Annotated in this window: 57 protein-coding genes, 3 tRNA genes and 1 pseudogene (1 of these 61 cut by a window edge); 21 read left to right on the forward strand and 40 right to left on the reverse strand. The window is 70.1% G+C overall.

Translation table 11 applies throughout. The features are described from left to right. From tig to HGBR_RS16120, 8 genes and pseudogenes are all read right to left on the reverse strand, one after another. Positions 1 to 1,272 (reverse strand): trigger factor (gene tig / locus HGBR_RS16110; protein ID WP_019157749.1); only part of this gene is annotated, 1,272 nt, incomplete at its 3' end. Between the two features lie 157 nt (positions 1,273 to 1,429). After that, positions 1,430 to 2,116 (reverse strand): ABC transporter permease, encoded by a 687-nt coding sequence (locus tag HGBR_RS02505; RefSeq protein ID WP_019157750.1) that lies wholly within the window; start codon positions 2,114 to 2,116, stop codon positions 1,430 to 1,432. Next, the gene (locus HGBR_RS02510; protein WP_019157751.1) at positions 2,113 to 2,760 is read right to left on the reverse strand and encodes an ABC transporter permease; all 648 of its coding nucleotides are present in this window, start codon (positions 2,758 to 2,760) and stop codon (positions 2,113 to 2,115) included. Before HGBR_RS02510 ends, HGBR_RS02505 begins: the two co-directional genes overlap by 4 nt. Then, positions 2,757 to 3,815, reverse strand: coding sequence for an ABC transporter ATP-binding protein (locus HGBR_RS02515; protein ID WP_019157752.1), 1,059 nt, complete (start codon positions 3,813 to 3,815; stop codon positions 2,757 to 2,759). The genes HGBR_RS02510 and HGBR_RS02515 overlap by 4 nt, the downstream gene beginning before the upstream one ends. Before the next feature lie 13 nt (positions 3,816 to 3,828). Then, positions 3,829 to 4,761 (reverse strand): ABC transporter substrate-binding protein, encoded by a 933-nt coding sequence (locus tag HGBR_RS02520; protein ID WP_019157753.1) that lies wholly within the window; start codon positions 4,759 to 4,761, stop codon positions 3,829 to 3,831. 112 nt (positions 4,762 to 4,873) lie between these two features. After that, positions 4,874 to 5,461, reverse strand: a complete 588-nt coding sequence (locus HGBR_RS02525; RefSeq protein ID WP_051013264.1) for a cysteine hydrolase family protein — start codon at positions 5,459 to 5,461, stop codon at positions 4,874 to 4,876. Further along, positions 5,458 to 6,879, reverse strand: a pseudogene (locus HGBR_RS16115) (purine-cytosine permease family protein). Before HGBR_RS16115 ends, HGBR_RS02525 begins: the two are co-directional and overlap by 4 nt. Positions 6,880 to 7,094: 215 nt before the next feature. Next, positions 7,095 to 8,342, reverse strand: coding sequence for a hypothetical protein (locus tag HGBR_RS16120; protein WP_147522133.1), 1,248 nt, complete (start codon positions 8,340 to 8,342; stop codon positions 7,095 to 7,097). A gap of 88 nt (positions 8,343 to 8,430) precedes the next feature. Here HGBR_RS16120 and HGBR_RS02540 point away from each other — a divergent pair, with 88 nt between their 5' ends. After that, a complete protein-coding gene (locus HGBR_RS02540; protein ID WP_019157758.1) occupies positions 8,431 to 8,631 on the forward strand; it encodes a hypothetical protein in 201 nt (66 codons plus the stop codon). 24 nt (positions 8,632 to 8,655) lie between these two features. Here HGBR_RS02540 and HGBR_RS02545 read toward each other — a convergent pair. After that, positions 8,656 to 8,729: transfer RNA gene (locus HGBR_RS02545), tRNA-Pro, on the reverse strand. A gap of 120 nt (positions 8,730 to 8,849) precedes the next feature. Here HGBR_RS02545 and HGBR_RS02550 point away from each other — a divergent pair. The 12 genes from HGBR_RS02550 to HGBR_RS02600 all read left to right on the forward strand — a co-directional run bounded on the left by HGBR_RS02550 (position 8,850) and on the right by HGBR_RS02600 (position 18,181). Next, positions 8,850 to 8,923, forward strand: a tRNA-Gly gene (locus HGBR_RS02550). Positions 8,924 to 9,048: 125 nt separating this feature from the next. Continuing rightward, on the forward strand, positions 9,049 to 10,524 hold the full coding sequence (locus HGBR_RS02555) for a tyrosine-type recombinase/integrase (protein WP_019157759.1): 1,476 nt from the start codon (positions 9,049 to 9,051) through the stop codon (positions 10,522 to 10,524). A 12-nt stretch (positions 10,525 to 10,536) separates the two neighbouring features. Next, on the forward strand, positions 10,537 to 10,728 hold the full coding sequence (locus HGBR_RS02560) for a hypothetical protein (RefSeq protein ID WP_019157760.1): 192 nt from the start codon (positions 10,537 to 10,539) through the stop codon (positions 10,726 to 10,728). After that, entirely contained in the window at positions 10,725 to 11,006 is a 282-nt protein-coding gene (locus HGBR_RS20135) for a hypothetical protein (protein ID WP_019157761.1), read from the forward strand. The genes HGBR_RS02560 and HGBR_RS20135 overlap by 4 nt, the downstream gene beginning before the upstream one ends. Further along, the gene (locus HGBR_RS20485) at positions 11,003 to 11,857 is read left to right on the forward strand and encodes a tyrosine-type recombinase/integrase (protein ID WP_161601832.1); all 855 of its coding nucleotides are present in this window, start codon (positions 11,003 to 11,005) and stop codon (positions 11,855 to 11,857) included. The genes HGBR_RS20135 and HGBR_RS20485 overlap by 4 nt, the downstream gene beginning before the upstream one ends. Positions 11,858 to 12,066: 209 nt before the next feature. Beyond that, positions 12,067 to 12,711, forward strand: coding sequence for a hypothetical protein (locus tag HGBR_RS02575; RefSeq protein ID WP_019157763.1), 645 nt, complete (start codon positions 12,067 to 12,069; stop codon positions 12,709 to 12,711). A 76-nt stretch (positions 12,712 to 12,787) separates the two neighbouring features. Further along, entirely contained in the window at positions 12,788 to 13,243 is a 456-nt protein-coding gene (locus HGBR_RS02580) for a helix-turn-helix domain-containing protein (protein WP_019157764.1), read from the forward strand. Beyond that, complete coding sequence (locus HGBR_RS19765; RefSeq protein ID WP_147522135.1) at positions 13,236 to 14,555, forward strand: hypothetical protein; 1,320 nt, start codon at positions 13,236 to 13,238, stop codon at positions 14,553 to 14,555. Before HGBR_RS02580 ends, HGBR_RS19765 begins: the two co-directional genes overlap by 8 nt. A 290-nt stretch (positions 14,556 to 14,845) precedes the next feature. Next, on the forward strand, positions 14,846 to 15,331 hold the full coding sequence (locus tag HGBR_RS02585; RefSeq protein WP_019157765.1) for a hypothetical protein: 486 nt from the start codon (positions 14,846 to 14,848) through the stop codon (positions 15,329 to 15,331). Further along, positions 15,328 to 16,728, forward strand: coding sequence for a site-specific integrase (locus HGBR_RS16130; protein ID WP_019157766.1), 1,401 nt, complete (start codon positions 15,328 to 15,330; stop codon positions 16,726 to 16,728). The genes HGBR_RS02585 and HGBR_RS16130 overlap by 4 nt, the downstream gene beginning before the upstream one ends. Before the next feature lie 11 nt (positions 16,729 to 16,739). Next, on the forward strand, positions 16,740 to 16,958 hold the full coding sequence (locus HGBR_RS02595) for a hypothetical protein (RefSeq protein ID WP_019157767.1): 219 nt from the start codon (positions 16,740 to 16,742) through the stop codon (positions 16,956 to 16,958). A gap of 368 nt (positions 16,959 to 17,326) precedes the next feature. Continuing rightward, positions 17,327 to 18,181, forward strand: a complete 855-nt coding sequence (locus HGBR_RS02600) for a CPBP family intramembrane glutamic endopeptidase (RefSeq protein ID WP_019157768.1) — start codon at positions 17,327 to 17,329, stop codon at positions 18,179 to 18,181. Between the two features lie 31 nt (positions 18,182 to 18,212). Here HGBR_RS02600 and HGBR_RS02605 read toward each other — a convergent pair whose 3' ends face one another. After that, positions 18,213 to 18,899 carry a TetR/AcrR family transcriptional regulator gene (locus HGBR_RS02605; RefSeq protein WP_019157769.1) on the reverse strand — a complete coding sequence of 229 codons (687 nt, stop codon included), beginning with the start codon at positions 18,897 to 18,899 and terminating at the stop codon, positions 18,213 to 18,215. 79 nt (positions 18,900 to 18,978) lie between these two features. Here HGBR_RS02605 and HGBR_RS02610 point away from each other — a divergent pair, with 79 nt between their 5' ends. Next, positions 18,979 to 20,283 carry a DUF418 domain-containing protein gene (locus HGBR_RS02610; RefSeq protein WP_019157770.1) on the forward strand — a complete coding sequence of 435 codons (1,305 nt, stop codon included), beginning with the start codon at positions 18,979 to 18,981 and terminating at the stop codon, positions 20,281 to 20,283. Between the two features lie 83 nt (positions 20,284 to 20,366). On the opposite strand, the gene HGBR_RS02615 is transcribed toward HGBR_RS02610, so the two are convergent. Both HGBR_RS02615 and HGBR_RS02620 read right to left on the reverse strand, forming a co-directional pair. Then, on the reverse strand, positions 20,367 to 20,825 hold the full coding sequence (locus tag HGBR_RS02615) for a ribose-5-phosphate isomerase (protein WP_019157771.1): 459 nt from the start codon (positions 20,823 to 20,825) through the stop codon (positions 20,367 to 20,369). A gap of 44 nt (positions 20,826 to 20,869) precedes the next feature. Next, complete coding sequence (locus tag HGBR_RS02620) at positions 20,870 to 21,478, reverse strand: mycothiol-dependent nitroreductase Rv2466c family protein (protein ID WP_019157772.1); 609 nt, start codon at positions 21,476 to 21,478, stop codon at positions 20,870 to 20,872. Between the two features lie 165 nt (positions 21,479 to 21,643). On the opposite strand from HGBR_RS02620, the gene pepN reads away from it, so the two are divergent. From pepN to HGBR_RS02635, 3 genes are read left to right on the forward strand one after another with little or no spacing between them, the layout of a single operon-like run. After that, a complete protein-coding gene (gene pepN / locus HGBR_RS16135) occupies positions 21,644 to 24,340 on the forward strand; it encodes an aminopeptidase N (RefSeq protein ID WP_019157773.1) in 2,697 nt (898 codons plus the stop codon). Positions 24,341 to 24,378: 38 nt separating this feature from the next. Further along, complete coding sequence (locus tag HGBR_RS16140; protein ID WP_019157774.1) at positions 24,379 to 25,524, forward strand: mechanosensitive ion channel family protein; 1,146 nt, start codon at positions 24,379 to 24,381, stop codon at positions 25,522 to 25,524. Then, complete coding sequence (locus HGBR_RS02635; protein WP_019157775.1) at positions 25,521 to 25,961, forward strand: globin; 441 nt, start codon at positions 25,521 to 25,523, stop codon at positions 25,959 to 25,961. The genes HGBR_RS16140 and HGBR_RS02635 overlap by 4 nt, the downstream gene beginning before the upstream one ends. A 26-nt stretch (positions 25,962 to 25,987) precedes the next feature. On the opposite strand, the gene HGBR_RS02640 is transcribed toward HGBR_RS02635, so the two are convergent. Then, complete coding sequence (locus tag HGBR_RS02640) at positions 25,988 to 26,752, reverse strand: DUF8185 domain-containing protein (protein WP_019157776.1); 765 nt, start codon at positions 26,750 to 26,752, stop codon at positions 25,988 to 25,990. Then, on the reverse strand, positions 26,745 to 27,290 hold the full coding sequence (locus tag HGBR_RS02645; RefSeq protein WP_019157777.1) for an acyl-CoA thioesterase: 546 nt from the start codon (positions 27,288 to 27,290) through the stop codon (positions 26,745 to 26,747). The genes HGBR_RS02640 and HGBR_RS02645 overlap by 8 nt, the downstream gene beginning before the upstream one ends. Before the next feature lie 153 nt (positions 27,291 to 27,443). Between HGBR_RS02645 and HGBR_RS02650 the strand changes: the two genes are divergently transcribed. Beyond that, on the forward strand, positions 27,444 to 28,328 hold the full coding sequence (locus HGBR_RS02650) for an acyl-CoA thioesterase (RefSeq protein WP_019157778.1): 885 nt from the start codon (positions 27,444 to 27,446) through the stop codon (positions 28,326 to 28,328). Between the two features lie 100 nt (positions 28,329 to 28,428). Here HGBR_RS02650 and ettA read toward each other — a convergent pair whose 3' ends face one another. The 6 genes from ettA to HGBR_RS16150 form a co-directional block, all read right to left on the reverse strand. Then, positions 28,429 to 30,111 (reverse strand): energy-dependent translational throttle protein EttA, encoded by a 1,683-nt coding sequence (gene ettA / locus HGBR_RS02655; protein WP_019157779.1) that lies wholly within the window; start codon positions 30,109 to 30,111, stop codon positions 28,429 to 28,431. Positions 30,112 to 30,187: 76 nt separating this feature from the next. Continuing rightward, the gene (locus HGBR_RS20300; RefSeq protein ID WP_019157780.1) at positions 30,188 to 30,856 is read right to left on the reverse strand and encodes a DUF6993 domain-containing protein; all 669 of its coding nucleotides are present in this window, start codon (positions 30,854 to 30,856) and stop codon (positions 30,188 to 30,190) included. A 139-nt stretch (positions 30,857 to 30,995) separates the two neighbouring features. Next, complete coding sequence (locus HGBR_RS18630) at positions 30,996 to 31,634, reverse strand: single-stranded DNA-binding protein (RefSeq protein ID WP_019157781.1); 639 nt, start codon at positions 31,632 to 31,634, stop codon at positions 30,996 to 30,998. Between the two features lie 272 nt (positions 31,635 to 31,906). Then, a complete protein-coding gene (locus HGBR_RS02680; RefSeq protein ID WP_019157782.1) occupies positions 31,907 to 33,523 on the reverse strand; it encodes a GTPase in 1,617 nt (538 codons plus the stop codon). Continuing rightward, positions 33,520 to 35,229: a dynamin family protein gene (locus HGBR_RS02685; protein WP_019157783.1), complete on the reverse strand. Its 1,710-nt coding sequence runs from the start codon at positions 35,227 to 35,229 to the stop codon at positions 33,520 to 33,522. Before HGBR_RS02685 ends, HGBR_RS02680 begins: the two co-directional genes overlap by 4 nt. Before the next feature lie 126 nt (positions 35,230 to 35,355). Continuing rightward, positions 35,356 to 35,598 (reverse strand): hypothetical protein, encoded by a 243-nt coding sequence (locus tag HGBR_RS16150; RefSeq protein WP_147522139.1) that lies wholly within the window; start codon positions 35,596 to 35,598, stop codon positions 35,356 to 35,358. Between HGBR_RS16150 and HGBR_RS21070 the strand changes: the two genes are divergently transcribed. Beyond that, positions 35,527 to 35,838, forward strand: coding sequence for a rhodanese-like domain-containing protein (locus HGBR_RS21070; RefSeq protein ID WP_342626199.1), 312 nt, complete (start codon positions 35,527 to 35,529; stop codon positions 35,836 to 35,838). The two genes, HGBR_RS16150 and HGBR_RS21070, sit on opposite strands and share 72 nt — an antisense overlap. A gap of 5 nt (positions 35,839 to 35,843) precedes the next feature. Here HGBR_RS21070 and HGBR_RS02700 read toward each other — a convergent pair. From HGBR_RS02700 to HGBR_RS02710, 3 genes are all read right to left on the reverse strand, one after another. After that, positions 35,844 to 35,919, reverse strand: a tRNA-Arg gene (locus HGBR_RS02700). A 107-nt stretch (positions 35,920 to 36,026) separates the two neighbouring features. Then, on the reverse strand, positions 36,027 to 36,344 hold the full coding sequence (locus tag HGBR_RS02705; protein ID WP_019157786.1) for a thiamine-binding protein: 318 nt from the start codon (positions 36,342 to 36,344) through the stop codon (positions 36,027 to 36,029). 6 nt (positions 36,345 to 36,350) lie between these two features. Beyond that, a complete protein-coding gene (locus HGBR_RS02710; protein ID WP_019157787.1) occupies positions 36,351 to 37,547 on the reverse strand; it encodes an acetyl-CoA C-acetyltransferase in 1,197 nt (398 codons plus the stop codon). A 227-nt stretch (positions 37,548 to 37,774) separates the two neighbouring features. Between HGBR_RS02710 and HGBR_RS02715 the strand changes: the two genes are divergently transcribed. After that, positions 37,775 to 39,385, forward strand: a complete 1,611-nt coding sequence (locus tag HGBR_RS02715) for a coiled-coil domain-containing protein (RefSeq protein WP_019157788.1) — start codon at positions 37,775 to 37,777, stop codon at positions 39,383 to 39,385. Positions 39,386 to 39,390: 5 nt separating this feature from the next. On the opposite strand, the gene HGBR_RS02720 is transcribed toward HGBR_RS02715, so the two are convergent. Beyond that, positions 39,391 to 39,690, reverse strand: coding sequence for a hypothetical protein (locus tag HGBR_RS02720; protein WP_026077275.1), 300 nt, complete (start codon positions 39,688 to 39,690; stop codon positions 39,391 to 39,393). Between the two features lie 31 nt (positions 39,691 to 39,721). Between HGBR_RS02720 and nucS the strand changes: the two genes are divergently transcribed. Beyond that, positions 39,722 to 40,417: an endonuclease NucS gene (gene nucS, locus HGBR_RS02725; protein WP_019157790.1), complete on the forward strand. Its 696-nt coding sequence runs from the start codon at positions 39,722 to 39,724 to the stop codon at positions 40,415 to 40,417. A 46-nt stretch (positions 40,418 to 40,463) separates the two neighbouring features. Here the strand turns inward: nucS and murA are convergent, their stop codons facing one another. From murA to rho, 16 genes are all read right to left on the reverse strand, one after another. Further along, positions 40,464 to 41,768: a UDP-N-acetylglucosamine 1-carboxyvinyltransferase gene (gene murA, locus HGBR_RS02730; RefSeq protein ID WP_019157791.1), complete on the reverse strand. Its 1,305-nt coding sequence runs from the start codon at positions 41,766 to 41,768 to the stop codon at positions 40,464 to 40,466. Beyond that, positions 41,765 to 42,223: a DUF2550 domain-containing protein gene (locus HGBR_RS02735; RefSeq protein WP_019157792.1), complete on the reverse strand. Its 459-nt coding sequence runs from the start codon at positions 42,221 to 42,223 to the stop codon at positions 41,765 to 41,767. The genes murA and HGBR_RS02735 overlap by 4 nt, the downstream gene beginning before the upstream one ends. A 21-nt stretch (positions 42,224 to 42,244) precedes the next feature. Further along, entirely contained in the window at positions 42,245 to 42,508 is a 264-nt protein-coding gene (locus HGBR_RS02740; protein ID WP_019157793.1) for a F0F1 ATP synthase subunit epsilon, read from the reverse strand. Positions 42,509 to 42,511: 3 nt separating this feature from the next. Beyond that, positions 42,512 to 43,966: a F0F1 ATP synthase subunit beta gene (atpD, locus tag HGBR_RS02745; protein WP_019157794.1), complete on the reverse strand. Its 1,455-nt coding sequence runs from the start codon at positions 43,964 to 43,966 to the stop codon at positions 42,512 to 42,514. A 37-nt stretch (positions 43,967 to 44,003) separates the two neighbouring features. After that, complete coding sequence (locus HGBR_RS02750; RefSeq protein ID WP_019157795.1) at positions 44,004 to 44,933, reverse strand: F0F1 ATP synthase subunit gamma; 930 nt, start codon at positions 44,931 to 44,933, stop codon at positions 44,004 to 44,006. A gap of 40 nt (positions 44,934 to 44,973) precedes the next feature. After that, positions 44,974 to 46,608 (reverse strand): F0F1 ATP synthase subunit alpha, encoded by a 1,635-nt coding sequence (gene atpA, locus HGBR_RS02755; protein WP_019157796.1) that lies wholly within the window; start codon positions 46,606 to 46,608, stop codon positions 44,974 to 44,976. Between the two features lie 81 nt (positions 46,609 to 46,689). Continuing rightward, entirely contained in the window at positions 46,690 to 47,499 is an 810-nt protein-coding gene (locus HGBR_RS02760; RefSeq protein WP_019157797.1) for a F0F1 ATP synthase subunit delta, read from the reverse strand. Further along, positions 47,499 to 48,065: a F0F1 ATP synthase subunit B gene (locus tag HGBR_RS02765; RefSeq protein WP_019157798.1), complete on the reverse strand. Its 567-nt coding sequence runs from the start codon at positions 48,063 to 48,065 to the stop codon at positions 47,499 to 47,501. The genes HGBR_RS02760 and HGBR_RS02765 overlap by 1 nt, the downstream gene beginning before the upstream one ends. Before the next feature lie 18 nt (positions 48,066 to 48,083). Then, positions 48,084 to 48,320 (reverse strand): ATP synthase F0 subunit C, encoded by a 237-nt coding sequence (locus HGBR_RS02770; protein ID WP_019157799.1) that lies wholly within the window; start codon positions 48,318 to 48,320, stop codon positions 48,084 to 48,086. A gap of 77 nt (positions 48,321 to 48,397) precedes the next feature. Next, positions 48,398 to 49,192, reverse strand: a complete 795-nt coding sequence (atpB, locus tag HGBR_RS02775; protein WP_019157800.1) for a F0F1 ATP synthase subunit A — start codon at positions 49,190 to 49,192, stop codon at positions 48,398 to 48,400. Positions 49,193 to 49,518: 326 nt separating this feature from the next. Further along, positions 49,519 to 49,971, reverse strand: a complete 453-nt coding sequence (locus tag HGBR_RS02780; RefSeq protein ID WP_019157801.1) for a Cg1360 family ATP-synthase-associated protein — start codon at positions 49,969 to 49,971, stop codon at positions 49,519 to 49,521. After that, positions 49,968 to 51,074, reverse strand: coding sequence for an MraY family glycosyltransferase (locus HGBR_RS02785; protein WP_019157802.1), 1,107 nt, complete (start codon positions 51,072 to 51,074; stop codon positions 49,968 to 49,970). The genes HGBR_RS02780 and HGBR_RS02785 overlap by 4 nt, the downstream gene beginning before the upstream one ends. Positions 51,075 to 51,077: 3 nt before the next feature. Then, positions 51,078 to 51,755: an L-threonylcarbamoyladenylate synthase gene (locus HGBR_RS02790; protein WP_019157803.1), complete on the reverse strand. Its 678-nt coding sequence runs from the start codon at positions 51,753 to 51,755 to the stop codon at positions 51,078 to 51,080. Between the two features lie 21 nt (positions 51,756 to 51,776). Then, complete coding sequence (locus tag HGBR_RS16160) at positions 51,777 to 52,754, reverse strand: N5-glutamine methyltransferase family protein (protein WP_019157804.1); 978 nt, start codon at positions 52,752 to 52,754, stop codon at positions 51,777 to 51,779. Beyond that, positions 52,751 to 53,866, reverse strand: a complete 1,116-nt coding sequence (gene prfA, locus HGBR_RS02800; RefSeq protein WP_019157805.1) for a peptide chain release factor 1 — start codon at positions 53,864 to 53,866, stop codon at positions 52,751 to 52,753. The genes HGBR_RS16160 and prfA overlap by 4 nt, the downstream gene beginning before the upstream one ends. 85 nt (positions 53,867 to 53,951) lie before the next feature. Beyond that, positions 53,952 to 55,953, reverse strand: the 3' portion of a protein-coding gene (gene rho, locus HGBR_RS02805; protein ID WP_019157806.1) for a transcription termination factor Rho. It continues 41 nt past the right edge of the window; the window shows 2,002 of its 2,043 coding nt (coding positions 42–2,043); its start codon lies off the right edge, out of view — the gene reads right to left on this strand; its stop codon occupies positions 53,952 to 53,954.

Below are 55,953 nucleotides of genomic sequence, written 5' to 3' on the forward strand. Positions count from 1 at the left end.
GTCGTGAAAGGCGGTCATGTCGATGACGTTGCCCTCCGGGTCCTTGACGATCGCGCCGGCGAGGACCTCGGCGAGGCCCTTGCGGCGGGCGACGTCGCCCATGAGTGCGGGCACCTGGCCCTGCTGGTCCAGCATCTGCGCGAACTGGTTGGGGTTCATGCCGTACTGCTGGGAGGCGTTGATGATGTACTCGATGAGCTCCGGCTGGGACACCTCGATGCCCTCCGCCTTCACGACCGCGTCCAGCACGAACTGGGTGCGGAGGTTGCGGGTGGTCTCCTCGGTGACCTCGGCGCGGTGCTCGTCGTCCTCGAGGCGGTTCTCGCCCTCGAGGTGACGGTGCACCTCGTCCTCGACGACCTTGGACGGGACCGGCGGGTCGATGCGCTCCAGCAGCGCCTCGAGGACCTTGTCGCGGGCCTCGACGCCCTGGTCGAACTCCTTCTTCTCCGCCGCCTGCGTGCGCAGGTCCTCGCGGAGCTCCTCGACCGTGTCGAACTCGGAGGCCAGCTGGGCGAACTCGTCGTCGACCTCCGGCAGCTCGCGGACCTTGACGGACTTGACCGCCAGGGTCACGGAGCTCGTCTCACCGGCGTGCTCGCCGCCGGCCAGCGTCGTCTCGAAGGTGGTCTCCTCGCCCTCGGACAGGCCGTCCAGCGCCTCGTCCATGCCCTCGAGCATGGAGCCGGAGCCCACCTCGTAGGAGATGTCGGAGGCGTCGTCGACCTGCTCGTCGTCGATCTTCGCGGTCAGGTCGAGGGTGACGAAGTCGCCCTTCGCCGCCGGGCGGTCGACGGACACGAGGGTGCCGAAGCGCTCCCGCAGCTCGTCCAGCTGCTGCTGCACGTCCTCATCCGTGACCTCGACGCTGTCGACCTCGACCTCGATCGAGTCGTAGGCGGGCAGCTCGACGGCGGGTGCGACGTCGACCTCGATGGTGACCTTGAGGTCGCCCTCGTCCTTGCCGTCCAGACCGGGCACCTCCTGCACCTCGACCTCGGGCTGGCCCAGCGGGGTCAGGTCGTGCTCGGTGAGGGCACCGCGGTAGAAGTCGTCCAGGCTGTTGTTGACGGCCTCCTGCAGGACGACGGGGCGGCCCACGCGCTGGTCGATGATGCGGGAGGGGACCTTGCCGCGGCGGAAGCCCGGGACGTTCACCTGCTTCGCGATCTCGCGATAGGCCTCGTCGACGCTCGGCTTGAGCTCGGCGAAGGGCGCCTCGATGCTGAGCTTGACCCGGGTGGGGTCGATGGTCTCGACGGAGCTCTTCACAGTTTCCCTCTCGTTGTCTGCTGCGGAGTGCGGGGCGGCGGCCGAGCCGTGCAGCAGACTGCGGAGCGGACGGACGCGTACCGGTATCATCTGCGGCCGGGCACAGCCGACCGCACATCCTGCGCAATAGTACTCACCCAGGCGACCGATTGCAGAATCAGGGGCGCGCGGATCCCTGCGGGGACCGCGCTCGCAGACCCCGCACCCGGCCCGGAGCGGTCGCTCTGGCGACGAGGGCCAGCAGCCCGTCGAGGACGAGTGCGAGTCCCGCGACCAGCACCGCGCCCAGGACGACGCGGTCGTAGTCGCGGACCGCCAGCCCGTCGAAGATGAACCGGCCGATCCCGCCCAGATTCACGAACGCGGCGATCGTGGCGGTCGCGACGACCTGCAGCACCGCGGAGCGCAGGCCCGCGACCATGAGCGGCAGGGCCACGGGGATCCGCACCTGCAGCAGCACCTGGCGCCCCGTCATGCCCATCGCGTACGCCGCGTCGACGGCGGCGCGGTCCGCCGTCGCGATCCCCGCGGCCGTGTGCGACAGGACGGGCGGGATCGCGAGGAGCACCAGCGCGATCGTGGGCGGGATGAGGCCGGCTCCCAGCAGCAGGACCAGCAGCGTCATGAGGCCCAGGCTGGGCAGCGCGCGCAGCGCGTTCGCTCCGGCGATCATCCAGGCTCCCCGCCCCGCGTGCCCGATGAGCAGGCCGGCCGGCACCGCGAGCAGGACCGCGATCCCCACGGCCAGCCCGGAGTACGCGAGGTGCTCCCCCACCCGTGTGAGGATGAGAGCCGTGTCGAGACCGGTGCCCGCCGCTGCCGCAGTCGCCGCCGAGGCCGTCATGCCGCGGTCCTGCCGGCCCGGTCCCAGCGGGTGAGGCTGCGGCCCACCAGCGCGAGGAGCCGGTCGAGGACGAGCGCCAGGACGACCGTCCCGATGATGCCGGCCAGGATCTGGTCCGGGTAGCTGCGCTGGTATCCGGCGGTGAAGAGCCGGCCCAGTCCCCCGATCCCGATGACCGCGCCCACGGACACGAGCGACACGTTCGTGACGAGCACGACGCGCAGGGCGGGGATGAGGACGGGCAGCGCGATGGGCAGTTCCACCGCGGCGATCCGGCGGGCGGGCGCGTACCCCATCGCCTGCGCGGCGGAGCGGACGGCCACCGGGACCCCGTCCAGGGAGTCCAGCACGGCGCGGACCAGCAGGGCCAGCGCGTAGAGGGTCAGGGCGAGGACGACGTTGAGCGGGTCGAGGATCTGCGTGCCCAGGATGCCCGGGATCACGACGAAGAGCGCGAGGGACGGGATCGTGAAGAGGATGCCGGCGATGAGGACGGCGAGTGCGCGGGCGCGGGGGCGGCCGCGCAGCGCGGCGCCCACGGGGAGTGCGAAGAGCAGGCCCAGGAGGGTGGGCAGGACGGAGAGCACGGTGTGCTCGGCCAGGAGGGGCCAGAACGGATCGGGGTTCTCCAGCAGCCAGATCATGACGGGTCACGGGCCGCGTCGACGGCGGCCAGCACGGCGCTGCGGGTGATCCACCCCGTGACCGCCCCGTGGTCGTCGACCGCATGCGCCGCTGCCGTCGGGGACGACAGGACGGCGTCGAGCGCCTGCCGCAGTCCGTCGCCCACGCGCCAGCCCTCCCCCGCGGGGATGCGCTCATCGCCCCGGACCCACGCGGTGGGACGGCCGTCGTCCGTGCAGGTGAGTCGCCAGCCGTCGACGGCGCCCGGCACCGGCGCCGTCCCGTCGTCCGCGGCCGGCTCCAGGGGCAGGACCTCGAGGGCGGCGGGGCGGAACCCCAGGGACCGGAAGCCGCGGTCGCGTCCCACCATCTGCGCGACGAACGGATCCGCAGGGCGCTCCAGGAGCGTCTGCGGATCCGCGTGCTGGTGGATCGTGCCGCCCGGGCCGAAGACGACGATCCGGTCGCCCAGGAGCAGGGCCTCGTCGATGTCGTGGGTCACGAACACGATCGTCTGCGACAGGGTCTCCCGCAGGCGCAGCAGTTCCTGCTGCAGCTCCGCCCGCACGACGGGGTCGACGGCCGAGAACGGCTCGTCCATGAGGAGGATGGGCGGGTCGGCGGCGAGCGCGCGGGCCACGCCCACCCGCTGCTGCTGGCCGCCGGACAGCTCGGCGGGGAAGCGTTCGTCGAGCTCCGGCCGCAGCCGCACGAGCCGCAGCGCGTCCTGCGCCCTCTCCCGGGCTTCGCCGCGCGGGAGGCCGGCCAGACGCAGCGTCGTCGCGACGTTGTCGACCGCGGTCCGGTGGGGGAAGAGGCCGGCGCCCTGGATGACGTAGCCCATCGACCGGCGCAGCGTCACCGGCGCGACATCGCGGACATCCGTCCCGTCGACCAGCACGCGGCCGGAAGTCGGCTCGACCATCCGGTTGATCATCCGCATGGTGGTCGTCTTGCCGCAGCCGCTGGGGCCCACGAACACGGTGAGGGAACCGGCCTCGATCTCGAGGTCGATGCCGTCGACCGCTCGGGTGCCGTCCCCGTAGGTCTTGGACACCCCCTGGAACTCGATCATGCGCCGGCTCCGCTCATGAGCCGGCCAGGCCGCGCTCCTCCAGCCAGTCCGCGGCGGCCGTGGCGGGCTCGGCCTTCTCGTCGCCGGACACCCGCAGGTTCAGGTCGATGAGGTCCTCGGTCGTGAGCTCTGCGGACACCGCGTCCAGCGCGTCCTGCGCCTCCGGGGACAGACGGCCGTCCCGGGCGATGGGGACGACGTTCTGGGCGGGGAAGTGACCGGTCTCGTCCTCGAGGACGACGAGGTCCTCGGTCTTGATCGCGGGGCTCGTGCTGAAGATGTTCGCAGCTCTCACGTCGCCGTCGACCAGGGCGGCGACGGTCGCGGGACCGCCGCCGTCGGAGATCGGCTCGAACGTGGTCGGGACGATGTCGAACGACTCCTCGAGCCCGGGCAGCCCCACGGCCCGCTCCGCGAACTCAGGGGGACCCGCGATCGTGAGCTCGTCGTTGTGGTCGGCGAGGTCCGCGATCGTCGTGAGGTCCCACTCCCGGGCCGTCTCCTGCGTGACGACCAGCGAGTCCTTGTTCTCCGCCTCCGAGGCCGTGAGGGCGACGAGGTCCTGCTCACCCAGCGCGTCCGGCAGTGCGGAGCTGATCGCGTCCTCGGACGAGGCGTCGGCCTCGGGGTCCAGGAAGAGGAGCAGGTTTCCGGTGTAGTCGGGAATCACGTCGATCGACCCGTCGGCCAGGGCGGGGACGTAGGCCTCGCGGGAGCCGATGTTGAAGGAGGTCTCGACCTCCAGCCCCGCACCCTCGAGCGCCTGGGCGTAGAGGTTGCCGATGATCTCCGATTCCGTGAAGTTCGCACTGGAGACGACGATCGGTCCGCCGTCGCCGCCGTCGGTGGCGTCACCGCCGGACAGGGGGTCTCCCCCGCAACCGGTGAGGACGAGGAGCGCAGTGATCGCTCCGACCGTCGCGGTCGTGTGAAGTCGTCGTCCCATGGCTCGCAGTCTCCCCGTTCCGTTGTGGTGTCAGGACTGCCGTCCGGACTTCGAGCCTACATCGGTGCAGGTCGACGCGGCGGCCGCCACGGCGAAGTGCGGGGTCCGTGGGTCAGGCCAGATCCGCTGAGGTCCGCAATCGGATCTGGGGGTCGAACAATCCCATGATCCGCAGGGCCGCGGCGCCGTCGTCGGCCGTCGAGCCCGCACAGCCGTCCGTCAGCACCTCGACATGCGCGCCGGCGTCCGCCGCCGCCAGGGCCGTCGCGACGACGCAGCAGTCGGTCGACACGCCCGTGAGGACGATCCGCGGCGCCTCCCCCACGACGGCGCGCAGGCCGTCTCCCCATTTCCCGAAGGTGGGCTCGTCGACGGTGGGCCGGTCCGTGAGCGCGCGGGCGCGCGGCACCAGGTCGTAGAGCGGATCAGCGGCGGGTCGGTCGGCGAAGGGCCAGGCCTCGAAGTAGTCGGTCCACGAGGTGGTCGAGCCCTCCCCCGTCGCCCGCTGCGCGGTGGGCAGCCACCGCGTCACGACGACCCGCCCGTCGAAGGCGGGGGCAGCCCGCTCGATGACGGTCATCGCGGCGTCGAACTCCGGCGACGCCCACTCTGACGCAGGGTCCGCGAAGATCACCTGGGGATCGATGACCACCAGCCAGGGGGCCTCGGCGGCGGCGTGCGGGACCACCTGCCCACTCATGCCGCGGCTCCCTCCTGCCGGCGGATGCGGCCGCGGCGCAGGAGGAGGGCGACGACGAAGGACAGGGCGAGCGAGACGATGACGCCCAGGTTCGCGTACGCCCAGGCGCCGTCCCGGCCGCCCAGCGGGCCCAGCAGGTAGCCCTGCCAGTTGTTCCAGGCGGCGTCGTCGGCGAACCCGTTGACGACCAGCCCCCAGCCCACGAACGAGGCGACGACCATGATGGAGACGGAGATCCAGTCCGTCGAGCGGTAGCGGCCGGCCGGATCGAAGAGGGCCGCCTCGTCATACGGAAGCCTGCGGGTCAGCACGTCCGCGATGAGGATGCCGGCCCACGAGGCCAGCGGCACGCCCAGGGTGATGAGGAAAGACTGGAACGGGCCGATGAACGACTACGCGAAGAACACGACCCAGATGGTCGCGACGGTGAGGATGACGCCGTCGATCGCGGCGGCCAGCGGGCGGGGGATGTCGATGCCCAGGCTCAGGAGGGTGAGGCCGGACGAGTAGATGCCCAGGACCGCACCGGAGACCAGCGCCAACACGGCGGTGAGCAGGAACGGCAGCAGCGCCCACAGCGGCAGGATCGAGGCGAGCGCGCCCACGGGGTCGTCGCCCACGGCGGCCCGCAGGTCGTCGTCGGAGCCGGCCAGCAGGAGGCCGAACACGACGAGGATGACCGGCGCTGCGGATCCGCCGATCGTGTTCCACAGGACGATGGTCGTATCCGGGGTGTCGCGGCGCTGGTAGCGGGACCAGTCGGCGGCGATGTTGATCCAGCCCAGGCCGAAGCCGGTCATGACCATGACGAGCGCGCCCGTCACCTGCTGGCCGGTGCCGGACGGCTGGGCCAGGACCGCGGCCATGTCGATGTGCGGGATCGTCAGCACCATGAAGACGATCGTCATCGCCCCGGTCAGCCACGTGAGGACGGACTGCAGCTTCATGATCGTGTGATAGCCCAGCACGGAGGCGGCCACGATGAGGGCCGCGATCGCGATGGCCGCGATGACGAGGACGCCGGTGCCGGAGGCCAGACCCAGAGTGGAGAGCACGGTCGCGGTCGCGAGCACCGCGGTGATCGCGAGCATCGTCTCCCACCCGATCGAGGTGAGCCACGAGACGATGCCCGGCAGCTTCTGCCCGTGGACGCCGAAGGCGACGCGGGACAGGACCATCGTGGGCACGCTGCCGCGCTTGCCGGCGATCGCGATGAGGCCGCAGAGGCCGAACGACACGATGATGCCGATGACCGCGACGATCGTGGCCTGGACGAAGGAGATGCCGAAGTCCAGGATCCACGAGCCGTAGCTCATGCCGAAGACGGAGACGTTCGCGGCGAACCACGGCCAGAAGAGGTCGTGGGGCTTGGCGGTGCGCTGCGACTCGTCGATCACCTCGATGCCGGTGCGCTCGATGAGCGCCGGTGCGACGGGCTGCGTTGCGGGGGCGGGCTGAGGTGCTGCGGCAGCCTGTGCTGCGGTGACGGGACGCGCTGAAGGATCCGACACGGCCGGCCTCCTGGTGGGTGAGTCGGGAGGGGCGGAGGTCGGTGGTCCGGCGCGGCGCCCCGTGGGTTGAGCCGATCCTAGCCGCAGACGCGCTCATTTTGAGCATTTCCGCGAAAAAGATGTCACGCGTGTTTCGCGCGGACTCCCACGACGATGCCGCGCAGCAGGATCGGGACGAGCGACAGGACGGTCACCAGGACGACGCCCAACGCCACGCGCCGCACGGACCCCGGGACGGGCAGGAGCGCGGTCACGAGTCCCACGTTCAGCAGCGCCCACCGCAGCAGGGTGAAGCGATCGAACTCGCGGTCGACGGCCGCGCGCACCGCAGGACCGCCGCCCAGCACCGTGGGGACCAGCTGGGACAGCGCACCGGTCAGCAGCTGGAGGGCGAAGCCCAGCACGCCGACGAGGGTGAGCGGGAGGTAGCCGGCGGCCAGGTGGCCCCACGAGTCCGCGCGCAGGACGTGGACGAGGAGGGAGACGAGCAGGACGAGGCCCCACACCAGCGCCGAGGCCGCGAAGACCCCCGGGGCCCGCCGCGGCGGGGCTGCGAGGACGGGCCGCAGCAGGGTGCTCCCCCACCACACGGCACCGCACAGGTGGACGGCGAGGCCGGCGACGGCCAGGGGGCGGACGTCCGCGAGGGCGCCGACGTCGATGAGCGCGATGCCGGCCAGCAGGACCGGCAGCGCCTGCTGCGTCCGGCGCGCGGTCTGCGGGTGCACGCGCGTACGCAGCAGGGTGGGCCAGAACGTCACGAGCGTGCCCACGACGGTGAGACCCACCCAGCCCAGCAGCATCGTGACGGTGTGGGCCAGCAGGAGGCGGCCGAAGAGCTCGCTGGCGGGCCACCGCGCCAGGAGCACGCCGAACGCCGCGCCCACGGGCATGCAGACGGACGCGGCCAGGTAGTACCGGACCGTGACCGTGAAGCGACCGGGCAGGGCCGCGCGCAGCCGACGGAGCATCGCCGCGGCGTGGACGAGCACGGCGGCGGCCACGATGAGAGCGCCGGCGAGGACCAGCCACCACGCGCTGACGGGAACGCCCACGACCACGCAGGCCGTACCCACCGCCAGGAGGAGGAAGCGCAGGGCCTGCAGAGGGGGCGGGTCGGCGGACTCCGGCGTCTTGAGGAGTGCCTGGGCGAAGAAGGTGCTCCACGCGAACATCGCGTGGCTCAGCGCGCCCAGCAGTGCGAGGTGCACCAGCAGCCACGTCGACTCGATGATGAAGGGCTGGAGGACGGCGACGACGCCGGCGATGCAGAGCCAGACGACGGTCGGGAAGTCGCGCAGCGGCGCGACGCCGCGGCGGGCCGGGCGTGGAGGCGGAACGCCCATCAGGCCGCCCGGAGGACTCATCATGACCCCCACTGTAGGGACAGCGCTGTCATGCACCGCAGGGACAGCACAGTCACGTCGATCCGGGAGCCTGCCCTGCTACCGTGCCGCCATGAGGATCGTGGTCCTGATCATCCTGGCACTCGCGTCGTTCGCCGTGTCACGCCTCCTGCTGGCACTCGTCGGCGACCCCGAGGGCCCGAATCTCCTCATCACGAGCGCACTCGCACTCATCCTGTTCTGCACCGCGGCGGGCGTGCGGGCCGTGGTCGCACGGGCCCGGCGACGGAGGAATCCCGCGCCATCGGAGTGAACGATGAGGCGGGATCCCAGTCGGTCGGGCTGACAGGATTTGAACCTGCGACCCTCTGCTCCCAAAGCAGATGCGCTACCAAGCTGCGCTACAGCCCGTGACCCCAATCATCGTAGCCCACCGGCGACGTCGTCCCGCGCACTGCCCCGGACGGCGCTTCAGGACTGCACTGTCGTTTTGCGCAGGGACCGGGCTTCCACTACAGTTGACCCCTGTTCGGGGATGTAGCTCAATGGTAGAGCCTCAGTCTTCCAAACTGATGGTGCGGGTTCGATTCCCGTCATCCCCTCCACGACAACACCGCTGGTCACAGCGGTGTTGTTCTATTTGGTAGGCACGCGAAATGGCGTCGAAACGTGCCCCGCGTGACCTAACGTGACCTAAGTCGGTCGGGCCGAGTCTCGGAAAGACACCGCCATGACCACGAAGCGCCCCCGCTCACGCGGCCGCCGTGCCGAGTTCGGCACCGTCACCCGCCTGCCGTCTGGTCGCTACCGCGCCCGGTACACGCTGCCGGACGGTTCCCGGCACACCGCCCCCAAGACGTTCGACAGCGACCGGCAAGCACGCGACTACCTCACCCGCGTGCACGCCGAACTGCTGGCCGGCAACGCCCTGACCGTCACCCCGACGCAGACACCGTTCGGTGAGTACGTCCGCACGTACCTCGAGCACGCCGCCTCGAGGCTGCGCCCGCGCACGCTCGACCTCTACCAGCGCACCGCCGCTCTGTGGCTGCTGCGCGCCGTCGGCATCACCTCGCGCATCGACCTCACGCCGCTGCCGCTGTCCGCGCTCACGCCCTCGCTCATCCGCTCGTGGCACACCGCCCTGCTCGAGCACACCCGGCACGACGCCCTCGCACAGCGCACGCGCGGTGCCAGCCGACGCGGCGGCCACCCGGCCCGACTGTGGGCACGCAGCATCGGCCTGCCGGTGCCCGCCACCGGCCGCATCCCAGACGGCGTGCTGAGAGCGTGGACCGCAGCCGGTACGCCCGACCCGACCGCTGGCGATGACGACAACGCCGGCCGGACGGCCGCCGCCGGCGCGTACCGGCTGCTGCGCACCGTCCTCGCCCAAGCCGTCCACGACGGCCTGCTGCCGTCCAACCCCGCGCACGTCAAGGGCGCAGCCACCGCGCCGCACCGCGAACGCAAGCCCCTGGCCGCCGATGACGTGGAACGGCTCGCCGTCGCGATGCCCGACCGGTACCGCGCCGCCGTCCGCGTTGCCGCGTGGTCGGGCCTGCGCCCCGGCGAATTGTTCGCGCTGCGCCGGTCCGACGTGGACACCACCGCCGGCACGCTGACCGTCACCCGCACGTTGGTCGAAGTCCCCGGCCAGCCGGTCGCATTCGGCCCGCCGAAGTCCGCCGCCGGCCGCCGCACCGTGAACCTGCCGGCGACCATCGCCGCCGCGCTGGCCGACCATCTCGAGACGCACACAGCCGCAACCGACGGCGCGCTGGTGTTCACCACCTCGAGCGGCAAGGCCGTCACCGCGTCTGCGCGCTCGTCACTCATGCGCACCGCCCGTGCCCGCATCGACCGGCACGACGTGACGTGGCACCACCTGCGCCACACCGGCGCGACACTCGCAGCGCAGGCCGGCGCGACACAGGCCGAGTTGCAGGCCCGCATCGGCCACTCGACCGCACGCGCCGCGTCCATCTACCAGCACGCCGCAGCCGACCGCGACCGCGCCCTGGCCGACCGCCTCGACGCACTGCTGGCACCACCGGCCGATCCCGACCCGCAGCCGACCCCACCGGCCGAGGCCGCCGCTGCCACCGGCACGACGACGCCCAACCACCTCGAGGCCCCCACCGCCTCGAGCGCAGCCGTGGCCCGCTACTCGACTCGACGCGGCCACCTGGCCGCCCTCGCCTGACAGGAGCACCCCATGTCCACACACGCCGTGCGCAGCATGTCCACCACCGCCCTGCGCGGCCTGCTCGACCTCACCGGCTCGAGGCTCGCCAGGCACTACACGCGACTGCGTGCCGAGGCCGCCGCCGAACTCGACCGCCGCGCAGCCGAGGACCGTGCGGACCTCGAGCACCCCACTGCCCCGCGAACGGAGACCACCGGATGACGTTCACCATCCCGCCCCACGACGCTGCCGCCCGCCGCGTCGTCCTCGACCATGCGATCCCGCACCTGCGCGACCTCATCGGCGTCTGCGCCCCGGCCTACGTCTACCGCGACCGGGCTGCGAACGGATGGACCGCAGTGTGGCTCTACCGCGCCCGCGACGACGGACGGCTCACCCCAGCGATTGCGACCATTGCACACACCCGCACCCATGCCGAAGCACTCGAGGCGGCCCACGCCGCCGTGACCGCCCACCTACTCGAAAGGCCCGCACGATGACGCAGACACTCACCACCATTCACCCGTTCACACCGCCTGCCAACGCCGAAGTGCTCACGTTATGGGCAGGCTGGCAGAGAGCCGGTGCGCTCTCAGAACGGACCATCGCGGAACGGCTCAGCGCCATGCGCAGCATGTGCGACGAGTACCAAGTCCGACCGCTCGAGGTCACGACGGCGCACATCGTCACGTTCCTCTCGCGCCGTGAGATAAGCGACGCGACCCGCTCGACCTACGCAACCCACCTTCGCGCGTTCTTCCGGTGGGCGCTGTTGCAGAACCTCATCGCGGTCAATCCCATGGACCGCGTGCCCGCGCCCAAGCGGCCGCGCTACATGCCCCGGCCGATTCACTCCGCACAACTGACCCGGCTGCTCGAGGTCTGCAAGCGCCAGCGCACCCGCACCATGGTCCTGCTCGCCGCATTCGCGGGCCTGCGCGTGCATGAGATAGCCAAGTTCCGAGGCTCAGACCTCGACCCTGAGCGCGGGACGCTGCGCGTCACGGGCAAAGGACTCAAGCCCGCAATACTGCCCGCCCACGCCGTCATCCTCGAGGCCGCAGCGACCATGCCCACTGACGACTATTGGTTCCCGTCATCCACGCGCAGCGGGCCGGTCGCAGCCCGTTCGGTGAGTCAGTCCATCGGCCGTGCGATGAACCGCGCAGGCATAGACGGCACCGCCCACCAACTGCGCCACTGGTATGGCACCGAACTGCTCAACGCAGGCACAGACCTGCGCACAGTGCAGGAACTCATGCGGCATGACCAAATCACCAGCACGCAGATATACACGCAGGTCAGCGACGCATCCAAGGTCACAGCCATGGCCGCGCTGCGCCTCAACTAGCCGCACAGACCGCGACCGTTCCGCGCCCTGCTCTCCACAGACAGACGGCCGCACCGTGACCCCACGGTGCGGCCGTCGTCGTTCGGCTAACTGCATCACACTGCGTCATGCGGCACTATTGCGGCCACATGTCACCTCGGGTCACCTCGGGTCACCTCACGGCACGCAAGGCTGTAGCCATGTCCGGGCCTCGTGGCAAACTCACGGACATGGACACGACCGATGACAGGACACGCGCGGACGACCGCGCCGCTGGCACCGCTGCCAGCGCTCCCGTCACCGGTCGCGCCCCGACGCTCCCGCCAGACCACCCGCTGGCCGTCCTGCGACGGCACCGCGAATCCCGAGGCGCACACTGGCTGCTGTCTGCCGTGCACGCCACACATGCGCTCGAGGATGCCCACGAATTCGCAGCCCGTCACGCCGAGCACATCGTCACGCCCCACGGCTCCACACTGGCCGAAGCCGACGACCTCCGCAGCGACCTCGACAGCCTCGAAGACGACGACCTCGAATGGCTCACGGACGCCGATATCGCTCTCGCTCTCGTGGAACTGCGCAAGTCCCGAGTCGCCCGAAGCGCGACCGCAGCCGAACTACTCGCAGTGCACCTTGCCGAACTGCTCGAGCGTCGCGCAGCCGAGGCCGCCGACCGCACGACAGCGGTGCTGGCCGCAACGCTGCTGGCCGCAGAACTCACTGCCCTGGCAATAGCGGCTGTCACAGCGTGGACGCAGCACCCGCCGCCCCCAACGCTCGAGGCGCTGACGACCTCGACGCTGACCGCAGCACCCCCAGCATCGGCACCACCGGTGCCAGGTGCTCGTCGTGCTGTCCTCGTGACCGCCTGCTGAGAGCGCACACGCTGCCCTGACTCCGCACCGGTAGACCCTCCCATTCCGCTCGCAGGCGGACAACGGAGACGAAACCGTGCAAACCCATACCCGACTGGTCAAGCCCAGCGACCTGCCCGACCGCTACACGCTGCTGCGCCGCCCCGAGGCCGCAGCCCATTTCCACCGCGCGACTAAGACACTGGACCGGTGGATCGCTGACGGTGCGATGCCCTGCATCCGCATCGGGCCTCGCGTCCTCATCCGCCGCTCGACCGTCACGGCCTATCTCGACGCGCTCAATCCCGAAGCACCCGCGCACCGAGGCGAAGCAACCGCGATGCCCACCGGTGAGGTCTACATCTCGCTCAACAACGCGGCCGCCGTCCTGGGATTGCACCGCAACACCGTGGACGAACTGACCCGCAGCGGCGACCTGCCCCGCCTGCGATTCGGGCGCTCCCGCGTCATCCCCGTGGCTGCGCTGGCAGACCTCATCGACACCCACGCGGTGCCCGCCACCGTTGGACCTCTCGCTGGCCGCGATGCATGATGCGCCGCAGCACGAAGAGATACCGCGCGAACCGTTCCCCGGCGCGCTCAATGCGAACGGCAGTCGCCCGCTGTACTCGCGCGTCGTCGGACTCGACGGCCTCGACATGCCCGATGCCGCTGGTGCGCCGCAGACGATTCGACTCATCCATTCCGAACGCGCAGCCCTGCGAGTCATCGCGCTCGACACGTACCCCAAGAGTGTCGGCAGGCGCGGGACTCAGACGCACCACGCCCTGCTCGCGAAGTGGGCAGGCATTGACGACGACACATTCCGCGATGCCGTCAAGTCACTCAAGGCCAAGGGCCTCGTACGGGAGACGAAAGCCGGTGGCCTCGTGCTGACCCCGCCCCCTCTGCACAACGGCGGGCCTGAGTGGCGCGCAGGGCAGGCGCACCGCGCGGCGGCGCTGTCGCTCATCCCCGAAGGGTGGATGACCAACCTCGAACGGTGCATGATGTTCGACGCAATAGCCGCCGCCGATAAAGACGGCATTTTCGCTATTTCGCAGGCACAATACGCGCGCAGGGTAGGAATACGAAAGAATCACCTGACTACGCACCGAAAGTCTCTACGCGGGTGGAAGGGCTGGCGTCCGCCAATCATTCAGTGCCAGACGTTTCAGCGCGCGCGAACAAATCCGTATGTAATCACGCTGCCGGCTGTCGATAACCTCGCAGGCCAGGAATTGTCGATGACTATGGATGAGTTCGTCATAGAATGGGCAAAGACCTCATTGATTGCCGCCAGCGATGACATTCTCAGCGGTGAGCTCAACATGCTCGACGCTGCTAACGCCGCCCCCTGGCTGACCGGCTGGACTAGTCCAGATACACCGAATGAAGCACCCCCGTGGACTAGTCCGACCCCTAGTCCAATGACTAGTCCTGCCCCTAGTCCAAATCGACCGGCTGGACTAGTCCAGATACACGGGACTACCAGTAGTACCAAGCCAGCAAGGCAGGACTCCACGGACTCGTGGCCAGACGCGGTGACCGCAGCCAGCACGCCGCTGGCGCTGGCAATGCTACGGCTCCGGCTTGCGCCACTCGGATACGACGAACCGAGGAAACTCATCGGCACTGCGCAGCACATCGTCTCCAGCGTCAACGTGTCAGCACTTGTCAAAGAACACTTGAGACATGACGCGCAAGACATTCCAAGTCTCGAAGTCGCTGCGTTGTCAGTCATGAGTTCAATCGTCGCGAACATTCACGAAGAATCGCGAGTCAATCAAATCGGATCGAAAGAAATGCTTGACGAGATTCATCGGCGGTTCGACCGGCTCACCGGAACGGGAGAAATGCAGTGACCAGCCAGCCCGTTTTTTCTGACAACGACCCACAGGACACCCCGCGCCCCGTGTCCATCTCCCCCCGCAGCGCCCAGAAAAATCGCGCCCGGTCGAACTGGACTAGTCCAGTTCGACCGGGCCGGCACGACGACGCTTCACAGCCTCCCAGATTCGACCCGATCCGACCCGATTCATCCGCTTCACAGCCAATCCGTCCAGATCCTGCCGCACAGCCTCGAAAGCGACCGCATCCCGCCGAAACCCCTGCCGCCATATCCGCCGCAGCCGCTACAACGGACACGGCTTTAGTGCTGTGCGCCGAGGACGGCTGCTCCGAGGACGTGAGCCGCCGCGCGCAACCGTACTGCCGAACGCACTACCTCAAGAACAGGGCCGCCGGCCCGCTCGAGCACGTGCGGCCGGCCGGCGCAGCGCACCCCGCGTTCAAGGACGCCAGGATCGGCGTGGATGGTGCGCACGACCGCATTCGCAAGGAACGCGGCGCAGCGTGGAACTACCGCTGCGCCCGCGTCGGTTGTGTCAAACTTGCAGAGCACTGGTCGCTTATCCCCGGCCACGCGACGCATTGCCTCATCTCCAAGCAACGGCACTACTCAGTCGAACCTGCCGACTACTTGCCACTGTGCAGGTCGTGCCATACCCGGCTCGACAAGCAGTGCGACAAGTACCTGCCGCCCGTCGACACCCCGGCGCTTCCACTGCCAGGGTTCGACCTCGAGGCCCACCGCATCACGTTCGACGCCTCGACCCGACTCGAGAACGGCCGGCCGTGAGCCGCCGCGCCCGCGCTGCGTTCGGCACGGTCAGTCGCCTGCCGTCGGGCCGGTTCCGCGCCCGCTACACATTGCCGGACGGTTCCCGGCACACCGCGCCCACGACATTCGAGACCCAACGACTCGCACGGGAGTACTTGACCCGCGTGCACGCCGAACTGCTCGCCGGGACCACGCAGGCCGTGCGTCCCGAGCCGCTGCCGTTCGGTGAGTACGTGCGCACGTACCTCGCGCACGCAGCCTCGACACTGCGTCCGCGCACGCTCGACCTCTACCAGCGCACGGCCGACTCGTGGCTGCTGCGTCCCGTTGGCACCACCGCCCGCGTGGACCTCACCGGCATGCCGCTGTCTGCGCTCACGCCCTCGCTCATTCGCTCGTGGCATGCTGCGCTGCTCGAGCACACCCGGCACGACGCGCTCGCGCAGCGCACGCGCGGTGCCAGCCGACGCGGCGGCCACCCCGCACGACTCTGGGCGACGCGGGCCGGCCTCGAGGTCAACGGCACCGGCCGTCTGCCCGCATCGGTGCTCGAGGCCTGGCGCGCTGCCGGTGCTCCCGATGCCTCGACCGGTCAGCACGACGACAGCACGGCCGGACGGACGGCGGCCGCCGGCGCGTACCGCCTGCTGCGCACCGTCCTCGCCCAAGCCGTCCGCGACGGCCTGCTGCCGGCCAACCCTGCGCACATCAAGGGTGCGGCCACCGCACCGCACCGCGAACGCAGGCCGTTGGCACTGGCCGACATTGCGGCGCTCGCAGCCGCCGTCCCCTCGCGCTACAGCACGGCCGTGCTGGTCGCCGCGTGGTCGGGCCTACGCCCCGGTGAGTTGTTCGCGCTGCGCCGGTCAGACGTGGACACCGCCGCCGGCACGCTCACGGTCACTCGCACGCTGGTCGAAGTCCCCGGCCAGCCGGTCACGTTCGGCCCGCCGAAGTCCGCCGCCGGCCGCCGCACCGTCACGTTGCCTGCGGTCGCCGCCGGTGCGCTGGCCGCCCACCTCGAGGCGCACACCGCAGCCGAGGCCGCCGCGCTGGTGTTCACGACGGCACATGGCAACCCCGTGACCGCCTCTGCCCGCTCTGCCGTCCTGCGTGCTGCGCGCGACCGCATCCGCCGGCCTGACGTGACGTGGCACCACCTGCGCCACACCGGCGCGACGCTCGCCGCCCAGGCCGGTGCGACGCAGGCCGAGTTGCAGGCCCGCATCGGCCACTCGACTGCACGGGCCGCGTCGCTCTACCAGCACGCCGCAGCCGACCGCGACCGCGCCCTGGCCGACCGCCTCGACGCCCTGCTGGCACCGCCGGCCAATCCCGAGCCGCAGCCGACCCCGCCCACGCCTGCGGCGGTGCGCTACGGCGCGCAGCGCGGCAATCTCCGAGCCGTCATCTGAAAGGACCACCCGTGAACTCTCGAAAGCCCCTGACCCCCGCCACGCTGCGCAGCGCCCCGTGGGCGGTGCTCGTCGCGCGACTCGAGGTGCTGACCCTGCGCCTGACGCACACGCCGCCGCGCGCCGACTACGCGACGACCGCAGCCGAGTACCGTGCGATCCGCGCCGAGTTCGACCGTCGCTCCGATCCCGCGTCCATCCGAGCCGCCGCCGACCTCGAGCCGCTGTAGCCGGCCGCACCACCGCGACGACGCACACCGGGCCGCTGGCGATTCGCCAGCGGTCCGTCGTCGTGCCGCAGGCGTCGTCTCGAGTGGTCGCCGCCGCACCTGCGCGCGTGACCTAAGTCGTGACCTAACGTGACCTAGCGCGTGCGGACTCCATGGGTACACTTAGGTCACATAAGGTCACGCGGACGGCCCAAACCACCGCAGAGACCCGGCCTGACCAGGCACGATGAAACGTTGTTGAGGAGTCTTCCAAACTGATGGTGCGGGTTCGATTCCCGTCATCCCCTCCGGACTGAAGCCGCTGGCGACAGCGGCTTTCGTCATTCATGTGCCCCGCAGCGGGCATCGGATTCTCCTAGGCTGGGACCATGGACGCCCGCACTCCCGACGAACCCGCCGCGCCCGCCCGGCCTGTCTTGGGCCCGCCCGTCCCCCAGCGCATCCTGAGCCCGGGTTTCCTCGCCGCCGTCCTCGTCGCGGCCGGCGCGGTCCTCATGTTCGGCGTCCAGTCCCCGTGGGGCAACGTCGTCCTCCTCGTCGGCGTGGGGCTGGGACTGCTGGCGTCACTGCCACTGGGCCGGGACCTCGGCGTCATCGCACTGGGTCTGCTCCTCGTCCACACCATCTCCGTCGAGGCGGACATCACGTGGCCGCGGTTCTTCCTCATGGGCGGCGTCCTCACCGCGGCGGTCGTCATCCCCTACCTCGTCCACCGGCACCTGCTGCGCGACGACGCGATCCGCTATCCGCGCCGCACCGGTCGCCCGTGGACCCGCCTCGAATGGGCGTGGCTCGCCTTCGTCCTCGTCGCCGCGTGGCTCATCCTGCCGCGCTACTTCATCCACTCCGGCGCGTACCAGAACTGGCCGGCCGTCCAGACCCCCAGCGAGATCGGCCGCCTCTTCGTGGGCGTCAACGCGGTGGGCATCTGGGACGAGCTCTTCTTCATCTGCATGATCTTCACGCTCCTGCACCGCCACTTCCCGTTCTGGGCGGCGAACATCGTCACGTCGATCATCTTCGTGAGCTTCCTGTGGGAGCTGGGCTACCGCGCGTGGGGGCCCGCCCTCACGATCCCGTTCGCGCTCGTCCAGGCGATCGTCTTCACGAAATCGAAGTCGCTGCCGTACACGATCACCGTGCACCTGCTCTTCGACTTCATCGTCTTCCTCTCGATCGTGCACGCCCACCACCCGCAGTGGCTGCCGATCTTCTGGTACTGACCCTCCCCGCTCACGCCCGCTGACCGGCCGGTCACACCCCGCCGAGGCCGGGGTCCAGCACCGCTGCGAGCGTCGCCTCGCAGACGGCCCAGGCCCACTCCCCCGTCATGTGCTCTGGTTCCGTCATCCGCGACACCGCCAGCCCGTCCAGGACCGCCAGGAGCATGTCCGCCGCCCGCTGCGGCTCCAGGTGGTCCGGGGTGTGCCGGACGATGAGATACGCGAACGCCTCCCGGAGCGCCGCCCACGCGTCCCGGTGGATCCGCCTCAGCCCCTCATGTACACGGGAGGCCGCGACGAAATCGAGCCACACCCCGCCCAGCCGCCTGTCGGCCTCGTCGACCAGTGCCAGGCTCGCGCACATCGCCTCCAGGGCAGTGCGCGCCTCCTGCGGACTCGGCTCGCGACGGTCCACTCTGTCGACGGCACTGGCGCCCGTTTCGTCACTGCCACTCGTCTCATCACCGTCACCCGCGCCTGCAGACGCCGCGAACAGCCCGGTCGCCTGCTCCTGGAACTGCACCGTCAAGCGCGCCATCGCACCCTCGAGCATCTGCGCCTTCGTCCGGAAGTGATACTGGACGGCACCGATCGACACACCCGCACGCTGCGCGACGGTGCGCACGCTCGCCTTCGCGATCCCCTCATCCGCGATCACGTCCACGATCGCATCGAGGATCCCCTCGCGTCCGCCGCGCGGCTCATTCGTCTCTGCCATGCCCCCACACTACGTCGCCGCGCGACCACAGCCATACACGTGTATTGCACCGCGCGCCATACGGTCGTATTGTGCCGGTATGGACGCACACAGCTGCTCCCCGCAGACCACGACCGCACCTACGAACGACACGGCCGCCCCTCCGCCAGACCTGCCCGCCCCCACGCACCGCCGCGAGGCCGGTCTCGACCTGGTGCGCGGGCTCGCGGTCCTGGGCACCTTCGCCACGAATGTCTGGCTCTTCACCCATCCGGCAGGCCTCCTGGGCACGCTCGTCGATCCGCTCGCGGGCATCGACGGCGCCGGGGAGCTGCTGGTCTACGGGGTGGCCGCAGGTCTGGCGAACGGGAAGTTCCTCGCCCTGCTCATGCTGGTCTTCGGCATGGGCGTCACGATCCAGTTCGCCGCCTGGAACCGCCGGGCGCAGACGCAGAGCACACGCGGATCGTGGTTGCGCACCTATGCGCCCCGCGCCCTCATCCTCCTGCTCGACGGCACGGTGAACTTCGTGCTCGTCGCGGAGTTCGACATCCTCATGGGCTATGCGTTCACCGGCTTCATCGTCGCCGCCCTCATCTGGGGCTCACCCCGGTCGCAGCGCATCGGGGCGTGGATCGCCGGCGCAGTGCACGTCACCGGTCTCCTCGCTCTCGCCGCACTCGTCCTCCTCGACGAGTCGCAGCGCATCGGGGCCGACGGATCCGCCGCGGACCCCGCCGCTTCCCCGGCCCACCTCGACGCGGCGACCACGGTCCACGCGACCGGCAGCTTCCTGGACCTCGCGCTCTTCCGGCTGGACAACGCGCTGCTCTTCCGCGTCGAACCGGTCCTCACGATCGCACTGGGCGTCTGCCTGTTCCTCGTGGGCGCCCGCCTCTTCGACCGCGGGGTCTTCCGCAGCGATGGCGCCGGTCTGCGCCGCCGCCTCCTGGTCATCGGAGCGATCGCCCTTCCGTTCGACCTGGTCCTGGGCATGACCGGACTGGCCTCGACCATCCTGATCCAGCGCTACCTCACAGCCCCCTTCGTGGCGCTGGGCCTGTTGGGCCTGGTCGCCCACGTCGCACGCACCGCGGCGGTCGAGTCACTGCCGGGCCGCTGGACGACCGCCGTGGGGCGGATGTCCCTGAGTGTCTACGTGGGTCAGAACCTGCTGGCCGGAGCCCTCTTCTACGGCTGGGGCCTGGGACTCACCGCACGCTTCCCGGACCACCGGGTCGCCCTCACGGCGGCGGGGTTCCTCGTCGTCGTCATTGCGATGGTCGCGTTCGCAGTCGCCTGGCAGCGGACAGCGGCCCCCGGCGCCATGCGCCAGGGACCGCTGGAGTCCCTCACCCACCTCGCACTCCGTCGTCGTTCGCGCTCTGCACACACTGAGGTGTAACTACACGCCCGAGATTCCGTGGAAGTCGGGCGTGTAGTCACACCTCAACGAGCGCGTGGTGCTCGCGGACCAGGAGGCTCCGCTCAGCGCGCCTCGTAGTCCGCGATCTGCGAGATGCGGCGCGTGTGGCGCTCATCGCCGCTGTACGGGGTCGCGAGGAACGCGTCGACGATCGCCAGCGCGTCCGCCTCCGGATGCTGGCGCGCACCCACGGACACGACCCAGGCGTCGTTGTGCTCGCGGGCGAGCTTCGCGATCTCCTCGTTCCAGGCCAGTGCACAGCGAGCGCCCGTCACCTTGTTCGCGGCGATCTGCTCGCCGTTGCCGGACCCGCCGATCACGACGCCCAGCGCCTCGGTGCCGTCCGCACGGGCGGCGACCACGGCCTCGGCGGCGGCGATGCAGAACGACGGGTAGTCGTCGAGCGCGTCGTACTCGAGCGCACCGTGGTCGATGACCTCGTGACCGGCATCGGTCAGGTGCGTCTTGAGGGTCTCCTTGAACTCGTATCCTGCGTGGTCGGTGCCCAGGTGGATCTGCATGGTGGTCCCTTCGAGGTGGTGGGGCGGGGTTGTGGTCGTGACGATCAGTCGAAGACCGGGCCGGACGTGCGGGTGCGCTTGAGCTCGAAGAACCCGGGCGTCCGCGCGACGGCCAGCACGCCGTCGAACAGACGGCCGGCGTCCTCGCCCTTGGGTGCCGGGGTGACCACCGGACCGAAGAACGCGACGTCGCCCACCGCGACGACGGGGGTGCCCACATCCTCGCCCACCTTCGAGATGCCCTCGTGGTGCGAGGCGCGCAGCTGCTCGTCGTAGCGATCCGACTGGGCCGCCTCGAGGAGGGAGGCCGGCAGACCCACCTCGTCCAGGGCCTCGGCGACGGCGACCATCCAGTCCTCCTGCCCACCCGGGTGGATGCGCGTGCCGATCGCGGTGTAGAGGTCGCGGACGACGCCCTCGCCGTGCTCCACGCGCGCGGCGGTGATGACGCGGGCGGGCTTGATGGCCTCGACCATCTTCTCCCTGTACTCCTCCGGCAGGTCATCGCGACCCTCGTTCAGCACGGACAGGCTCATCTGGTGGAAGACCACCTCGACGTCGCGGACCTTCTCCACCTCCAGCGCCCAGCGGGACGTCATCCACGCCCACGGGCAGATCGGGTCGAACCAGAAATCGAGAGTCGCAGCAGCCACAGTTTCCTCCCACAGGGATCAGTTCGGTCTGTCCCCCTCACCCTACGCTCGCGTGTGCGGGCAGCGTGACAGAATGACGTGTGCGGGCGCTCACCCGCCTCGTTCCACACGTGCGCGCCCCTGCGGCTCTCCACAAGCGTAGGGCGCCGGTCGACCGGAGGATCCATGCCCCAGCACAACCTCACTCGCGCGGAGGCCCAGGAGCGGGCCGCGGCCCTGGAGGTGCGCTCGTACGACATCACGCTGGTCCTGGACGGGACCGGCCCCACGTTCCGGTCCGTCACGACCGTGTCCTTCACCTCCACGACGGGCGAGGGCACCTTCCTGGACGCGATCTGCGACAGCGTCGACCGGCTGGTGCTCAACGGCGAGGAGCTGGACCCCGCTGCCCACGTGCAGGACGGACGGATCGCCCTCACCCACCTGGCACAGGACAACGTCGTCACCGTCGACGGCCGCTTCACCTACATGAACACCGGAGAGGGCCTCCACCGCTTCGTCGACCCCGTGGACGACGAGACCTACCTCTACACCCAGTTCGAGGTCCCGGACTCCCGCCGCGTCTTCGCCGTCTTCGAGCAGCCGGACCTCAAGGCGAGCTTCACCTTCACGGTGCTGGCTCCGTCCCACTGGACGGTCGTGAGCAACTCCCCCGCCCCGCAGGCGGTCGAGGCGTCCGGTCACCCGGACGCCGCCGCACTGGGCATCCCCGGCACCGGCCTGAGCGTGTGGCAGTTCGCCCCCACCGCACGCATCTCCAGCTACATCACGGCGATCGTCGCCGGCCCCTACTCCTCCGTCCACTCGACGCTCACCAGCTCCGACGGCACGGAGGTGCCGCTGGGCCTCTACTGCCGCGCCTCCCTGGCGCAGCACCTGGACGCGGACGACCTCTTCGACCTCACCCGCGCGGGGTTCGAGTTCTTCGAGTCCCGCTTCGGCGTCGCCTACCCGTTCGAGAAGTACGACCAGCTCTTCGTCCCGGAGTTCAACGCCGGCGCGATGGAGAACGCCGGGGCGGTCACCTTCCTCGAGGACTACGTCTTCCGCTCCCGTCCCACGCAGGCGATGGTCGAGCGCCGCGCGATCACGGTCCTCCACGAGCTGGCCCACATGTGGTTCGGCGACCTCGTGACGATGCGCTGGTGGAACGACCTCTGGCTGAACGAGTCGTTCGCGGAGTTCATGTCGACGCTCGCCGCCGCGGAGGCCACGCGGTTCACGGACGCCTGGACCACCTTCGCGACGCTGGAGAAGTCGTGGGCCTACCGGCAGGACCAGCTGCCGTCGACGCACCCCATCGTCGCGCAGATCGAGGACCTGGAGGACGTCGAGGTCAACTTCGACGGCATCACCTACGCGAAGGGCGCCGCCGTCCTGCGGGCACTCGTCGCCTACGTGGGTCCCCACGAGTTCTTCGCGGGCCTCCAGTCGTACTTCCACACCCACGCGTGGTCGAACACGGAGCTGGACGATCTGCTGCGCCCCCTCGAGGCCGTCTCCGGCCGCGACCTGCGCGCGTGGTCGAAGCTGTGGCTCGAGGAGTCCGGTGTCAACGTCATCCGCGCGCTGCCGGAGAGGGACGGGAGCGGCGCGCTCACCTCCGTCACGCTCACCCAGGAGCCCCACATCATCCCGGGCCAGCCCGTCCCCAGCCTGCGCCCCCACCGCCTGGCGGTGGGCTTCTACGGCCTGGACGACGCGGACCGGCTGGTCCGGCTGGCGCACGTGGAGACGGACCTGGACGGCGAATCCGTGCAGGTGCCGGTCCCGCAGGAGGCCACCGCCGCCGAGGTCGTCGTCCCCAACGACGGCGACCTCACCTACGCGAAGGTCCGGTTGGACGAGGGCTCGCACGCGGTCGTCGCCCGCTACCTGAGCGGCTTCGACGATTCGCTCACCCAGCTGCTGGTCCTGTCGTCCCTGTGGGACGCCGTGCGCGACGGGGAGCAGGCGGCGTCCGACTACATCCGGCTGCTCCTGGACCATCTGCCGGCACTCACCCACTCGTCCGGCCTGCTCGTCCAGCTGCGCCAGCTGGCGACCGCCCTGACGACGTATGTCCCGCCGGAGCGCCGCGGTGCACTGCGCGCCCAGGTGGCCGACCGGCTGTGGGACCTGGCGAACGGCGGCGTGCCCGCGGGCTCGGATCAGCAGCTGCAGCTGTTCCAGGCGTTCTGCCTGCACGCCTGCACCCAGGAGCACGCGGACCGGCTGGAGCAGGTACTGGACCGGGGCACGCTGGGCGAGGGCCTGGGTCTGGACATCGATACGGACCTGGGCTGGACGATCGTCGCGGCCCTGGCCTCGCTGGACCGCTGGAGCGATGAGAGGATCGCGGCGCACCTGCGCACGGACGGCACGGCCGCCGGCCAGCGCGCCGCGGCGACCGCACGCGCCGCCCGTCCCACCTCGAAGGCGAAGACGCGGGCGTTCGTCGATCTGGTCGAGGACCGGTCGCTGCCCAACGCGATGATCGGGGCGATCTCCCGCGGTTTCGCCCGCGGACTGGAGGGCGACGACGGACGACTCATCCCCGCAGCGGATCCGCTCACGGACTTCGGCCGCGAGTACTTCGACCGGGTCACCGGCTGGTGGGAGTCGCGCACCCTCGAGGTGGCGCAGACCCTCACTCTGGCCCTGCACCCGCCGGCCTCGGAGCGGTCGGTCCGGGCGACCGAGGCGTGGATCGAATCACATCCGAAGGCGCCCAAGGGCCTGGTGCGCCTCATGCGCGAGAACCTCGACACGTCCCTGCGCGCCCTGCGAGCGCAGGCGACGGACGCGGCGCAGTCGGAAGTGCCCGGCGCGCACTCGGAAGCGGCAGACCAAGCGTCCTCTCAGGATCGAGAAGGAGTCTGAGGTCCGTGTCCAGGAAGCGCCACTAGCCTGGGCCCCGTATGACACCACTATCCCTCCACTCCCTTGCGTCGCTGCTGCCGGACCGCGCTCTGAGCGTGGTGGCGGCCACGCAGACGCCCACCGCTGACCCCTCCGGCGATCCCTGGGGTTCGGCGACACCGGATCCCAGCCGCTCACCCGTCTCCGTCGACGATGTGCAGCGCTCCGTCGAGGAGGGCGCCTCGAGCGGGCTCGAGTTCCTCACGGGCACGGGGCTGCGCGTCGCCGTCATCATCCTCGTCGCGATCGTCCTCACCTTCGTGGCCCGCAGGCTGATCCACCGGTTCGCCCGGTCGATCGCGGAGGGGCACTCGAAGCGCGGCGCCGCCAAGGGCGAGACGAGGCAGTCGGGCGCAGCGGACGCTGCGGCGCGCACCAGGCGGGTCCAGCGCTCCGCGACGGTCGGGTCGCTCCTCCAGTCGATCGCGGCGATCGTCATCTGGCTGCTCGCCACACTGATGGTGCTGACGGAGCTGGGCTTCGACCTCGCCCCCATCCTGGCGTCCGCCGGAATCGCCGGCATCGCGCTGGGCTTCGGCGCCCAGACCCTCGTGAAGGACTACCTCGCGGGCTTCTTCATCGTTATCGAGGACCAGTACGGGATCGGGGATTACATCGACGCCGGCGAAGCGGAGGGCACCGTCGAGGAGGTCGGCCTGCGCACCACGAAGCTCCGCGGGCTCGACGGGACGCTCTGGCACGTGCGCAACGGCGAGATCCTGCGCGTGGGGAACTACTCGCAGGGCTTCGGCAATGCGCTGCTCGATCTGCCGTTCCCGTACGACGCGGACGAGGAGACGGTCACGACCATCATCAACGACTCAGCGGACGCGCTGCGGAAGGACCCGCACTTCGCGCAGGCGATGTGGGAGGCCCCCACGATCTTGGGCGTGCAGGACATCTCCGGCGAGGCCGTCACGGTCCGCGTGACGATCAAGACGGAGCCCGGCGAGCAGTTCGCCGTCAGCCGCGCCTTCCGCGGCGAGTTCAAGCAGCACATGGCCAAGCACGGGCTGACCGTCCCGTGGAGCCAGGCGGTCATCCGCACGATGCCCGACTCCCCGCTGGCCGGTCAGCACGGTGCCGCGCCGGCCACGGGCGGCACCACCCAGCGGTCGGACGCAGCAGAGGAGAGCACGACATGACCGAGCCCCGGCTCATCCCGGTGGGCAGGCCCGCCAGCATCTTCGAGCAGGTGGGCGGACACGCGACGTTCACCGCCCTCGTCGATGCGTTCTACGCGGGCGTCGACCAAGACGCGGAGCTCATCGCGATGTACCCGGAGGGGCACGATCTGGACGGTGCGAAATGGCGCCTCCAGGCGTTCCTCGAGCAGTACTTCGGAGGCCCCACGACGTACTCGGAGCAGCGCGGGCACCCGCGTCTGCGGATGCGGCACATGCCCTTCCCCGTCACGTTCGACGCCCGCGACCGCTGGCTCACGCACATGCGGGCGGCCCTCGACTCGATCGACCTGGCGCCCCTGCATGACGAGCTCATGTGGGACTACTTCCAGCGGGCGGCCACCGCGATGGTCAACACCGCCGACGGCGACCGTCAGCCTCCGGGTCCGCTGCTCTGACGCGGGTGCGCTGTCATGCGCACCCCTCACCGCATGAGGATGTGACCGCCCGGCAGGGTGAGGCGCGTCCAGGGCCCGCTGCGCAGCAGCGCGGCCTGACCGGACTCCGGCAGGAAGCCCAGCACGTGTGCGCCGAAGGCGGCACCCGCGACGACGGGGACGGATCTGGGCGACGGACCGTCGTGGGCGCCAGCGACCTCGAGGGCGGTGCGCGCCCACACGCGCCGGCGCAGCGCGTCGACCGCGTGACCGCCCGAACCTTCCGGCGCACCCGTCGCGATCTCCTCGATGCCCGTGGCCGCAGCAGCCCGCAGGCTGGACGCGGTCACGGTGCCCACGGGTTCCCAGGGTCCTCGGGGAGGTGCGATGCCCGCCCACGGGGTCCGGACCTCGGCGGGGGGCACGGTGATCCCCGGGATCGGACCGGATGCGGCGCCGGGACCGGCTTCCGGCACCGGTCCGTCCGGGAGTCCGGTCCCCTGCTCCAGCAGGTCCAGCGGGCGGGGCTCCTCCAGCCGGGCGAACCGGTCCAGCAGTGCCCGCGCCTCCACGACCACGTCGAGGCCGTCGAGGGCCGGGTTCTGGAGTCGCAGCGTGCGCATCCCCAGGACCAGCGGCATCGTGTCCCCCAGGCCCGAAGGATGCAGGGGTGCGACCGTGAGGACGAGGACGTCGCCCTGGACGCTCAGGCGCATCGCGGCGTCCGGATCCGCGTGCACGGCACGCTGCAGGAGCGTCCGCCAATCCGCGAGGGCGGTGTGGTGGGCCGGGACCAGCAGTCGCTCAGACATGCCGGAGCGTCACCGGGTCGGTCACGTGCGCGGCGATCTCCGCGCGCTCGTCGTCGCGGATGCGACGGGCCCGCCCGGTACGGGAGTCGACGAAGACGACCTCCGTCTCCGCGACCGTGTAGGCGATGGAGCCGTCCGGCTCCGCGATGACGTAGCCGACCGTCATGGAGACGGGGCTGACGCCGGAGACGACGCAGTCGATCGCGACGGGACCCTCGCGGTACGGCACGGGCGCCCGGTACTCGATCCGGTGCGAGAGGACCAGCAGGTCCGTGTCCGCGCTGGCACGGCCCAGGATGTCCGGCAGGCCCTCACCCAGGATCACGGTGCCGGCACCCGGAACCTCGATGTTCGCCGCATCGCGGGAGGCGGTGGGCGAACCGAAGGCGCGCACGCGGGCCTCCTCGAGCAGCCGCAGCTGCGTCACATTGTTCACGTGCCCGTACGCGTCCATGTCGCCCCACCGGAGCTCCAGGAGCACGCGGGTGAAGCGGCCCGGGATGAGCGGGTTCGTGAGCGGCGCCGAGGTCTGATCCATGTCCCCCATCCTGCCACCTCGCCGGTCGGGGACCCTTCCCCGGGCCGGTGAGCTGGGACGCTCCCCCGGGCACCTGAACGAACGATCAGGGCGCGGGGTATCATCGGTTCCTGCGCAGTCGACGCGGTCGCGCACCGCGAGGTGGAGGGAACAGTGGAGAATCAGGCGACGATCGACGAGCTCGACCGGGTGCTCGACCTGCGCAGGCTCGATGGTCCGGGCGCGGGCGGCGAGGAGCACAGCTTCCAGGGATGGAACCAGCCCAAGCCGGGCGGACGCCTGTTCGGTGGACAGGTGCTGTCGCAGTGCGTCGTCGCGACCTCTGCGACCGTGGCGGAGGATCGCCCCATCCACTCGTTCCACGGGTACTTCCTGCGGGCCGGCTCCATCCACTCCGACCTCACCTTCGGCGTCGAGGTGCTGCGCGACGGCGGCTCGTTCTCCGCCCGCCGCGTCCAGGCCTACCAGGACGGCGCCCCCATCTTCACCGGCATGGCCTCGTTCCAGCGCGACGAGGAGGGCCTCGACCACCAGGAGCCGATGCCGCTGGACGTGCCGCAGCCGGAGGAGCTGCCGTCGCTGGCCGATCATCTGCGCGGGGGCGACCATCCGCTGCTCGAGGGCTGGGTCTTCAAGCGCCCCTTCGAGATCCGACCGGCGGAGCCGGCGATCCAGACGACGTTCTCCGGCGAGCGGACGTCGCGGGAGCGGATGTGGATCAAGGCGGTGGCGCCCTTCGGCGACGATCGGGTGCGCAACGCCGCGGCACTCGCGTACGCCGCAGACTACAACCTGCTGGAGCCCACCCTGCGCGTGCACGGGATCCCCTGGTACACGGAGGAGCTGCGGATGGCGAGCCTCGACCACGCGATGTGGTGGCACACGCCCGTCCACGTGGACGACTGGCTGCTGTTCGACCTGGAGGGGCCCCGCTCCAACAACGGCCGCGCGCTGGGCACCGCCAGCGTCTACGCGCGGGACGGGCGCCTCGTCGCGCACGCCACCCAGCAGGGGATGGTGCGCCTCAAGCGCAGCTGACCGGGGCCTCGGGCGGGGCCCGCGGCGAACGCGGCCCGGCATATGTGACAGAGGAGGGGCACCCCGTGACGGGGTGCCCCTCCTCTGCTATCGCCCTGCGTCAGTCGCGCGTGAGGCGACGGTGGGTCATGCGGTGCGGACGTGCCGCATCCTCGCCCAGGCGCTCGACCTTGTTCTTCTCGTAGGACTCGAAGTTGCCCTCGAACCAGTACCAGGAAGCCGGGTTCTCGTCCGTGCCCTCCCACGCGAGGATGTGGGTCGCGACGCGGTCCAGGAACCAGCGGTCGTGGGACACGACCACGGCGCAGCCCGGGAACTCGAGCAGCGCGTTCTCCAGCGAGCCCAGGGTCTCGACGTCCAGGTCGTTGGTGGGCTCATCGAGGAGCAGCAGGTTGCCGCCCTGCTTGAGGGTGAGGGCCAGGTTCAAGCGGTTGCGCTCACCGCCGGACAGCACGCCGGCCTTCTTCTGCTGGTCCGGGCCCTTGAAGCCGAACGCGGACACGTAGGCGCGCGAGGGCATCTCCACGTTGCCCACCTGGATGAAGTCGAGCCCGTCGGACACGACGTCCCACAGGGACTTGTCCGGGTCGATGCCGCCGCGGGACTGGTCGACGTAGGAGATCTTGACGGAGTCGCCGATCTTGAGGCTGCCGCCGTCCAGCTCCTCCATCCCCACGATCGTCTTGAAGAGCGTCGACTTGCCCACGCCGTTGGGGCCGATGACGCCCACGATGCCGTTGGGCGGCAGCGAGAACGACAGACCGTCGATGAGGGTGCGTCCGTCGAAGCCCTTCTGCAGGTTCTCCGCCTCGATGACCAGGCTGCCCAGGCGGGGGCCCGGCGGGATCTGGATCTCCTCGAAGTCGAGCTTCCTGGTCTTCTCCGCCTCTGCGGCCATCTCCTCGTACCGGGCCAGACGGGCCTTCGACTTGGTCTGGCGGGCCTTGGCGTTCGACCGGACCCACTCGAGCTCCTCCTTGAGGCGCTTCTGCAGCTTCTGGTCCTTCTTGCCCTGCACCTGGAGGCGCTCCTGCTTCTTCTCCAGGTACGTCGAGTAGTTGCCCTCGTACGGGTAGAGGTGGCCGCGGTCGACCTCCGCGATCCATTCCGCGACGTGGTCCAGGAAGTACCGGTCGTGGGTGATCGCGATGACGGCGCCGGGGTAGGACGACAGGTGCTGCTCCAGCCAGAGCACGGACTCCGCGTCCAGGTGGTTCGTGGGCTCGTCGAGCAGCAGGAGGTCCGGCTTCTCCAACAGCAGCTTGCACAGTGCGACGCGGCGTCGCTCACCGCCGGAGAGGTGGGTGACCTCCATGTCGCCGGGCGGGCAGCGCAGCGCCTCCATCGCCTGCTCCAGCTGGGAGTCGAGGTCCCAGGCGTCCGCGTTGTCGATCGCCTCCTGGAGCTTGCCCATCTCCTCCATGAGCGCGTCGAAGTCCGCGTCCGGACTGGACATCTCCTCCGAGATCGCGTTGAAGCGGTCCAGCTTGCCCTTGATGTCCGCGACGGCCTCCTCCACGTTGCCGCGGACCGTCTTCTCCTCGTTGAGCGGGGGCTCCTGGAGGAGGATGCCCACGGTGTAGCCGGGGCTCAACCGGGCCTCACCGTTGGAGGGCTGATCGAGGCCCGCCATGATCTTGAGGATCGTGGACTTGCCGGCGCCGTTGGGGCCGACCATGCCGATCTTCGCTCCGGGGTAGAACGACATCGACACATCGTCGAGGATGACCTTGTCACCGTGCGCCTTGCGCGCCTTGTGCATGGTGTAAATGAACTCTGCCATAGTGCCACCAGCCTATAGCGCCGGACGTCCGCGGACCATTCCGCGGGTTCCTCCCCCGCGACCCGGGATCAGGTGCTCAGTTGCCGCCCAGCCCCGCGTCGCCGGAGCCGTCTCCGGAGTCGCCGGAACCCGAGTCGCCCCCGCCGGTGTCGCCACCGCCGTCCTCCGCGCCCGAGTCGCCGGATCCGCTGTCGCCGGAATCGCCCGAATCACCGGTGTCGCCGTCCTCGGAGCCCTCGTCCTGCCGCGAGAAGTCCTCGCCCGGGATGTGGCCGGCACCGTTGTCGTCGCCGTCCTCGTCGCGCGGTTCACCGCTGGGCTCCGGTGCACCCTCCGGCCGTTCGACGTTGCCGTACAGGCACGTGCCCGTCGACTCCGACGGCGGCATGAGGCGCGCCATCACCTCGCCCTCGCGGATCTCACCCACCACGCACCCCTCGTCGACGAGCACCGCGAACATCTTCGAGGACACACCAGTGTCCAGCGGGGTCGCATCCTGCGTCGCCTCCAGCTGGTCCTCCGAGTAGCCCGCGTCCATGAGCGTCTCGAAGACCTCCTGGGACGTGGGCAGCGACTCCTCGCCGCCCAGCAGGGGCTCCAGCAGCGCCGCCACCTCGTCCACGACCGCTGGCTCCTCCGACTCGACGACCTCGGGCTCGTTGGGCTCGCGCTCGAAGAGGGAGCACCCCGTCAGCAGCAGTGCGGAGGTGCTGACGACGGCGAGGAGGCGGGGCACACGAGCCATGTGGATCCTTCCGGTGGGCGGGGCGCGGATCCCACTCTAGCGGGAGGGCGCCGGCCCCACGTACTCGTGCGCACCGCGTGTGCGGCCCCGCCTTCCTGCTCGAACCACCGTCTCCGTCGCCCCCAGGAGCCGCTGAGGTTCAGAACGGCGGACCGTCGCCCGCGGTCCCCGGTTCACCGTCGTCGCCGTCCGCGTCGACTCCTGCGGGTGCTCCCGCCATCGCCGGCTCGCGCGGTTCATCGTCACCGGTGGGCGGCGCGGGCGATGCGGAAGGGGACGGTGGGACGGCAGGTGCAGCGGGGCCGGGCGTCGAGGACTGCGACGGGCCCAGATCCCAGGCGCCGTTCTCTCCCCCGTTCCGATTCTGTCCGCGGCGGCCTTCCCCGTCACCGGCCTCACCGGCCGGGGCATCGGGATTGAGAGAGGAGGAGCGGGTGTACTTCGCGACCCCGAACAGCAGGTTGGGGCCCACGACGTCCGCGATGATGGTGCCGCTGGTCCCGGTCCGCCCCTCCTTCTCCCAGTCGCGCAGGCGCAGCTCGCCCACGACGATGATGCTGTCGCCCTTCCGGACGGAGAAGCCGACATTGCGCGCCAGTGCGCCGTACGCACTCACGTCGAACCAGCTGACGCCGCGGTTGACGACCTCGCCGGTGGCGCCGTTGAAGTAGTCGTGGTTGACCGCGATGCGCAGGTTCGCCCATGCGCGGCCGTCCTCGAACGACCCCGAGCGGGGGTCCTGGCCGACGGTTCCGACGAAGACATTCGTGATCTTCATGCCGCTGTCCTTCCCTCCGACGGACGGGGAGGTCCCGTCCGATCGTGGGAATAACTCCACCGGTTCCGGGCACGGTGCTCAACGGGAGGCACGGGCTGTGGACCCGTGGGATGTCCTGCACAGTCGGCCGCGCGCGGCACGGTCACGTGGCGGCGGCGACTGTGACGCACAGCCGCTCAGCTGCTCAGGTGCTCAGCTGCTGTTCCAGCCGACCAGCACGTCGACCGCGGCGTGGAGACGGTCCCGACCCCGGCCTCGGGACCGGGCAGCGGTCAGCTCAGCCCGTCGTGGATGCGGCGGTGCTCGTCGACCACAGCGGTGATGGGTTCCAGGAACGAGCTCTCCGCCGTGCTCCGGATCGCTGCCTGCAGGCGCTGGGTGATGTCCGCGGACGCCTCCCGCGCACCCTGCTGGCGCTTGCGCGAGGCCCACGACGACACGAGGAAGGAGCCCACCACTCCCCCGACCAGGAGGACGGCCGGAGCGGCCCAGAGCAGCGGCCCGGCTTCGAGACCCAACCCCAGGATCGCGAGGATCTGCAGGACCAGCCAGACCAGTCCCAGACAGGTGGCGATGAGGAAGAGCATCTGCAGGATGCCCGCCGCGGTCCACCAGCCCGGCTGCATGCGCGGCACCTCGACCGCGGTGATGGCCTCGTCCAGGTTCTCCGCCAGCGCCTCCGCACTGGTGCGCTCCTCGCGGGCCACGCGGTTGCGCCAGACCGCGGGCATGCCGGAGACCGCGGTGTCGACGAGGTCGTGCGCGGCCAGGCTCACCCGGGCCCGCTGCGCCAGCGTCACCTCGGGAGCCGCCGCGCGCACCAGATCGTCCCGGTCCGCACCGTGCTTCGAGCCCAGCGGATCGGCCTTCGACCGCTGCATCCAGGCGAAGACGGGGTAGGCGGTGCGCTTGTACGCCCGGCGCAGGTGATCGTCGTGGACCGTCTGGGCCATCGCGTCGACACCGGCGGCGTCGACCATCGCGCTCACCAGGTCCTGCGCGCCACGGATGTCGGCCACTCCCTGCGGCGGGTCGCCGATCTCCGCGCGCACCTGGGCGTTGATCGTGCGCACGTCCGCCAGCAGGCGCTCCGTCACCGCGCGCTTGGCGGCGACGGTCTCCGCGAGGATTCCGCGCAGGTCCGCCACGCCCTCGCGCGTGACCGCCGAGGCCGGGCGCACCCGGGCGTCCGGGATCCCGTCCGCTGCGAGCAGCGAGGTGAAGTGCTGGACCGCCGAATCCCGATCCTCCGGGGCGATCCGGTCGATCTGGTTGAGCACGAACACCATGGCGGTGCTGTGCTCGGCGAACGAGGAGAGGTATCCGGAGTGCAGCGAGTAGTCGGCGTACTTCTGGGGATCGACCACCCAGAACACCACGTCGACCAGGCCCACCATCCGGTCGGACTCGAGCCGGTGCTCGACCGCGGTCGAGTCGTGGTCCGGCAGGTCGACCAGCACCAGGCCGTGCAACGCGGACTGGTCGTCGCCGTCCAGCGCGGACTCGCGCCACGAGCGGCTCTGCACCGGCACGTCCAGCCAGTCGAGGATCTCCTCGCCGCCGCTGCCCCACACACAGGCGGTGGGCTTCGACGTGGTGGGGCGACGGACGCCCACGCGCGCGATCTCGAGTCCCGCGACGGCGTTGAAGAGCGACGACTTGCCGGAGCCCGTGGAACCGGCGAAGGCGACGACCGTGTGCTCCTCGCCCAGGCGCATCCGCTGGTCGACGCGGTCCAGCAGCGCCTGCGCGTCCTGGACCGTCTCCTGTCGCAGGGTGTCTCCGCCCAGCTCCAGTGCGGTGCGCAGGCCGTCGGTGAGCCTGCGCAGCTCCGTGTGGAGGGGATCTGCGTGCGTGGCGGGTGCGTCTGCAGGGGGCGTGTGCGTCATCCCAGTGCCTCCTCGAGTGCGTGGCCGCTGCGTCGCAGTGCGCCGCCCTGACGGGCCGGGACGTGCACGGCAGTGAGCGATTCGTCGAAGGGAGCGCGGCACGAGCCCACCAGCTCCTGCGCCGCGTCCACCAGTCGTGTGCGCACCTGAGCGGCCAGATCCCGTGTCACCTGGTCCCCGAAGATCGTGTCGAGCAGCTTCCCCGCGACCACCGCGGTCGTGCCGGCGATGCCCACCTCCGCCCCGGTGAGTCCGCCGGTGCCGGCGAACGCCGCGAGCATGAGGACGGCGCCCACGCCGTTGACGCCGAAGGAGAGGATGCGCGCCTTCGCCCGCTTCGACTGCCCCACGTCCCGCACCAGCTCATTCACGCCCGATGACCAGGTCGCGATCGCCCGGCCCACGCGCGCGTCGAAATCCGCGGGCACGCGGAACTGCGCTCCGGCCGTACTGCCCTGCTCGATGAGGTGCGCACCTGCGGGCGAGTCCTCCCAGCGCATGCGCGTCTCCGTGACCGCGTGGACCGCCTGCTCGCGGATGAGGTACGCGACGCTCTGCTCGATCGCCTGCTCCAGCGGTTCCGCGGTGTCGCGACGACCGGTGACGGCGGCGGTGATGCGGTCGCGCAGGCGGGCGACCGTGGGCTCGAGTCCGCGGAAGAACTGCCCGCCGCCCACGAAGTCCTGCCAGCGGGCCAGCACCTCGCCGCGCAGCACGCGGCCGTCGGCCAGCGAATCCTCCAGCGCGGCGATCGAGTGCGCGAACGTCTCATCCACGACGCCGGTCAGGCGGGTGTGGAGCTCCTCCTGCTCCTCCGCATGGCGCGCCAGATCCTCGACCCGCGGGGGCACGGACGCGAGCGCGCCCACCAGTGTCTTCTGGACGACGCGGGCGCGCGCCGCATCGCTGCGTCCCAGGTTGAGGATCCACGACGTGAGGGTGAAGACCGCGGCCTGGGGCAGCAGTCCGTCCTCCAGCGGGACCTCCGGCACCGTGAACACCGGAGAGGACCCCAGGCCCGCACCGCTCAGCAGTTCGGTGAGGTGACGACGGACCTCGCGGTTGGCCTCGCCCGGCACCCGGTCGAGGACGAGGGCGATGGTCGTGCCGCGCTCCTGGGCGTCCGTCAGCAGTGTCCACGGGACCGCGTCCGCGTAGCGGGCCGCAGTCGTGACGAAGAGCCACAGGTCCGCGGCCGCCAGCAGCTGGCGGGCCATCAGTCGGTTGGACTCCATGACGGAGTCGATGTCCGGGGAGTCGAGCAGGGCGACTCCGCGCGGGACGGCCTCGTCGGCCACGAGGCGCAGCTGCGGCTTGTCCAGCTGCGTCTCCTCGCGCGTGACCCGCGCGAAGCCCGGCAGCACACGGTCCGATCGGAAGTGCTCCTCGTCGTCCGGGTGGTGCACGAGGACGGGCGACGTCGTGGTGGGACGCAGGACGCCGGCCTGCGTCACCTGCCGACGCAGGATCGAGTTGACGAGGGTGGACTTGCCCGCACCGGTGGACCCGCCGATCACGACCAGCAGGGGCGCGTCCGGGGCCTGGACGCGCGGCAGCAGGTAGTCGTCGATCTGGTGGGACAGGGAGCGCTGCAGGGCTCGGCCCTCCGCGACATCCGCGGTCTCGAGCGGCAGGCGCACCTCGCCGATGCGGCGCAGCAGCTCCGAGAGCGCGGGCGCGGCTCCGGTGCCGACGGTCTCAGTCACAGGACGGGGTTCCACGTGTCCATCCTGTCTGCCGTGGCGCCGATCCTCCACTCACCACGCCGTGGACCTTGAGACATGCTGAGAGTCACGGCAGGGACCGCAGTCTCTCGTCGCACGTCCCCCGCGTCAGAACTCCAGAGCGGATGCATCCGGGAACTCCGTGTAGACGGTCGAGTCGTCCAACGGTGCCAGCTCCAGGTACGACGGGACCCCGCCGTCCACGAACAGGATCACCAGTGCGTCGTCGAGGAACGCAGTGACGACGGTCCGCCCGCCCTCACCGCACGAAGCGGGACTGTGATCTGCGATGAGGGAGATGCTGGGGCACTGTCCGCAGCCGCACACCTCATCGACCCTCAGATCCGGCACGGCCGACCGCCACCCGTCCCGGATCGCCGGTGTGGTCGCGGATATTTCCTGATCCGCGTGGCCACCTCCTGGGATGAGAGATGGATCCTGATCTGCCGCCACGGATACTCGTCCTCTCTGGCGGCGTGGAATCTGCGCCACATGGGACTGCACCGGGCCACCGACCTGATCGGCGGTGCAGAGGCGTGGGCGGAGGCGGGGCTACCGCTGTCAGCGGATCCCGCGGACGAGCGGGACTGACCCGCTGGTGCCCCCAGCAGGACTCGAACCTGCAACCTACGGATTAGAAGGCCGTTGCTCTATCCATTGAGCTATGGAGGCGTGCCGCGCGCAGGCGGCCACCCAGCATTCTAGCGCCGCACGTGCGACGGGCGCATGTCCACGGGAGGCCGTGGACATGCGCCCGTCGTTGGCGACCGGTGTGGCGCCTACTGGTCCTGGCGCTCGATCGCCTGTTCGAGCCGCTCGAGCTTGCCGTCCAGCTCACCCGTGCGGCCCGGGCGGATGTCCGCCTTCATGACCAGGGAGACCCGGGGACCGAAGGCGGCCACGGCCTCGGTCGCGGCCTTCACGACGGCGAAGACCTCGTCCCACTCCCCCTCGATCGTCGTGAACATGGAATCGGTGCGGTGCGGGAGGCCGGAGGCCCGCACGACCTCGACGGCGGCGGCGACGGCGTCGTGGACGCCTCCGTCACCGGCCGGGTCGGCCCCGCCGGACGGGGCGACTGAGAAAGCGAGCAGCATCGTCGATCACGCCTTCGGCACGGTGAGGACGAGGGCGTCGCCCTGGCCGCCGCCGCCGCACAGCGCGGCGACACCCGTGCCGCCGCCACGGCGCTGGAGCTCCAGTGCCAGATCCAGCGCGATACGGGCGCCCGAGGCCCCGATCGGGTGACCCAGCGCGATCGCACCTCCGTTGACGTTCACCTTCTCCGGATCCACGCCCAGGTCCGCCGTCGAGGCGAGGCCCACGGCCGCGAACGCCTCGTTGATCTCGTAGAGGTCGAAGGAATCGGCCGCGACGCCGGCACGCTCGGCCGCCGCGCGGATCGCCTGCGACGGCTGGTGCTGCAGCGTCGAGTCCGGACCCGCCGTCCACGCGTGCGCACCGATCTCCGCGAGGATCGGCAGCCCCAGCTCCTCCGCCTTCGCCCGCGAGGCGACGACGACCGCGACCGCGCCATCGGAGATCTGCGACGCATTCGCCGCGGTGATCGACCCGTCCTTGCGGAACGCGGGACGCAGCTTGCCCATCGACTCGAGCGACGAGTCCGCACGGACGCCCTCGTCGACCTCGACAGTCACATCGCCCTTGCGGGAGGAGATGGTCACCGGGGTGATCTCGTCCGCGAAGCGACCGGCCTCCTGCGCCGCGGCCGCGCGCTGGTGCGAAGCCACCGCGAACGCGTCCTGCTGCTCACGGGTGAAGGAGCGCTGCGGGTCGTCCTCGTCGTTCGCGGACTCCGTGAGGCCGCCCATCGCCTGGTCCGTGAAGGCGTCCCACAGGCCGTCGTAGTCCATGTGATCGCGCACCTGGACCGTGCCGTACTTGTAGCCGGCACGCGACTTCTCCAGCATGTGCGGTGCGTTCGTCATCGACTCCTGACCGCCGGCCACGACGATGTCGTACTCACCGGCGCGCACCAGCATGGCCGCCTGGGTGATCGCGTTGATGCCGGACAGGCACAGCTTGTTGATCGTGATCGAGTTGACGCTCATGGGGATCCCGGCCTTGACGGCCGCCTGGCGCGCCGGACCCTGCCCCAGGCCCGCCTGCAGGACCTGTCCCATGATGACGTGCTCGACCTGTTCCGGCTTCACGCCGGACCGCGCGAGCGCGCCCTTGATCGCCTCCGCACCCAGATCGACCGCGCTGAGGCTCCCCAGCGCCCCGGACATCTTCCCGAACGGTGTTCGCGACCCTGCGACGATGACGGCTTCGGACATGTCTCCTCCTCGTGGATGTCGTGCACACCTGTTGGGATGTGGTGCACGTCGATGCATGTGGTGCAGATCGCACATCGCCCCCACCCTATCGAAGCCCGCCGCCTCCGAGGTCACTGGGACACCTCCGCAGGCGCCCGCTTCGCCTGTCCGCACCGGACCGGTGGCATTAGAGTGGAGCCGAAGACGATCGGACAGTCCCAGAGCAGAAGAAGGATGGGAGAGCCTCAGTGACGCCTCCAGAAGAGTTCCGCACGGCGATGCGCGGGTACGAGAAGAGTGAAGTCGACACCCGCATCGGGCAGCTCAAGAAGGAGATCGAGTCCCTGCGCAAGGCGCTCAAGGACGCGCGCAGTCAGGTCATCAGCGCCGATCGCGCGAAGCTGCAGGTCGCCGGCGAGCTCTCGGAGGCGAAGCAGCAGCTCAAGAAGGCCACCAGCAGCCAGGCGGACGCGGACAGCGCACCCGGCACCCGCATCGACCACCTCCTCAAGATCGCGGAGTCGCAGGCCCGCGAGACGCTCGCGCAGGCCACGGCGGACGCGGAGACCATCCGGAACAAGGCCCGCGCGGATGCCGCCGGCCAGCGCGCCCGCATGCGCACGGAGTCCGACGACACCCTGAGCGGTGCACGCTCGGAGGCGGAGGCGATCACGTCCTCCGCCGAGCTGCGCGCCTCGGAGACCATCACGGCGGCGGAGAAGAAGGCGAAGGAGACCCTCGAGGCCGCCGAACGCGAGGCCGCCCGCCTCCGCAGCGACGCCGAGGCCGCTGCATCGGACTCCCGCGAGTCCCTCACCCGCGACCTCGCCGCACAGCGCGCGGCGGCAGAGGAGGAGGTCGCCCGCCTCCGCAGCGACGCGAAGAAGGAGGCGGACGAGATCCGCACGACCGCTCAGCAGGAGGCGGACACGCTGCGAGCGGAGGCGAAGGAGTCCGCGGACGCGCTGCTGGCACAGGCCCAGACCCGCGAGGACGAGTCGAAGAAGACCTCCGAGGCCCTCGACCTGGAGCTCGCGACGAAGCGCAGCGAGTTCGAGAAGGCGGAGAAGGAGCGCTACGAGGCCTCCAAGAAGGAGAACGATCGCCTCGTCAAGGAGGCACAGGACCGCGCGGCGAAGGCTGAGGCGGAGGCCAAGTCCGTCTCCGAGCAGGCTGAGAAAACGCGCACCGAAGCGGTCGAGCAGGCGGACACGATCATCGCCGACGGCAAGAAGCGCGCGCAGACGCTCATCAGCGAGGCCCGCTCGACAGCAGAGGCGACGATCGAGGAGTCGCAGGCGGAGTCCCGCCGCAACATCCAGGCCGCACAGTCCCAGGTCGACCTGCTGACGAAGCAGCGCAAGACGATCGCGGCCCAGCTGGACCAGCTGCGCTCGATGTTCGCCACCCCCGGCCTGCTCCCCGCCACTGAGGAGCCGCATGCTCCCAGCCCCGAGCGCGTCGCCGCCGGTGCCGTGCCCACGGAGAAGATCGCGGACAAGGATGAACTCGAGGCCCTCGCGGGCGAGGACGAAGCCGACCGGACGGATGATGCCGGTGCAGCGGACGTGACGACGGCCTCGGGCGAGGACGCCGAGGCCGCGGAGACCGAGGCGACCGACGACGACACAGCCCAGCAGGACACTGCTGAGGTCAGCAGCGCCGACGGGTCCGCACAGGACGACTCGACGGAGACGGACGAGGCGGACTCGTCGACGGACGGGTCAGCAGAGGACGGAGCAGCCGAGGATCAGTCAGCGCAGCAGGGGTCCGGTCAGCAGGCCTCCGGCTCCCCGCGGGGCGGCCGCGGCGCCTCCACGCTGCGCGGTCGGGGCAATCCGACGAACCGCCTGCGCTGAGGCGGTCAGCGGCGCCGGCCGCGGAAGCAGTGGGTGTGCCAGTGCCTGCGCGCTTCCGGGCCGGTGCCGATCCCGTAGGCGGCGGACTCCCGCCACGCGATCGTGTGGGGCGCGGACGCCGGCAATGACTGCCCGCAGCCCGGGCACACGTACGTCTTGCCGGACGTGGAGCCCCGCGTCTCCTGGACGATCCACTGTCCGTCGCGATCGTCGTCGACGCGACGACGTGTCGAGAACCCAGCTGACAGATCCCTCATGGGCCTCTGCCACTTGTTGGAGCGACGGGACGAGGACGAGCGTGGCATGCCGCCAGTGTCTCACGTACAGTGGACGCCTGTGCGAGTCGTGATTGCGAAGTGCCAGGTCGACTATGCGGGACGGCTGTCCGCGCATCTGCCCCTGGCCACCAGGGTCCTCATGCTCAAGGCGGACGGCAGCGTCCTCGTCCACTCGGACGGCGGGTCGTACAAGCCCCTCAACTGGATGTCGCCGCCATGCACGCTCAGTGTGGGCGAACCCAGCGACGACCAGGCCCAGGCGGGATTCACGGAGATCTGGACGGTCCGGCAGACGAAGACGGACGACTCCCTCGTCATCTCCATCAGCGAGGTCCTCGAGGAGGTCTCGCACGATCTGGGCACCGACCCCGGCCTCGTGAAGGACGGCGTCGAGGCGCACCTGCAGGAGCTCCTGGCGCAGCACATCGAGACCCTGGGCGAGGGCTACACGACGATCCGTCGCGAGTACATGACGGCGATCGGCCCCGTGGACATCCTGGCCCGCGACTCCGCAGGCGCCTCGATCGCGGTCGAGATCAAGCGGCGCGGCGGCATCGACGGCGTCGAGCAGCTCACCCGCTACCTGGACCTCATGAATCGCGATCCGCAGCTGGCTCCGGTCACCGGCGTCTTCGCCGCGCAGGAGATCAAGCCGCAGGCGCGAACCCTGGCCCAGGACCGCGGGATCCGGTGCGTCGTCCTCGACTACGACGCACTGCGCGGCATGGACGACCCGGAGACCCGCCTGTTCTGAGCCCCGCGGACCGCGACACCGGCGGTCAGCGGAGGATCGTCACCGGTCAGCGGAGGATGACGGGGTCCGGCTTCTCCACGCGTGAGATGGTCGCGCCCAGCCCCGTGAGCTTCTCCACGAAGTGCTCGTAGCCGCGCTCGATGTGATCGATGCCGGACACCTCGGTCGTGCCCGTCGCGATCAGACCCGCGACGACGAGGCCCGCACCCGCACGGATGTCGCTCGCTTCCACCTCCGCACCGGACAGCGAATCGACACCGGTGACGAGGGCGTGGTTCCCGTCGATGCTCACCTGCGCGCCCAGCCGTGACAGCTCGTTGACGAACCTCCAGCGGGCCTCGAACAGGTTCTCCGTCAGCAGCCCCACACCGTCCGCGCACGCGTTGAGCGCGATGACGAACGGCTGCAGGTCCGTGGGGAACCCGGGATAGGGCAGGGTCGAGACGCGGATGGGCTGCGGACGTGCGGGACCCACGACGCGGAACCCTGCACGCGCGGGGTCCTCGTCCTCGATCGCGGTCACCTGCGCCCCGGACTCCAGCAGCTTGTCGACGACGTTGGGCAGGATGTCCAGCCCCACGCCGCGCACCGTCACGTCGCCCGCGGTCACGGCGGAGGCGAAGGCCCAGGTGCCGGCCACGATGCGGTCCCCCACGCAGCGGTGGGCCACCGGGTGCAGCTCCGGGACGCCGGTCACGACCAGGCGCGACGAGCCGATGCCCTCGATCCGCGCCCCCATCTCCACGAGCATCGTGCAGATGTCGACGATCTCCGGCTCCTTCGCCACGTTCTCGATCGTCGTGACCCCGTCGGCCAGGACGGCCGCCATGACGAGGTTCTCCGTCGCGCCCACGGACGGGAACGGCAGCGCGATGTCCGCGCCGGTGAGTCCGCGCGGTGCCCGCGCCACGAAGTATCCGTGGTCCAGCGAGACCTGCGCGCCCAGCTGCTCGAGGCCCCTCTGGTGCATGTCGAGGCCGCGGGAGCCGATCGCGTCGCCGCCGGGGACCGCGACCTCGGCCGCGTGCATGCGACCCACGAGGGGACCCAGGACTGAGATCGAGGCGCGCATGAGCCGGACCAGCTCGTAGTCCGCTGTGGTGCCGGGTGCGGCCGGAACGTCGATGCGGACCGTGCCGCCGGCCGCGTCGTAGTCGATGCCGCAGCCCAGCCGACTCAGCAGCTCGCACATGATGCGCACGTCCGCGATGTCCGGCACGTTCGAAACGGTCGAGACCCCGGGCGCCAGCAGTGTCGCGGCCATGAGCTTGAGGACGGAGTTCTTCGCGCCCCGCACCGTCACCTCGCCCTGCAGGGAGGTGGGCCCTTCGATGACGAAGACCTGACTCACGTGAACCGTCCCATCGTGTGATTGGCGCCCGGGGGCGCGGATTCCAACCAGGAGGCGAAGCCGGACAGCGCCTCCGGATCCAGTGCCATCCGGATCGTCCGGGGTGCGCCGCGATACATGTCGTAGCGGCACACGATGACCTGCGCGTCGGGCAGAAGCGAGTACTGCTCCGACTCTGTGGGCCTCCCCCGGTCGATGATCTCCAGGTCCGACCGCGGAAGCATGTGGCTGGGGTGGGGGCGGAGGCTGAAGACCGGGTACCAGTCCAGTGCGGTCACCCCGAAGACGGCGACGCCCAACCGCCAGACCCCGGGCTTGCCCGGCATCTCCGCAGAGCAGTCGAAGGCGCCGGCCGCTCGAGTGAGCGACCGGCGCCTGACGGTGAAGAGCACGACGACGATCGCAGCCGCACCCACTGACGAGAGCAGAAGGATCAGCAGAACGGATGCGAGCACGTCGCGGCTACCCCGGAACTCTCAGCCCACGATGCTGGCCGCGTCCGCGACCACGGAGACACGATCGTTCGCAACGGACAGGAAGCCGCCGTCGGCCTGCGCGCGGACCGTCGAACCCTCCGTCGTGAGGATGCGGACCTCTCCGCCGGCCACGAGCCCCAGCAGGGGCTCGTGGCCGGCGAGGATGCCGATCTCGCCCTCGGTCGTGCGGGCCACCACGCGGGTGGCCTCGCCCGACCAGACCTCACGGTCGGCGGAGACGACGACGACTGACAGCGCGGCCATCGGTCAGGACTCCTTCTGGAGCTGATCGTAGTTGCGCAGCACGTCGTCGATGGGGCCGACGTTGAAGAACGCCTGCTCCGGGATGTGGTCGAAGTCGCCGTCGCATATGCCCTTGAAGCCCTCGACCGCGTCCTTGAGGGACACCGTGGATCCCTCGACGCCCGTGAACTGCAGGGCCGTGTAGGTGTTCTGCGAGAGGAACTGCTCGATGCGGCGGGCGCGGTGGACGACCACCTTGTCCTCCTCGGACAGCTCGTCCACACCCAGGATCGCGATGATGTCCTGCAGCTCCTTGTTCTTCTGCAGGATCTGCTTGACGCGCACGGCAGTGTCGTAGTGGTCCTGACCCACGTACAGCGGGTCGAGGATGCGCGACGACGAGGCCAGCGGGTCGACGGCGGGGTACAGACCGCGCGACGCGATATCGCGCGAGAGCTCCGTCGTCGCGTCCAGGTGGGCGAAGGTGGTCGCCGGCGCCGGGTCCGTGTAGTCGTCCGCGGGCACGTAGATCGCCTGCATCGAGGTGATCGAGTTGCCGCGGGTCGAGGTGATGCGCTCCTGGAGCACACCCATCTCGTCCGCCAGCGTGGGCTGGTAACCCACGGCCGAGGGCATGCGGCCCAGCATCGTCGACACCTCGGAGCCCGCCTGCGTGAAGCGGAAGATGTTGTCGATGAACAGGAGCACGTCCTGGTTCTGCACGTCGCGGAAGTACTCCGCCATCGTCAGGCCCGACAGTGCGACGCGCAGACGCGTGCCCGACGGCTCGTCCATCTGCCCGAACACCAGTGCGGTGTTCTTGAGCACGCCGGACTCCTCCATCTCGAAGATGAGGTCGTTGCCCTCACGCGTGCGCTCACCGACTCCGGCGAACACGGACACACCGCCGTGGTCCTGCGCGACACGCGTGATCATCTCCTGGATGAGGACGGTCTTGCCCACACCCGCGCCGCCGAACAGGCCGATCTTGCCGCCCTGGACGTACGGCGTCAGGAGGTCGATGACCTTGATGCCGGTCTCGAACATCTCCGTCTTGGACTCCAGCTTGTCGAAGCTGGGGGCCTCCCGGTGGATCGGCCAGCGTTCGGTGATCTCGTACGGCTCGTTCAGCATCGAGGTGTTGAGGACCTCACCCGTGACGCTGAAGACCTTGCCCTTGGTCACGTCACCCACCGGCACCGTGATGGGCGCACCGGTGTCGACGACCTCCTGGCCGCGCACCAGACCGTCCGTGGGCTGGAGCGACACGGCACGGACGATGCCGTTGCCCAGGTGCAGCTCGACCTCGAACGTGATGTGACGCGTGCCCTCGGACAGCTCGACCTGGGACGTCAGGGCGTTGTAGACGGTCGGGACCGCGTCGAGCGGGAACTCGATGTCGACGACGCCGCCGATGACGCGCGAGATCCGGCCGATGGTCCCCTGGACCTGGGGGGTTTCGGAAACTGTGGCAGTCATGTTCTCTTTCTCTTCTGCTCTCTTCACCGTGCGAGGCTCAGTCGCTGGCGCCGGAGGCCGCAAGAGCGTCGACACCGCCGACGATCTCGGAGATCTCCTGGGTGATTTCCGCCTGTCGGGCCGTGTTGGCCAGGCGGGTGTACGTCTTGATGAGGTCGTCGGCGTTGTCCGTCGCGGTCTTCATCGCCTGCTGACGCGCAGCCTGCTCGGCCGCAGCGGCACTCAGGAGAGCCGACTGGATACGAGCGTCGATGTAGCGGGGCAGCAGTGCGTCGAGCACCTCTTCCGCGCTGGGCTCGAACTCGTACAGCGGGAAGACCGTGTCCGGCTGCGATGCGGCGCGCTCCTGCGCGGCCGCCCCGTCCTCCTCCACGACCTCGAGCGGGATCAGCCGGCGGTACTCCGGCTGACGATCGACGGCGGAGCGGTAGACGGTCGACACCAGGTAGATCTCATCGATCCCGCCCTGTGCCGCGGGCAGCTCGAAAGCCTCCAGCAGCGTCTCGCCGATCTTCCGCGCATCCGCACCGGAGGGAGCTTCGGAGAACCCGGTCCACGCCTGCGCGATCTCACGCTCGCGGAACGTGTAGTAGGTCTCCGCTTTGCGCCCCACTGTGTAGAGGGCGACCTGCTTGCCCTCCTCCGTCAGGTGGGCGATGAGCTCCTCCGCCTCACGGATGACGTTGGCCGAATAGGCGCCTGCGAAGCCCCGGTCCGGGCCGATGACGACGACCGCTGCGCGGTCGATCGTCTCCGGCTCGGTGGTCAGCGTGTGCTCGACGTTCGACTGCGTCGCCACCACGGAGACGGCTCGCGTGATCTCACGCGCGTACGGGCTGGCCGATTGCGCGCGGGCGACCGCCTTCTGGATGCGGGAGGCGGCGATGAGCTCCATGGCCTTGAAGATCTTCCGGAGCGAGCTCGTGGAGTTGATCTTGGCCTTATAGACCCGCTGCTGTGCTCCCATCAGCACTTCCTTTCAGTCGTGGCGTGCACGTCGAACGACCTCAGCGCTTCTGCTTGACGATCTGCTCCTGCTCAATCTCCGAGGCATCCGCGGCAGCGGAGGACTCGGAGCCGGCGGAGACACCGTCACCGGACACCTGGAACTCCTTCTTGAAGTCGTTCACAGCCGTCGCGAGAGCATCCTTCAGATCGCCGCTGAGCTTGTCCTTCAGCTCCGCGATCTGCTGGAACAGGTCCGTCTTGCGCTCGAGGTAGGAGTGGAACTCCGCTTCGAAGCGCAGCACGTCGGCCACGGGGATCTCGTCGAGGTGGCCCTCGGAGCCCATCCAGACGGAGACCGTCTGACGCTCGGACGGCATGGGCTCGAACTGTCCCTGCTTGAGCAGCTCCATGAGGCGCGCACCGCGGTCCAGCTGGCGACGGGTCGCCGGGTCCAGGTCGGACGCGAACATCGCGAACGCCTCGAGCGATCGGTACTGCGCCAGCGAGATCTTCAGCGTGCCGGACACGCCGCGCAGCGGCTTGCGCTGGGCGGAACCGCCCACGCGCGACACGGACACACCCACATCCACGGCCGGACGCTGGTTCGAGTTGAACAGGTCCGACTGGAGGAAGATCTGGCCGTCGGTGATGGAGATGACGTTCGTGGGGATGAACGCGCCCACATCGTTCGCCTTGGTCTCGATGATCGGCAGACCCGTCATCGAACCGCCGCCCAGCTCGTCCGACAGCTTCGCGCAGCGCTCCAGCAGACGGGAATGGAGGTAGAAGACGTCGCCGGGGTACGCCTCACGGCCCGGCGGACGACGCAGCAGCAGCGAAATGGCGCGGTACGCCTCGGCCTGCTTGGACAGATCGTCGAAGACGATGAGGACGTGCTTGCCCTCGTACATCCAGTGCTGTCCGATCGCGGAACCCGCGTAGGGGGCCAGGTACTTGAAGCCGGCGGGGTCGGACGCGGGCGAGGCCACGATCGTCGTGTACTCGAGCGCGCCGTTCTCCTCCAGCGAGCGGCGGACCGACGCGATGGTCGAGCCCTTCTGACCGCAGGCCACGTAGATGCAACGCACCTGCTTGGAGGGGTCGCCGCTCTCCCAGTTGGCCTTCTGGTTGATGATCGTGTCGAGCGCCAGAGCCGTCTTGCCGGTCTTGCGGTCGCCGATGATGAGCTGGCGCTGGCCGCGGCCCACCGGGACCATCGCATCGATGGCCTTGAGCCCGGTCTCCATGGGCTCCTTGACCTCCTTGCGGTCCATGACGCCCGCGGCCTGGAGCTCCATCTCGCGACGACCCGTGGTGGCGATCTCGCCCAGTCCGTCGACGGGCTCGCCCAGCGGGTTCACGACGCGGCCCAGGTAGCCGTCGCCCACGGGCACGGACAGGACCTCACCGGTGCGGAAGACCTGCTGGCCCTCGGCGATGCCGGAGAACTCACCCAGGACGACGGCGCCGATCGTGCGCTCGTCGAGGTTCTGCGCCAGGCCCAGCGTGCCGTCCTCGAAACGGAGCAGCTCGTTGGCCATCGTGCTGGGCAGACCGGACACCGTGGCGATGCCGTCTCCCGCGGTCACGACGGTGCCGACCTCGGTCTTGTCTCCCGACTGGGGTGAGTACGACTCGACGAACTTCCCCAGTGCGTCCCGGATCTCATCCGGGCTGATTGTCAGTTCCGCCATCTGGTTTCCCTGCTTCCTTGCTTGTCGTGAGGCTGCGTGCGCGTCGCAGCGGTTGTTCGTGGCACCCTGTCCCGGGTGCGATCAGCTGGTGAGTCGACGGCGGACGTCCGACAGGCGATCAGCGATCGTGCCGCTCATCACCTCGTCGCCGACCTGCACCCGAACACCGCCGACGACGTCGGGGTCGACCTGGACGTGGAGCACGAGCTCCCTGCCGTACGACCGGGACAGTGACTGGGTGAGACGTTCCTGCTGCTGCGGGGTCAGCGGACGGGCGACGACGACCTCGGCCACGGAGCGGCGCTGGCGCGCGGCCAGGACCTCTCCGTAGTTGTCGAGCGCCTCTGTCACGCGGATCCCGCGGGGGTGTGCCGCAGCCTGCTGAGCGAGGAGCAGAGTCTCCTGCGCAGCGGTCGAGCCGAGCAGATCCCGCACCAGCGCGCGCTTGGCGTCCGCGGGGCCGTCCGACCCCAGGGCCCAGCCCAGCTCGTGGTGGGTCTCGATGGTCCGCGCGAAGCGGAACAGCTCCTCCTCCACGCGCCCCAGGCGGCTCTGCGCCTGGGCCGAGGCGGCCACGGCGGTGACGCCCGCGACCTCGAGGGCCGTGACGAAGTCCTGCGTGCGCGCCCAGTGGTGACCGGCGGCGGAGCGGGCGATCTCCACGGAGACGCCGTTGATCCGGGTGCCGAAGAGACGATCGAGGACCGCACCCTTCGCCGTCGGATCGACGGCCGCGTCCGCGAGCGTCTTCCGCAGCGACACGTCGTCCGCCAGCACGCCGACGATGGACAGCAGGCCTTCGCCCACCGCCTCATCGACGGACGTGCCGGCGACGGCGCGGTCCACGTGCGCGAGCACCTGCTGGAGGGACATCCTGCTCGACTGGAGCATCAGAACTCCTTGGTGGCGGAGGCCGTGGCGGCGGGCGCCTGGGCCTCGAGATCGGCGATGAAGCGGTCGACGACGTTCGCCGAACGGGTGTCGTCGGTCAGCGACTCACCCACGATGCGCGAGGCGAGGTCGGTCGCGAGACCGCCCACCTCCGATCGCAGCGAGACCATCGCGGACTGGCGCTCGGCCTCGATCTGCGCCTTGGCCTGCGCGAGGATCCGCTCGGATTCCTCCGTGGCCTGCTGCTTCATCGAGGCGATGATCTGCGCGCCCTCCTCCTGGGCCTCAGCCCGGAGCCTGGCGGCTTCTGCACGTCCGTCCGCGAGCTGCTTCTGGTACTCGGCGAGGGCGGCGTCCGCCTCCGCCTGGACCTTCTCCGCCTTCTCGATACCGCCCTGGATGGCGCTGGAGCGCTCGTCCAGGACCGTGCGGAACTTCGGAAGGAGCACCTTCCAGAAGACCAGGAAGATGAGAGCGAAGCAGACTGCCGACCAGACGATGTCGTAGACAGCGGGGATGAGCGGGTGTCCGCCCGGCTCCGCTGCGAGAACTGTCATCGAGGTCATGTGAGGGCTCGCTCCCTATCAGGCTGCGGGGAAGATGAAGCCGGCGGCGATGCCCAGGAAGGCCAGGAGCTCGACGAAGGCGATACCGAGGAACATGGTGGTGCGCAGCTGGCCCGCGACCTCGGGCTGACGCGCCATGCCCTCAACGGTCTTGCCGACGAGGATGCCGATGCCGATACCCGGGCCGATGGCCGAGAGGCCGTAGCCGACGGTCTGCAGGTTGCCGGTCACTTCGGCGAGGATGGTGGTGTCCACGTGGGTATTCCCTTTCGGTTGAGGGCCGGCCGGTCAGCTGGCCCCTGTCTTGCGGATGACAGATTGTGGTCCGGGACTCAGTGGTCCTGGGCGACGCTCAGCTGGATGTAGGCGGCGGTCAGCAGAGCGAAGACGTAGGCCTGCAGCACGGCGACGAGGATCTCGAAGAGCGTGAAGGCGAGGCCGCCGACGAGGGTGAGGGCGCCGAAGCCCGCCAGGGCGCCGCCCGCCTCGAAGAAGAAGAACTGCGTGGCCGCGAAGCAGAGGACCAGCAGGAGGTGACCCACCAGCATGTTGAACGTGAGTCGCAGCGTGAGGCTGACGGGACGCGCGATGAACGTCGACACGATCTCGATGGGGGTCACGAGGATGTACATGGGCTTGGGCACGCCGGCCGGGAAGAGCTCGCCCTTGAGGTACGCGAACCCGCCCTTCGCCTGGATGCCCGCCGCGATCATGACGACGTAGACCACCAGCGACAGCACCAGGGGCATGCCGATGAGCGCGTTCGAGGAGATGTTGAGGAACGGGATGATGCCCGTGATGTTGAGGGCGAAGACGCCGAAGAAGATCGAGGCGATGAGCGGGAAGAAGCGATCGCCGTCCTTGCGACCCAGCATCCCGTACGCGATGTCCTTCCGGACGAAGTCGAACGCCAGCTCGACGACCGACTGGATCCGGCCCGGGACGACCGTCGCCTTCCGCAGCGCCAGCCACAGGAGCAGGAGCAGCACGAGCGTCGCGAGAATGCGGACCAGGATGATCCGGTTGACGTCGAACCCGGTCCCCTCGAACAGGAAGACCTGGGGGAAGAACTCCTCGAGACCGGGAGCGTGGAAGCCCCCTCCCTCTCCAGCTGCGAGCAGCGACACCGTAGACAGGGCGTTGGTGAACAGGGCGGACTCCTGACGGCTATGCGATCCCCGCTGCTGCGGCGACCGGCGACGGCACTGAGATCGGGCGTGGTCGTCGGACTCGTGTCCGATCTGGATCTCGCGATGGTCTGGTGCGGGGTCTGGGGGTCCGAGTGCGCCGGCCGCTGCCGACGCCTCCGTTCAGTCTGCTGACCGAGTATTCCCAGCGTATCCCCCCGGTACTCTACCAAGCGTAGAGAATGCGACAAAACCGCTCACCGCACGGGTTCGCACCCTGACTGTGGTGTTGCTCTCACCCGGGCCCTCCGGAGGCCGCCGGGGGTTCAGGGACGACGCTCGTCGGGTTCGTCCACCAGCGGCAGCCGGGACCGCTGGACGATGACGACGTCCGCGATGAGCGAGGCGATCGCGGCGACGGCCAGGGTGAGGAAGAGCGTCCAGGGGTCGTAGAAGTCCCGGCCGCGCAGTGCGATGCCCACCCCCATGAACCCCACGATCTTGACGAGGAAGCCGCCCAGGACCCCGGCCGCCATCGTGGCGGGGCTGGAGTGCGCGGTGAAGTACATGACGACGGCGGTGATCGCGAAGAAGACGAAGGCCGTGACGGAGCCGATGAGCGCGCCCCACACGCCGGGCAGACCGGCGACCAGTCCGCCGACGAAGCTGGCGATCGTGCCGATGACGATCGCGATGAGGGCGCCGGCGATGATCGTCCACTTCATGATCGAGCGGACGCTGCCGGCGCGGCCGATGCCGGATACGGAGGACGGGGTCATGGGGTCTCCTTGCGGGCCAGGCGTCGGCCCAGCGGGTAGAAGGTCAGGACGAGCGTCACGAGGACGAGTCCCGCGAGCACCGGCAGCAGGCGGGCCGCCGGGAAGAGCAGGAACGAGACGGACCCGAACGCGAAGATCGCGGTCCACAGGTAGAGGAGCAGCACGGCGCGCGCGTGCGAGTGCCCCAGCCGCAGCATGCGGTGGTGCAGGTGCTTCGCATCCGCGGAGAACGGCGACTTGCCGGCCATCATCCGCCGCACGACCGCCAGGCCCAGGTCCAGCAGGGGCAGAGCCATGACCGCGATCGGCAGGATGATGGGCAGGAACGCGGCGAACGCGCGCTCGTCCGCCAGCAGCGCCGGGTCGACCTGACCGGTCACCCGGATCGTCGAGGCCGCCAGCAGCAGGCCGATGAGCATCGAGCCGGAGTCCCCCATGAAGATGCGGGACGGGTTGAAGTTGTGCGGCAGGAAGCCCACGCACGCACCCACGAGCACCGCGATGATGAGCGAGGCGAGGTTCGCGTAGCTGTCCGGGGTCGCATCGACCGCCAGGCTGTAGCTGTAGGCGAAGAACGCGGCCCCGCCGATCGAGACGACCCCTGCGGCGAGGCCGTCCAGACCGTCGACGAAGTTGACGGCGTTGATCGTCACGAGCACGACGAGGACCGTGAGGATGAGCGACATGCGGGGTGAGCCGATGATGACCCCGCCCAGCGGGATGGACAGGAGGCTCACCCCGTTGAGCGCCATGAACCCGGCCGCCAGGGTCTGGCCCGCGAGCTTCGTCGTCCAGTGGAGGTCCCAGATGTCGTCGATGACCCCCAGCACGCACAGCATCGTCGCCGCACCGGCGATGCCGATGATGGGCCCGGGCTCGTCGAACACCCGGTCGAGGAACGGCGTCTGCGACGCGATCGCCAGCGCCCCCATGATCCCCGCGAACATCGCGACGCCGCCCAGGCGGGGCGTGGGCACGGAGTGGACATCGCGCTCGCGCAGCGGCGAGAAGATGAGTCCGCGCTCCGCCACCCGTCGCACCATCGGGGTGACGAGGTACGCGATCACCGCCGCGACGAGGAGGATGAAGAGGTAGGCGCGCACGGGTCAGTCGTCCTGCGACCCGCCGTCCGCGGGGTCGTCCGGACCCACAAGCTCCGGCAGCTCCTCGCGCAGGCGGTCGAGTCCCAGCGGCCCCTCCCGGAGGATGCGCGGCGGCTGCGACGTCATGTCGACGATCGTCGAGGACCCCTGCCCGGTGCGCGGGCCACCGTCCAGGTAGATCGCCACGGAGTCGCCCAGCATCTCCCGTGCCTGCTCCGCTGTCGTGGCGGCCGGCGCCCCGTGCGTGTTCGCGCTCGAGACGGCGAGCGGACCCGTCTCCGCCAGCAGCGCCAGCGTGTCCGGATCGTCCGGCATGCGCAGCGCGACGGTGCCATGGGTGTCCCCCAGGTCCCAGTCGAGCATGGGCTGCGCCTCGCAGATGAGCGTGAGAGGGCCAGGCCAGAACGCCCCCACGAGCGCCATGACGCGCTGATCGACGTTCGCGGCCAGGGCCAGGAGGGTGTCGCGACTGTGGACGAGCACGGGCGGCGGCATGTCCCGGCCCCGGCCCTTCGCTGCCAGCAGCGCGTTCACCGCGCTGGGGCTGAAGGCGTCCGCGCCGATCCCGTACACCGTGTCCGTCGGCACGACGAGGAGTCCACCGTCCCGGATCACCCGGCCGGCCTCCGCGAGCACCAGCTCGCGCACCTGCTCATTCCGGATGTCGAAGGTCCGTGCCATGCGTGGGCGACTCTCTTCCGCTCAGTGGTGGGGCCGCAGCACAGCCACGGTGAAACGATCTCGTCCAGTGTAGTCCGCGCGGGTGGTCACTCCCGTGAACCCGGCGCCGGTGCACGCCTCGCGCAGAGCCGCGCCCTGCGTGTCCGCGTGCTCGAGGACCAGCAGTCCGCCGGGGATCAGCACCCGTGCCGCGCTCGCGATGACGAGCCGCGGGATCCGGGTCCCGTCGTCTCCCCCGCCCCACAGGGCGGCGGCCGGGTCGTGGACCACGGCCTCGGGAGCGGTGGTGGTGCCGTCGTCGACGACGTAGGGCGGGTTGCTCACGACCGCGTCGACCGCACCGTCCAGGTGGGTGCGGACGAGTGCGTCGACCGCGTCCGGATCCGTCGCGTCGCCCACCACCGCGGTGAACCGCGAGCCGACTTCCTCCAGGAGCTCCCGGTGCGCCGTCGCGCTGCGGTGCGTCCACGCGAGCGCGTCCGGTTCCCGTTCGATCCCCAGCGCCGAGGTCCCGGCCGCCTCCGCGGCGACCGCCAGTCCCAGCGCCCCCGTGCCGGTGCACAGGTCCAGCACCCGCGCGCCCCCCGCGGGGCGCACGCGGGCGAGGTGGTGGAGCACAGGGTCGACGAGCAGCTCCGTCTCCGGTCGCGGGACGAAGACCCCGGGACCCACGGGCAGCGTGAGGGTGCGGAAGTGGGCGCGACCGGTCAGGTGCTGCAGGGGCGTGCGGGTCGCGCGATGCTCCAGCAGGTCGCGGTACGCCGTGGCGACGTCGGCCGACACAGGATCGCCCAGCAGGCGGGCCCGGCTCACCTCGTGGTCCTCCCACCCCCACGCGTGGGCGAGCAGTGCACGGGCGTCCGCGGGAGGGGAGTCGACGCCGGCGGCATGCAGGAGGCGCTCCCCCTCGCGCAGCAGCGCATCCGTCGACGGCTGCGTCGCAGGATCGTGCGTCGCCTGCGCGGGTCCGTCCGGGACTCCGCCGGGGACGGTCGTCATCCGATGTCCTCGAGGCGCTCCGCGCGCTGAGCGGCGCGCAGCGATTCGACGACCTCGTCCAGCCGCCCGTCCAGCACCTGGTCGAGGTTGTGTGCCTTGTACCCGGTGCGGTGGTCGGTCACCCGGTTCTCCGGGAAGTTGTAGGTCCGCACGCGCTCCGAGCGGTCGACGGTGCGCACCTGCGACCGACGCTGCTCCGACTGCGCGGCGGCTGCCTCCTCCGCGCGGGCGGCCAGGATGCGGGCGCGCAGCATGCGCAGGGCCGCCTCCTTGTTCTGCAGCTGCGACTTCTCGTTCTGGCAGCTGGCGGTGATCCCCGTGGGCAGGTGCGTGATGCGGACGGCGGAGTCCGTTGTGTTGACCGACTGGCCGCCGGGGCCCGAGGAGCGGTAGACGTCGATCCGCAGGTCCCCGTCCGGCAGGTCGACCTCGTCCGGCGCGTCCGCCTCCGGGAAGACGAGGACACCGGCGGCGGAGGTGTGGATCCGACCCTGCGACTCCGTGACGGGGACGCGCTGGACCCTGTGCACCCCGCCCTCGAACTTCGTCCACCCGTACACGCCGTCCGCGGACGACTTGAGGGCCAGCGTGAGTTCGCGCACTCCGCCCAGATCCGTGTGGGCGGCGTCCAGGATCTCCGTCGTCCAGCCGCGGGAGGCGGCCCACCGCTCGTACATCCGGGCGAGGTCGCCGGCGAAGAGGGCTGACTCGTCGCCGCCCTCCCCCGCCCGGATCTCCAGGATCGCGTCGCGGCTGTCGTCCGGGTCCGAGGGGACGAGGAGGTCCCTCAGGTCGACGAGAAGGGCGCTCCGCTCCTCGCCCAGGGTCGCCTCGAGCTCGTCGGCCTCCTCCTGGAACGAGGCGTCGGCCTCCGCCATGTCGTGAGCGGCGTCCAGGTCGTCGGCGATCCGCTGCAGACGGGACCAGACCTGCGCGATGCGGTCGAGCTCCGCGTACCGACGCGTGAGGGTGCGCGCACGTCCCGGACTGCTGTGCACCTGGGGGTCCGCCAGCTCCTGCTCGACCTGTGCGTGCTCGTCCAGCAGGGAGCGCACGCTCGTGGCGAGTGCGTCCAGCTCCTGCGCCGCCGCATCCGACTGCTCCGAGGTCATCGTCCGCTCCTCAGTGGACGCGCACGAGCCGAGGACGGCGGGGTGTCCCCGCCGTCCTCGGCTCGTGCGTGCCGTGCACTGTCCGTCAGTGGTCGTCCGAGGCCGACTTGGGCAGCGGCGTCGTCTTCTGCACCTGGAGCAGGAACTCCGCGTTGGAGGCCGTCTCCTTCAGCTTGGACAGGAGGAGTTCGATCGCCTGCTGCTGCTCCAGCCCGGACAGGAGCCGGCGCAGCTGCCACATGACCTTGCGCTCCTCCGGCCGCATGAGGTTCTCCTCGCGGCGCGTGCCGGAGCCGTTGACGTCGACGGCCGGGAAGATCCGCTTGTCCGCCAGGTGGCGCGACAGGCGCAGCTCCATGTTGCCGGTGCCCTTGAACTCCTCGAAGATGACCTCGTCCATCTTCGAGCCGGTCTCGACGAGCGCGGTCGCGAGGATGGTGAGCGAGCCGCCGCCCTCGATGTTGCGTGCCGCACCGAAGAACTTCTTGGGCGGGTAGAGCGCGTTCGCGTCGACACCGCCGGACAGGATGCGTCCGGAGGCCGGCTGCGCGATGTTGTAGGCGCGGCCCAGTCGGGTGATGTTGTCGAGCAGCACGACGACGTCCTGGCCCATCTCCACGAGGCGCTTGGCGCGCTCGATCGCGAGCTCCGCGATCGTCGTGTGGTCGTCAGCCGGGCGGTCGAAGGTCGAGGCGATGACCTCGCCCTTGACGGCGCGCTGCATGTCCGTCACCTCTTCAGGACGCTCGTCGACCAGGACGACCATGAGGTGGACCTCGGGGTTGTTCTCCGTGATCGAGTTCGCGATCTGCTGCATGACGGTCGTCTTGCCGGCCTTGGGCGGGGCGACGATGAGGCCGCGCTGACCCTTGCCGATCGGGGAGACGAGATCGATGATGCGCGTCGTGAGGTTCTTCGCGGCCGACTCGAGGCGCAGGCGCTCCTGCGGGTAGAGCGGCGTGAGCTTGGAGAACTCGACGCGACGCTTCGCGTCCTCGACCGTCAGGCCGTTGACGGAGTCCAGGCGGACCAGCGCATCGAACTTCTCGCGGCGGTTCTGGCGGTCGCCCTCGCGAGCCTTGCGGATCGCGCCGGTGATCGCGTCGCCCTTGCGCAGGCCGTTCTTCTTGACGAGGCCCGCGGAGACGTAGACGTCGTTGGGACCGGACAGGTAGCCGGACGTGCGCAGGAACGCGTAGTTGTCGTGGACGTCCAGGATGCCGCCCACGGGGATGAGCACGTCGCCCGCCTGCACCTGGTCGTCCTCGCGTCCGCGCCTGCGGCGGTCGCGGCCGCGACCGCGGCCCGAACGCTCGTCCCCGCCACGGTTGTCGTTGCGGTTGTCGTTGCGATCGTTGCGATCGTTCCGGTTGCCGCGGTCGTTCTGCTGACCGCGGTCGCTCTGGCCGTCGCGGCCGCTGTTGTCGCGACCGCCGTTGCCGCGGCCGTTGTTGTCGCGGTCCTGGCGATCATTGCGGTCCTGGCGATCGTTGCGGTCGCCGCGGCCGCGACCGCGGCCGGAGCGACGCGAGTCGTCGCCGTCGGAGGAGTCCGAGGAGTCGGCAGGCGACGAGCCCTGCTCGTCGGCGGAGCCGTGCGAGCGGTCGCCACGACGACGGCGCGAGCGCGGGGCGCCCTCGTCGTCACCGGAGTCGTCGGACTTCTCCGACGCGGCGGGTGCGGCCTGCAGCAGCTCGGCGACCGCGGCCTCGGCTTCTGCCGTCCGGTCCGCATCCGAGGACCGACCGGCGGCCTTCTGCTCCGACGCGCTCCGCCCCGACTGCTGCTGGTCGGACGGCTGCTGGTCCGACTGCTGCTGAGCGGCGTTCGTGTGCTCCGCCGCGGAGGAGTCGTCCTGCACGCTGCGGTGGTTCGAGCCCCGACGCGGGGCCTGGGACTCATCCTGCGGGGCGGCTGCGGCCTGGGGCTCCGACGTCGGAGCCTGCGCGCCGCCGGTGCTCTGCGACGAGCCCTCGGCACTCTTGATGGCCTCGATGAGATCGCTCTTCCTCAGGCGGCGATAGCCCTTGATACCCAGTCCGGCAGCGATCTCCTGCAGCTGCGGCAGGCGGAGTGCGGTGAGACTT

This window comes from Brevibacterium senegalense, assembly GCF_000285835.1.
Classification (GTDB): Bacteria; Actinomycetota; Actinomycetes; order Actinomycetales; family Brevibacteriaceae; genus Brevibacterium; species Brevibacterium senegalense.

Coding starts and splice junctions, on each gene's coding strand:
- HGBR_RS02505 (WP_019157750.1), bottom strand. CDS start 2,116: ATGACGGCCTCGGCGGCGACTGCGGCAGCGGCGGGCACCGGTCTCGAC.
- HGBR_RS02510 (WP_019157751.1), bottom strand. CDS start 2,760: ATGATCTGGCTGCTGGAGAACCCCGATCCGTTCTGGCCCCTCCTGGCC.
- HGBR_RS02515 (WP_019157752.1), bottom strand. CDS start 3,815: ATGATCGAGTTCCAGGGGGTGTCCAAGACCTACGGGGACGGCACCCGA.
- HGBR_RS02520 (WP_019157753.1), bottom strand. CDS start 4,761: ATGGGACGACGACTTCACACGACCGCGACGGTCGGAGCGATCACTGCG.
- HGBR_RS02525 (WP_051013264.1), bottom strand. CDS start 5,461: ATGAGTGGGCAGGTGGTCCCGCACGCCGCCGCCGAGGCCCCCTGGCTG.
- HGBR_RS16120 (WP_147522133.1), bottom strand. CDS start 8,342: ATGATGAGTCCTCCGGGCGGCCTGATGGGCGTTCCGCCTCCACGCCCG.
- HGBR_RS02540 (WP_019157758.1), top strand. CDS start 8,431: ATGAGGATCGTGGTCCTGATCATCCTGGCACTCGCGTCGTTCGCCGTG.
- HGBR_RS02555 (WP_019157759.1), top strand. CDS start 9,049: ATGACCACGAAGCGCCCCCGCTCACGCGGCCGCCGTGCCGAGTTCGGC.
- HGBR_RS02560 (WP_019157760.1), top strand. CDS start 10,537: ATGTCCACACACGCCGTGCGCAGCATGTCCACCACCGCCCTGCGCGGC.
- HGBR_RS20135 (WP_019157761.1), top strand. CDS start 10,725: ATGACGTTCACCATCCCGCCCCACGACGCTGCCGCCCGCCGCGTCGTC.
- HGBR_RS20485 (WP_161601832.1), top strand. CDS start 11,003: ATGACGCAGACACTCACCACCATTCACCCGTTCACACCGCCTGCCAAC.
- HGBR_RS02575 (WP_019157763.1), top strand. CDS start 12,067: ATGGACACGACCGATGACAGGACACGCGCGGACGACCGCGCCGCTGGC.
- HGBR_RS19765 (WP_147522135.1), top strand. CDS start 13,236: ATGCATGATGCGCCGCAGCACGAAGAGATACCGCGCGAACCGTTCCCC.
- HGBR_RS02600 (WP_019157768.1), top strand. CDS start 17,327: ATGGACGCCCGCACTCCCGACGAACCCGCCGCGCCCGCCCGGCCTGTC.
- HGBR_RS02605 (WP_019157769.1), bottom strand. CDS start 18,899: ATGGCAGAGACGAATGAGCCGCGCGGCGGACGCGAGGGGATCCTCGAT.
- HGBR_RS02610 (WP_019157770.1), top strand. CDS start 18,979: ATGGACGCACACAGCTGCTCCCCGCAGACCACGACCGCACCTACGAAC.
- HGBR_RS02615 (WP_019157771.1), bottom strand. CDS start 20,825: ATGCAGATCCACCTGGGCACCGACCACGCAGGATACGAGTTCAAGGAG.
- pepN (WP_019157773.1), top strand. CDS start 21,644: ATGCCCCAGCACAACCTCACTCGCGCGGAGGCCCAGGAGCGGGCCGCG.
- HGBR_RS16140 (WP_019157774.1), top strand. CDS start 24,379: ATGACACCACTATCCCTCCACTCCCTTGCGTCGCTGCTGCCGGACCGC.
- HGBR_RS02635 (WP_019157775.1), top strand. CDS start 25,521: ATGACCGAGCCCCGGCTCATCCCGGTGGGCAGGCCCGCCAGCATCTTC.
- HGBR_RS02640 (WP_019157776.1), bottom strand. CDS start 26,752: ATGTCTGAGCGACTGCTGGTCCCGGCCCACCACACCGCCCTCGCGGAT.
- HGBR_RS02645 (WP_019157777.1), bottom strand. CDS start 27,290: ATGGATCAGACCTCGGCGCCGCTCACGAACCCGCTCATCCCGGGCCGC.
- ettA (WP_019157779.1), bottom strand. CDS start 30,111: ATGGCAGAGTTCATTTACACCATGCACAAGGCGCGCAAGGCGCACGGT.
- HGBR_RS20300 (WP_019157780.1), bottom strand. CDS start 30,856: ATGGCTCGTGTGCCCCGCCTCCTCGCCGTCGTCAGCACCTCCGCACTG.
- HGBR_RS18630 (WP_019157781.1), bottom strand. CDS start 31,634: ATGAAGATCACGAATGTCTTCGTCGGAACCGTCGGCCAGGACCCCCGC.
- HGBR_RS02680 (WP_019157782.1), bottom strand. CDS start 33,523: ATGACGCACACGCCCCCTGCAGACGCACCCGCCACGCACGCAGATCCC.
- HGBR_RS02705 (WP_019157786.1), bottom strand. CDS start 36,344: ATGCTGCTCGCTTTCTCAGTCGCCCCGTCCGGCGGGGCCGACCCGGCC.
- HGBR_RS02710 (WP_019157787.1), bottom strand. CDS start 37,547: ATGTCCGAAGCCGTCATCGTCGCAGGGTCGCGAACACCGTTCGGGAAG.
- HGBR_RS02720 (WP_026077275.1), bottom strand. CDS start 39,690: ATGCCACGCTCGTCCTCGTCCCGTCGCTCCAACAAGTGGCAGAGGCCC.
- HGBR_RS02740 (WP_019157793.1), bottom strand. CDS start 42,508: ATGGCCGCGCTGTCAGTCGTCGTCGTCTCCGCCGACCGTGAGGTCTGG.
- atpD (WP_019157794.1), bottom strand. CDS start 43,966: ATGACTGCCACAGTTTCCGAAACCCCCCAGGTCCAGGGGACCATCGGC.
- HGBR_RS02750 (WP_019157795.1), bottom strand. CDS start 44,933: ATGGGAGCACAGCAGCGGGTCTATAAGGCCAAGATCAACTCCACGAGC.
- atpA (WP_019157796.1), bottom strand. CDS start 46,608: ATGGCGGAACTGACAATCAGCCCGGATGAGATCCGGGACGCACTGGGG.
- HGBR_RS02760 (WP_019157797.1), bottom strand. CDS start 47,499: ATGCTCCAGTCGAGCAGGATGTCCCTCCAGCAGGTGCTCGCGCACGTG.
- HGBR_RS02765 (WP_019157798.1), bottom strand. CDS start 48,065: ATGACCTCGATGACAGTTCTCGCAGCGGAGCCGGGCGGACACCCGCTC.
- HGBR_RS02780 (WP_019157801.1), bottom strand. CDS start 49,971: ATGACCCCGTCCTCCGTATCCGGCATCGGCCGCGCCGGCAGCGTCCGC.
- HGBR_RS02790 (WP_019157803.1), bottom strand. CDS start 51,755: ATGGCACGGACCTTCGACATCCGGAATGAGCAGGTGCGCGAGCTGGTG.
- HGBR_RS16160 (WP_019157804.1), bottom strand. CDS start 52,754: ATGACGACCGTCCCCGGCGGAGTCCCGGACGGACCCGCGCAGGCGACG.
- prfA (WP_019157805.1), bottom strand. CDS start 53,866: ATGACCTCGGAGCAGTCGGATGCGGCGGCGCAGGAGCTGGACGCACTC.